At 74.1% G+C, this 56,921-nt stretch carries 50 protein-coding genes and 2 tRNA genes (2 of these 52 running past the window's edge); 13 read left to right on the top strand and 39 right to left on the bottom strand.

The window, feature by feature from the left end:
* On the bottom strand, window positions 1-102 hold the 5' end (the start) of the coding sequence (gene leuC / locus ACYVDA_RS14265) for a 3-isopropylmalate dehydratase large subunit (RefSeq protein WP_460819054.1). The gene continues 1,332 nt to the left of window position 1, outside the view; 102 of the gene's 1,434 nt are visible here — the first part of the coding sequence; the start codon lies at window positions 100-102; its stop codon lies beyond the left edge, outside the window.
* A 121-nt stretch (window positions 103-223) separates the two neighbouring features.
* Between leuC and ACYVDA_RS14260 the strand changes: the two genes are divergently transcribed.
* Together ACYVDA_RS14260 and ACYVDA_RS14255 are read left to right on the top strand one after the other, a co-directional pair.
* Complete coding sequence (locus ACYVDA_RS14260) at window positions 224-946, top strand: IclR family transcriptional regulator (protein WP_460819053.1); 723 nt, start codon at window positions 224-226, stop codon at window positions 944-946.
* 36 nt (window positions 947-982) lie between these two features.
* Complete coding sequence (locus tag ACYVDA_RS14255) at window positions 983-2,896, top strand: DUF6752 domain-containing protein (protein ID WP_460819052.1); 1,914 nt, start codon at window positions 983-985, stop codon at window positions 2,894-2,896.
* Window positions 2,897-2,929: 33 nt separating this feature from the next.
* Here ACYVDA_RS14255 and ACYVDA_RS14250 read toward each other — a convergent pair whose 3' ends face one another.
* The 8 genes from ACYVDA_RS14250 to ACYVDA_RS14215 all read right to left on the bottom strand — a co-directional run bounded on the left by ACYVDA_RS14250 (window position 2,930) and on the right by ACYVDA_RS14215 (window position 9,918).
* The gene (locus tag ACYVDA_RS14250) at window positions 2,930-3,901 is read right to left on the bottom strand and encodes a cation diffusion facilitator family transporter (protein ID WP_460819051.1); all 972 of its coding nucleotides are present in this window, start codon (window positions 3,899-3,901) and stop codon (window positions 2,930-2,932) included.
* Window positions 3,902-3,932: 31 nt separating this feature from the next.
* Entirely contained in the window at window positions 3,933-4,493 is a 561-nt protein-coding gene (locus tag ACYVDA_RS14245; protein ID WP_460819050.1) for a methylated-DNA--[protein]-cysteine S-methyltransferase, read from the bottom strand.
* Complete coding sequence (locus tag ACYVDA_RS14240) at window positions 4,490-6,031, bottom strand: AlkA N-terminal domain-containing protein (RefSeq protein ID WP_460819049.1); 1,542 nt, start codon at window positions 6,029-6,031, stop codon at window positions 4,490-4,492. Before ACYVDA_RS14240 ends, ACYVDA_RS14245 begins: the two co-directional genes overlap by 4 nt.
* A gap of 125 nt (window positions 6,032-6,156) precedes the next feature.
* Window positions 6,157-6,232 (bottom strand) — tRNA-Glu (locus tag ACYVDA_RS14235).
* Window positions 6,233-6,344: 112 nt separating this feature from the next.
* Window positions 6,345-6,416: transfer RNA gene (locus tag ACYVDA_RS14230), tRNA-Gln, on the bottom strand.
* 122 nt (window positions 6,417-6,538) lie between these two features.
* Window positions 6,539-7,582, bottom strand: coding sequence for a lysostaphin resistance A-like protein (locus ACYVDA_RS14225; RefSeq protein ID WP_460819048.1), 1,044 nt, complete (start codon window positions 7,580-7,582; stop codon window positions 6,539-6,541).
* A gap of 1 nt (window position 7,583) precedes the next feature.
* Entirely contained in the window at window positions 7,584-9,125 is a 1,542-nt protein-coding gene (gene gltX, locus ACYVDA_RS14220; RefSeq protein WP_460819047.1) for a glutamate--tRNA ligase, read from the bottom strand.
* A complete protein-coding gene (locus ACYVDA_RS14215; RefSeq protein WP_460819046.1) occupies window positions 9,118-9,918 on the bottom strand; it encodes a fumarylacetoacetate hydrolase family protein in 801 nt (266 codons plus the stop codon). Before ACYVDA_RS14215 ends, gltX begins: the two co-directional genes overlap by 8 nt.
* 58 nt (window positions 9,919-9,976) lie before the next feature.
* Between ACYVDA_RS14215 and ACYVDA_RS14210 the strand changes: the two genes are divergently transcribed.
* Together ACYVDA_RS14210 and ACYVDA_RS14205 are read left to right on the top strand one after the other, a co-directional pair.
* A complete protein-coding gene (locus ACYVDA_RS14210; protein WP_460819045.1) occupies window positions 9,977-10,846 on the top strand; it encodes a 3-methyladenine DNA glycosylase in 870 nt (289 codons plus the stop codon).
* A 284-nt stretch (window positions 10,847-11,130) separates the two neighbouring features.
* Window positions 11,131-11,406, top strand: coding sequence for a DUF2087 domain-containing protein (locus ACYVDA_RS14205; RefSeq protein WP_460819044.1), 276 nt, complete (start codon window positions 11,131-11,133; stop codon window positions 11,404-11,406).
* A gap of 7 nt (window positions 11,407-11,413) precedes the next feature.
* On the opposite strand, the gene ACYVDA_RS14200 is transcribed toward ACYVDA_RS14205, so the two are convergent.
* The 8 genes from ACYVDA_RS14200 to ACYVDA_RS14165 all read right to left on the bottom strand — a co-directional run bounded on the left by ACYVDA_RS14200 (window position 11,414) and on the right by ACYVDA_RS14165 (window position 22,380).
* Window positions 11,414-12,811: an amidase gene (locus ACYVDA_RS14200; protein ID WP_460819043.1), complete on the bottom strand. Its 1,398-nt coding sequence runs from the start codon at window positions 12,809-12,811 to the stop codon at window positions 11,414-11,416.
* 27 nt (window positions 12,812-12,838) lie between these two features.
* Complete coding sequence (gene cimA / locus ACYVDA_RS14195; protein WP_460819042.1) at window positions 12,839-14,410, bottom strand: citramalate synthase; 1,572 nt, start codon at window positions 14,408-14,410, stop codon at window positions 12,839-12,841.
* Window positions 14,411-14,748: 338 nt separating this feature from the next.
* Window positions 14,749-16,689, bottom strand: a complete 1,941-nt coding sequence (locus ACYVDA_RS14190) for a S53 family peptidase (RefSeq protein WP_460819040.1) — start codon at window positions 16,687-16,689, stop codon at window positions 14,749-14,751.
* A gap of 164 nt (window positions 16,690-16,853) precedes the next feature.
* A complete protein-coding gene (locus ACYVDA_RS14185) occupies window positions 16,854-18,038 on the bottom strand; it encodes a matrixin family metalloprotease (RefSeq protein WP_460819039.1) in 1,185 nt (394 codons plus the stop codon).
* Window positions 18,039-18,193: 155 nt separating this feature from the next.
* Window positions 18,194-19,972 carry a serine/threonine-protein kinase gene (locus ACYVDA_RS14180; protein ID WP_460819038.1) on the bottom strand — a complete coding sequence of 593 codons (1,779 nt, stop codon included), beginning with the start codon at window positions 19,970-19,972 and terminating at the stop codon, window positions 18,194-18,196.
* Between the two features lie 22 nt (window positions 19,973-19,994).
* Window positions 19,995-21,092, bottom strand: a complete 1,098-nt coding sequence (locus tag ACYVDA_RS14175; protein ID WP_460819037.1) for a branched-chain amino acid aminotransferase — start codon at window positions 21,090-21,092, stop codon at window positions 19,995-19,997.
* A gap of 51 nt (window positions 21,093-21,143) precedes the next feature.
* Complete coding sequence (locus ACYVDA_RS14170) at window positions 21,144-22,232, bottom strand: 3-isopropylmalate dehydrogenase (RefSeq protein WP_460819036.1); 1,089 nt, start codon at window positions 22,230-22,232, stop codon at window positions 21,144-21,146.
* Between the two features lie 10 nt (window positions 22,233-22,242).
* Window positions 22,243-22,380, bottom strand: coding sequence for a hypothetical protein (locus ACYVDA_RS14165; protein WP_460819035.1), 138 nt, complete (start codon window positions 22,378-22,380; stop codon window positions 22,243-22,245).
* A 417-nt stretch (window positions 22,381-22,797) separates the two neighbouring features.
* On the opposite strand from ACYVDA_RS14165, the gene ACYVDA_RS14160 reads away from it, so the two are divergent.
* Window positions 22,798-23,364, top strand: coding sequence for an O-methyltransferase (locus ACYVDA_RS14160; RefSeq protein ID WP_460819034.1), 567 nt, complete (start codon window positions 22,798-22,800; stop codon window positions 23,362-23,364).
* Between the two features lie 154 nt (window positions 23,365-23,518).
* Here ACYVDA_RS14160 and yczE read toward each other — a convergent pair whose 3' ends face one another.
* Window positions 23,519-24,223, bottom strand: coding sequence for a membrane protein YczE (yczE, locus tag ACYVDA_RS14155; RefSeq protein WP_460819031.1), 705 nt, complete (start codon window positions 24,221-24,223; stop codon window positions 23,519-23,521).
* A 61-nt stretch (window positions 24,224-24,284) separates the two neighbouring features.
* Here yczE and yczR point away from each other — a divergent pair, with 61 nt between their 5' ends.
* Complete coding sequence (yczR, locus tag ACYVDA_RS14150; protein ID WP_460819030.1) at window positions 24,285-25,736, top strand: MocR-like transcription factor YczR; 1,452 nt, start codon at window positions 24,285-24,287, stop codon at window positions 25,734-25,736.
* A 145-nt stretch (window positions 25,737-25,881) separates the two neighbouring features.
* Here yczR and ACYVDA_RS14145 read toward each other — a convergent pair whose 3' ends face one another.
* Both ACYVDA_RS14145 and serA read right to left on the bottom strand, forming a co-directional pair.
* Window positions 25,882-28,047, bottom strand: a complete 2,166-nt coding sequence (locus ACYVDA_RS14145) for a M4 family metallopeptidase (RefSeq protein ID WP_460819029.1) — start codon at window positions 28,045-28,047, stop codon at window positions 25,882-25,884.
* 166 nt (window positions 28,048-28,213) lie between these two features.
* Complete coding sequence (gene serA / locus ACYVDA_RS14140; protein ID WP_460819028.1) at window positions 28,214-29,812, bottom strand: phosphoglycerate dehydrogenase; 1,599 nt, start codon at window positions 29,810-29,812, stop codon at window positions 28,214-28,216.
* Between the two features lie 249 nt (window positions 29,813-30,061).
* Here serA and ACYVDA_RS14135 point away from each other — a divergent pair, with 249 nt between their 5' ends.
* The gene (locus ACYVDA_RS14135) at window positions 30,062-30,868 is read left to right on the top strand and encodes an aminoglycoside phosphotransferase/kinase family protein (RefSeq protein ID WP_460819027.1); all 807 of its coding nucleotides are present in this window, start codon (window positions 30,062-30,064) and stop codon (window positions 30,866-30,868) included.
* Window positions 30,869-30,874: 6 nt separating this feature from the next.
* Here ACYVDA_RS14135 and ACYVDA_RS14130 read toward each other — a convergent pair whose 3' ends face one another.
* From ACYVDA_RS14130 to ACYVDA_RS14100, 7 genes are all read right to left on the bottom strand, one after another.
* On the bottom strand, window positions 30,875-31,579 hold the full coding sequence (locus ACYVDA_RS14130) for a DsbA family oxidoreductase (RefSeq protein ID WP_460819026.1): 705 nt from the start codon (window positions 31,577-31,579) through the stop codon (window positions 30,875-30,877).
* Between the two features lie 5 nt (window positions 31,580-31,584).
* Entirely contained in the window at window positions 31,585-31,959 is a 375-nt protein-coding gene (locus ACYVDA_RS14125) for a DNA polymerase ligase N-terminal domain-containing protein (RefSeq protein WP_460819025.1), read from the bottom strand.
* A 115-nt stretch (window positions 31,960-32,074) separates the two neighbouring features.
* Window positions 32,075-33,103: a ketol-acid reductoisomerase gene (ilvC, locus tag ACYVDA_RS14120; protein ID WP_460819024.1), complete on the bottom strand. Its 1,029-nt coding sequence runs from the start codon at window positions 33,101-33,103 to the stop codon at window positions 32,075-32,077.
* Between the two features lie 132 nt (window positions 33,104-33,235).
* A complete protein-coding gene (ilvN, locus tag ACYVDA_RS14115) occupies window positions 33,236-33,784 on the bottom strand; it encodes an acetolactate synthase small subunit (RefSeq protein WP_460819023.1) in 549 nt (182 codons plus the stop codon).
* Window positions 33,784-35,664, bottom strand: coding sequence for an acetolactate synthase large subunit (locus ACYVDA_RS14110; RefSeq protein WP_460819089.1), 1,881 nt, complete (start codon window positions 35,662-35,664; stop codon window positions 33,784-33,786). The genes ilvN and ACYVDA_RS14110 overlap by 1 nt, the downstream gene beginning before the upstream one ends.
* Before the next feature lie 136 nt (window positions 35,665-35,800).
* Entirely contained in the window at window positions 35,801-36,463 is a 663-nt protein-coding gene (locus tag ACYVDA_RS14105) for a 4a-hydroxytetrahydrobiopterin dehydratase (RefSeq protein WP_460819022.1), read from the bottom strand.
* Window positions 36,464-36,496: 33 nt separating this feature from the next.
* Window positions 36,497-37,204, bottom strand: a complete 708-nt coding sequence (locus ACYVDA_RS14100) for a GNAT family N-acetyltransferase (RefSeq protein ID WP_460819021.1) — start codon at window positions 37,202-37,204, stop codon at window positions 36,497-36,499.
* Window positions 37,205-37,350: 146 nt separating this feature from the next.
* Here ACYVDA_RS14100 and ACYVDA_RS14095 point away from each other — a divergent pair, with 146 nt between their 5' ends.
* On the top strand, window positions 37,351-38,403 hold the full coding sequence (locus tag ACYVDA_RS14095) for a M36 family metallopeptidase (protein WP_460819020.1): 1,053 nt from the start codon (window positions 37,351-37,353) through the stop codon (window positions 38,401-38,403).
* Between the two features lie 62 nt (window positions 38,404-38,465).
* Here the strand turns inward: ACYVDA_RS14095 and ilvD are convergent, their stop codons facing one another.
* Window positions 38,466-40,148, bottom strand: coding sequence for a dihydroxy-acid dehydratase (gene ilvD, locus ACYVDA_RS14090; protein WP_460819019.1), 1,683 nt, complete (start codon window positions 40,146-40,148; stop codon window positions 38,466-38,468).
* Window positions 40,149-40,199: 51 nt separating this feature from the next.
* Between ilvD and ACYVDA_RS14085 the strand changes: the two genes are divergently transcribed.
* Window positions 40,200-40,760, top strand: a complete 561-nt coding sequence (locus ACYVDA_RS14085) for a nucleoside/nucleotide kinase family protein (RefSeq protein ID WP_460819088.1) — start codon at window positions 40,200-40,202, stop codon at window positions 40,758-40,760.
* A gap of 27 nt (window positions 40,761-40,787) precedes the next feature.
* On the opposite strand, the gene ACYVDA_RS14080 is transcribed toward ACYVDA_RS14085, so the two are convergent.
* Entirely contained in the window at window positions 40,788-41,951 is a 1,164-nt protein-coding gene (locus ACYVDA_RS14080; RefSeq protein ID WP_460819018.1) for a WD40/YVTN/BNR-like repeat-containing protein, read from the bottom strand.
* Between the two features lie 51 nt (window positions 41,952-42,002).
* Between ACYVDA_RS14080 and ACYVDA_RS14075 the strand changes: the two genes are divergently transcribed.
* From ACYVDA_RS14075 to ACYVDA_RS14065, 3 genes are all read left to right on the top strand, one after another.
* Window positions 42,003-42,560: a PadR family transcriptional regulator gene (locus ACYVDA_RS14075; protein ID WP_460819017.1), complete on the top strand. Its 558-nt coding sequence runs from the start codon at window positions 42,003-42,005 to the stop codon at window positions 42,558-42,560.
* Window positions 42,561-42,693: 133 nt separating this feature from the next.
* Window positions 42,694-42,921 carry a hypothetical protein gene (locus ACYVDA_RS14070; RefSeq protein ID WP_460819016.1) on the top strand — a complete coding sequence of 76 codons (228 nt, stop codon included), beginning with the start codon at window positions 42,694-42,696 and terminating at the stop codon, window positions 42,919-42,921.
* Window positions 42,922-42,993: 72 nt separating this feature from the next.
* A complete protein-coding gene (locus tag ACYVDA_RS14065; protein ID WP_460819015.1) occupies window positions 42,994-43,929 on the top strand; it encodes an alpha/beta fold hydrolase in 936 nt (311 codons plus the stop codon).
* 7 nt (window positions 43,930-43,936) lie between these two features.
* On the opposite strand, the gene ACYVDA_RS14060 is transcribed toward ACYVDA_RS14065, so the two are convergent.
* The 7 genes from ACYVDA_RS14060 to gatC form a co-directional block, all read right to left on the bottom strand.
* Window positions 43,937-44,788, bottom strand: a complete 852-nt coding sequence (locus tag ACYVDA_RS14060; RefSeq protein ID WP_460819014.1) for an ECF transporter S component — start codon at window positions 44,786-44,788, stop codon at window positions 43,937-43,939.
* A gap of 16 nt (window positions 44,789-44,804) precedes the next feature.
* Entirely contained in the window at window positions 44,805-46,403 is a 1,599-nt protein-coding gene (locus ACYVDA_RS14055) for an ABC transporter ATP-binding protein (RefSeq protein WP_460819013.1), read from the bottom strand.
* Entirely contained in the window at window positions 46,387-47,520 is a 1,134-nt protein-coding gene (locus tag ACYVDA_RS14050) for an energy-coupling factor transporter transmembrane component T (RefSeq protein ID WP_460819012.1), read from the bottom strand. The genes ACYVDA_RS14055 and ACYVDA_RS14050 overlap by 17 nt, the downstream gene beginning before the upstream one ends.
* Window positions 47,521-47,527: 7 nt before the next feature.
* Window positions 47,528-48,205 (bottom strand): hypothetical protein, encoded by a 678-nt coding sequence (locus tag ACYVDA_RS14045; RefSeq protein WP_460819011.1) that lies wholly within the window; start codon window positions 48,203-48,205, stop codon window positions 47,528-47,530.
* Window positions 48,206-48,454: 249 nt separating this feature from the next.
* Window positions 48,455-49,960 (bottom strand): Asp-tRNA(Asn)/Glu-tRNA(Gln) amidotransferase subunit GatB, encoded by a 1,506-nt coding sequence (gatB, locus tag ACYVDA_RS14040; RefSeq protein WP_460819010.1) that lies wholly within the window; start codon window positions 49,958-49,960, stop codon window positions 48,455-48,457.
* On the bottom strand, window positions 49,957-51,510 hold the full coding sequence (gene gatA / locus ACYVDA_RS14035; RefSeq protein ID WP_460819009.1) for an Asp-tRNA(Asn)/Glu-tRNA(Gln) amidotransferase subunit GatA: 1,554 nt from the start codon (window positions 51,508-51,510) through the stop codon (window positions 49,957-49,959). The genes gatB and gatA overlap by 4 nt, the downstream gene beginning before the upstream one ends.
* Entirely contained in the window at window positions 51,507-51,806 is a 300-nt protein-coding gene (gene gatC / locus ACYVDA_RS14030) for an Asp-tRNA(Asn)/Glu-tRNA(Gln) amidotransferase subunit GatC (RefSeq protein WP_460819008.1), read from the bottom strand. Before gatC ends, gatA begins: the two co-directional genes overlap by 4 nt.
* Window positions 51,807-52,047: 241 nt before the next feature.
* On the opposite strand from gatC, the gene ACYVDA_RS14025 reads away from it, so the two are divergent.
* Entirely contained in the window at window positions 52,048-52,977 is a 930-nt protein-coding gene (locus ACYVDA_RS14025) for an SGNH/GDSL hydrolase family protein (RefSeq protein ID WP_460819007.1), read from the top strand.
* 67 nt (window positions 52,978-53,044) lie between these two features.
* Here ACYVDA_RS14025 and ACYVDA_RS14020 read toward each other — a convergent pair whose 3' ends face one another.
* The 3 genes from ACYVDA_RS14020 to ACYVDA_RS14010 all read right to left on the bottom strand — a co-directional run.
* Window positions 53,045-54,505 (bottom strand): hypothetical protein, encoded by a 1,461-nt coding sequence (locus ACYVDA_RS14020; RefSeq protein ID WP_460819006.1) that lies wholly within the window; start codon window positions 54,503-54,505, stop codon window positions 53,045-53,047.
* Between the two features lie 95 nt (window positions 54,506-54,600).
* The gene (ligA, locus tag ACYVDA_RS14015; protein ID WP_460819087.1) at window positions 54,601-56,730 is read right to left on the bottom strand and encodes an NAD-dependent DNA ligase LigA; all 2,130 of its coding nucleotides are present in this window, start codon (window positions 56,728-56,730) and stop codon (window positions 54,601-54,603) included.
* Window positions 56,731-56,884: 154 nt separating this feature from the next.
* Window positions 56,885-56,921, bottom strand: the 3' end of a protein-coding gene (locus tag ACYVDA_RS14010) for an alpha/beta hydrolase (protein WP_460819005.1). 632 nt of this gene lie beyond the right edge of the window; only the last 37 of its 669 coding nucleotides appear in the window; its start codon lies off the right edge, out of view — the gene reads right to left on this strand; its stop codon occupies window positions 56,885-56,887.

Below are 56,921 nucleotides of genomic sequence, written 5' to 3'. Positions count from 1 at the left end.
GTGGATCAGGTGGAGGTCGATGAAGAGCAGGTCGGGCTCACCTTCGGCGCTGCGGACGACGTGCTCGTCCCAGACTTTCTCCGACAGGGTCCTGCTGGCCATGACCTATCTCCTTCTCGTTCGTTTCACATGCTGAACACCTCGGGTCCATCCGGGCCCAGACCGAGCAGCGTGAGACCCACCTTACGTTGCGTCCCGAGATACGAGACGGCAGTATTACTATATGGACAACTCAAGTGGAGTCGGCGTCCTCGACAAGGCCGCCCTCGTGCTGGCAGCCCTCGAGTCGGGGCCGGCCACGCTCGCCGGCCTGGTCGCCGGGACCGGACTGGCGCGCCCCACGGCGCACCGCCTGGCCGTGGCCCTCGAGCACCATCGTCTGGTCGCCCGTGACATGCAGGGCCGCTTCGTGCTGGGCCCGCGCCTGGCCGAGCTCTCGGCCGCTGCCGGCGAGGACCGCCTGCTGGCCACCGCCGGCCCGGTGCTGGCCCGCCTGCGCGACATCACCGGCGAGTCGGCCCAGCTGTGGCGCCGCCAGGGTGAGCACCGCGTCTGCGTGGCCGCCGCCGAGCGCCCCAGCGGCCTGCGCGACACCATCCCCGTGGGCTCGCAGCTGACCATGCGGGCCGGCTCTGCCGCCCAGGTGCTGCTGGCGTGGGAGGACCCCGAGCGGATGCACCGCGGCCTGCAGAACGCGGCGTACTCCGCCACGGCGCTGGCCGGCATCCGCCGCCGCGGCTGGGCCCAGTCGATCGGCGAGCGCGAGCAGGGCGTGGCCTCGGTCTCGGCCCCGGTGCGCTCCCCCAGCGGCAAGATCATCGCCGCGGTGTCGGTCTCGGGCCCCCTCGAGCGCCTGTCCCGCCAGCCGGGCCGGATGCACGCCCCCGCGGTGCTCGCGGCCGCCGAGCGGCTCTCGGAGTCGCTGCGACGCGCAGCCGCCGAGTAGCCGCGCGAGCGCGGGACCCCCGTCGTAGGGTGTCCCGTGCCCACCGCCCGCGTCACCGACGACCACGTCCGGGTCGACGCGGGTGTCGAGGGTCCGGTGGTGGTCCACTTCGACGACCAGTACGTCTGGTCCTTCTCCCCGCAGCGGGACGGACGACGTGACCGGTCCGGGTGGACGGTCCCCTGGCCGCCGGTCCTCACCGAGCGCCTCGACGGTCGCACCCGGGTGCGGCTGAGCAGCCCCGACGGCGACCGGGTCCACCTCGACGAGGAGGTGGCCTTCGGCACCGCCGAGGAGCGCCTGGAGCTCGTGGACCGCCACGGCGACCCGCTCGCCGTGGACCGGGCCGGCCACCTGACCCGCACCTTCGCCGAGACCGGCCCCGAGGTGCGTCGCCGGGTCGCCGAGGGCTCGGCCCAGGCGATCGCGGACCTCCGCGGGCTCGGCTTCGAGGCCCACGTCAGCTACGGCGCCCTGCTCGGGGCGGTCCGCGACGGGCGGATGATCGGGCACGACACCGACTCCGACCTGGCCTACCTCAGCCGCCACACCCACCCGGTCGACGTGGTCCGCGAGTCCTACCGGATGGAGCGCGAGATGCGCCGCCTGGGCTGGAAGGTGGTGCGGATGTCGGCGGCCGACCTCAAGCTGTTCCTGCCCGTGCCCGAGGGGGCGCCGGTGCAGATCGACGTCTTCGGTGCCTTCCACGTGGGCGACACCTTCTACCAGCTCGGCGCCCGCAGCGGCTCGCTGCCGCGCTCGGCCCTGCTGCCGCTGTCGACGGTCACCCTCGAGGGGGTCGAGCTGGCCGCGCCGGCCGACCCCGAGGCCGTCCTGGAGTTCCTCTACGGCCCCGGCTGGCGGGTGCCGGACCCGTCCTTCCAGAACGTCGACCCCGCCCCCGGCGTACGCCGCCTCGACGGGTGGACGCGCGGCGTGCGGACCGACCTCCTGGAGTGGAACGACATCCTGCGTCGCCGCCGCCGCGAGGTGCCCCGGGAGCGCTCCCCCTTCTGCGCCGAGGTGCTGACCCGGATCGCGCCGGACGCCGTCGTGGTCGACATCGGCCCCGGGACCGGCCGCGACGCCGCGGCCTTCGCCCGCGAGGGCCACGACGTCCTCGCCTACGACTACTCCGGCGCCGCCGTCCACCACACCGGCACCCGCCTGCACCGCTCGGGCGGCGACCGCACGCAGGTCCGCGTGCTGCCGCTGAACGACCTGCGCGGCACCCTCCTGGCCGGGGCCGAGCTCGCCCGGCTCCCGCAGGCTCCCCAGCTCTACGCCCGCGGCCTGGTCGGCTGCCTGGACCAGGACGGTCGCGACAACCTCTGGCTGCTGTGCTCGATGGCCCTGCGCCGCGGCGGGGCCCTGCACCTGGAGCTCGCGGCCACCGCGCCCGGCCTGGAGGTGGCCTGCGTCGAGGGACTCGTGCAGCGCCTCGACGTCGACCGGGTGGTCTCGGAGATCACCCGGTCGGGCGGTGAGGTCGTGCGCCGGGAGGTCGGGGAGGGCGAGGACTTCTTCGGCCGTCCCGACCCGGCCGTCGCCCGTCTGGAGGTGCGCTGGACCTCCGGCCGCGCCCGGGCGCGCCGGGCCGCGACCACCACCCGGGCCGCCGCGGCGACCGGCACCACGACCGGCACCACGACCAGCAGCAGGACGGGCGCCGACGGCGCCGCCGCAGGAGGAGGAACCGTGTTCGAGGACGTCATCAGCGAGGCCCCGGGGAACGACGAGAAGACCCCCGGCCTGACCACCCGGCTGCGCCGCCTGCGGGCACGGCTCACCGACCTCGAGGCCTCGGTGCAGGAGAACCGCCGGCTCAACCGCCGGGTCGCCGAGCTCACCGACGTGGTGGCCGAGCTGCTCGTGCCGCTGGCCGACCGTGACGAGGAGGCGGCGCGGCAGCTGCTCGAGGACTACCGGCGCACCACGCTGGCCCCCTAGGAGGGCCCGCTGGCCGGCCCCGGGGCCGGGGCGCTAGGCCTGCCGGACGTCGGTGGGGTCGAGGAACACGTGGCGCACCTCGGGGTGCTGCTCCTTCAGCCGCCGCTCGACCTCGTCGGCGGCCAGCTCGAGCTCGTTGACCTCGGCGTGGTCGTCGAGGTCGACCCGCGCGGCGACCAGCACCTCGTCGGGCGAGAGCCGCATCGTGAGCAGCTCGACGACCGAGTCCACGCCCGGCGAGTCGTCGATGATGCCGCGGATGGAGCGCTCCGCCTCGGGGGTCAGGGACTCCCCGATCAGGGCGCTCTTGTTCTGCTGGCCCAGGGCGTAGGCGACCACGACGAGCAGCAGGCCGATCAGGATCGATGCGGCGCCGTCCCAGAAGCCCTGGTCGGTGTAGTGGTGCAGCGTGATGCCGACCGCGGCCAGCACGATGCCGATCAGGGCCGCGCTGTCCTCGAACGCCACCGTCTTGGCGGTCGGGTCGGGCGTGATCTTGAGGTGCTCGAGCACCCCACGGCCCTGCTCCTCGGCCTCGCCCTTGAGCTGGCGCACCGCCTTGAGCCAGGAGGCGCCCTCGAAGAGGAAGCTGACCCCGAGGACCACGTAGGAGATCAGCAGGCCGTGCAGGGGCTCGGAGTGGATCACCGAGGTGATGCCCTCGTAGATCGAGTAGCCGGCCCCGAGCACGAAGATGCCGACGGCCGCGATCAGCGACCAGAAGTAGCGCTCCATGCCGTAGCCGAACGGGTGCTGGGCGTCGGCCGGCTTCTTGCTCCGCTTCAGCGCCGCCATCAGGAACACCTGGTTGAGGGTGTCGGCGAAGGAGTGCGCGGCCTCGGCCAGCATCGCGGTGGACCCCGAGACCAGACCCCCGACCAGCTTGGCGACGGCGATCGCGAGGTTCGCGCTCCCGGCCAGCAGGACGGTGCCCGTGGACTCGTCACCCCCGGACTTCTGACCCGACTCCTGGCCGGCGTCCCGGCTCGTCTTCTGCTCTCCCATGGCCCCACCCTCCCAGGGCCGTCCAGGGGGGCTAGAAGAGACCCTCCTGCGCCGGCTGCTCGGGTTGCTCGAGGTCGAGCAGGAGCTGCTTGCGGCGCAAGCCCCCGGCGTACCCCGTGAGGGTGCCGTCGGCGCCGACCACCCGGTGGCACGGGATCACCACCGGGATCGGGTTGCGGGCGTTGGCCAGGCCGACGGCGCGCGACGCGGCGTTGGTCATGCCCAGGGCCCGCGCGACCTCGCCGTACGACGCGGTGCTGCCGTGACCCACGGTGAGCAGCTGGTCCCACACCCGGCGCTGGAACTCGGTGCCCCGCGGGGCCAGGGGCAGGTCGAAGTCGGTCAGCCGCCGGTCGAAGTACGCCGCGAGCTGCTCGCGCGTGCGCACCAGGACCGGCTCGTCGTCGCGCCGCTCCCCCGCGGCCACCCGGGCGTCGGTCGGCTCGAAGGGGCTGAAGTCGACGGCCACCAGGGCGCCGTCGTCCGCGACCAGCCGGAGCTCGCCGATCGGGGAGTCCACGACCGTCCAGACGGGCGCGGCGGGGACGGGCGGCACGGCCGCCGCGGAGGTGGTGGGGATCGGCTGGCTCATGGTGCTCCCGGTGTCTCGGAGGGGTGCGTCGTCGGGGTCGTGAGGGGCGGGGCGGGCGTGCGGTCCAAGACCACCGACCACAACCGCAGCAGGGCGTAGGAGCGCCACGGCCGCCACGCCGCGCTGCGGGCCACCACGTCGGGCAGCTCGCCCAGGCCGAGGTCGCGACCGGCGTTGCGCACGCCGATGTCGGTCGGCAGGAACGCGTCCGGGTCGCCCAGGGCACGCATCGCGACGTAGTCGGCCGTCCAGGGCCCGATGCCGCGCAGACCGAGCATCGCGGCGCGGGTCTCGGCCCGGTCGGCCCCGCGGTCGAGCTGCACGACGCCGTCGGCCAGGGCGCGCGCCAGGGTCGTCACCGCCCGTGCTCGCGCCCGGGGCATCCGCAGCGCGTCGGGGTCCTCGGGGTCGATGGCGGCCAGCCGCTCGGGGGTGGGGAACAGCCGGCTGACCAGGTGGTCGCCGGCCAGCTCGAGCGGGTCCCCGTGGGCGGCCACCAGCCGCGCCGTGGCGGTGCGGGCCGAGGCCAGGCTGACCTGCTGCCCCAGGACCGTCTGCACCGCGACCTCGGCGCCGTCCAGCTGGCCCGGGACCCGGAGCCCCGGGCGGTCCGCGACCAGGCGTGCCAGCACGTCGTCCTCGGCCAGCGCCCCGTCGACCGCCACCGGGTCGGCGTCGGCGTCGAGCAGCCGCCGGGTCCGCTCCAGGGCGGGGGCGAGGTCGCGGGCGTCGGCCAGGGTGAGGGTGCACGGCACGAAGCCGGGCGTCCGGTCCCCCAGGTGCACCCGGACGACGCCGGGTCCGTGCGGCAGCCGCACGGCGCGCTCGTACCACCCCGGCCCGGTCGCCTCGAGGCCGTCGATCACGTGCACGGCCAGGAAGTGGAGCAGGTCCTCGGCCGCGAACGGCTCGCGCACCGCGATCCGGGTCCGGACGGTCGCGGCCGGGTCGGGCGACCCGGCCGCGACCCGGCCCGAGGCCCGGGCGCGCAGCTGCGTGGGCGTCGTGGCGTAGACCTCGCGGACGGTGTCGTTGAACTGCCGCACGCTGGCGAACCCGGCCGCGAACGCGACGTCGGCGAAGCTGGCCGCAGTGGTCTCGATCAGCACGCGCGCGGTCTGGGCGCGGCGGGACCGGGCCAGGGCGAGCGGGCCGGCGGCGTACTCCCGGTGCAGGACGCGGTGGAGCTGACGGGTGGAGTAGCCGACGCGGTCGGCCAGGCCCTCGACCCCCTCGCGCTCGACCACACCGTCGGCGACCAGGCGCATGGCCCGGGCGGCGGCGTCGGCGCTCACGTCCCACTGCGGCGAGCCGGGGGTCGCGTCGGGCAGGCAGCGCCGGCAGGCCCGGAAGCCGGCGGCCTGGGCGCCGGCGGCCGTGGGGAAGAAGGCGACGTGGTCGCGGCGCGGGGTGGTGGCTGGGCAGGAGGGCCGGCAGTAGATCCCGGTGCTGCTCACGCCGGTGTAGAACACGCCGTCGAAGCGGCGGTCCCGGCCCTTCACGGCCCGGTAGCAGGCGTCGGCGTCGAGAGGTTCCACGTCACCCAGTCTGCCCGGTGCCACCACCGCCTCCTAGCGGGAATCGGACGCAGCGCTGCGGCGCCCGGCGGACCGAGAACGACAGCAGCCCGGCTCCTCGCGTGAGGAGCCGGGCTGCTGGGTGGTGGTACCCCCGACGGGATTCGAACCCGCGCTACCGCCTTGAGAGGGCGGCGTGCTAGGCCACTACACAACGGGGGCCTAGATCGAACGTGATGGTGCTGGTGGAGCGTGGTACCTGGTGCGGATCGTGCTGCACCGAGCGGATCGGACTCTATCCTCGGTGCTCGGACGGGGCCAAATCGACTGCTCGCTGGGGTACTAGGACTCGAACCTAGACTAACTGGACCAGAACCAGTCGGGCTGCCAATTACCCCATACCCCATGGGTTCGGATCGTCTCCGTGGGCCTTGCGGACCGAAGAGGCGAACCGAGGGACGAGAATACACACATGGTGCAGGGGCCACCAATCGGGCCCCTGTGACGAGGACGACGGTGCGAGGTGGCTCACACGCGGGGCTTCAGCAGACCCGTGCGACGAGCCACGAGCAGCACCATCACCAGGTAGAGACCGTTCTGCGTCACCGTCACCGGGACCTGCCACCAGGACGCCTCGGTGACCTTCAGGACGGCGGTGATGTCGCCGAAGAAGAGCGCCAGCCCGAACGCCACGATGTTGTTCATGACGTGCAGGGCGATGCCGGCCTCCAGTCCCCCGACCTCGACCACCACGAGCCCGGCCATCAGCCCGAAGGCCAGCCGGTCGACGAACAGCGGCGCGTTCTGCACCCCGTGGGCAAGCGCGAACAGCAGCGAGGTCAGCACCACGGCCAGCACCCGTGAGCGGGTCAGGGCGCCCGCGGCCTGGAGCAGGTAGCCGCGGAAGGCGTACTCCTCCCCCAGGGCCTGGAACGGGGTCGTGAGCAGCACCACGACGCCGATCGCGACCAGGGTGGCCGTGGCGTGCCTCGGGCCGCCGCTCACGTCGTTGGGGTCCTGCGGCAGCAGGCTGCCGACGACCAGCGCGGCCAGGATCGCCACCACCGACAGGCCGAAGCAGACCGCCAGGAAGCGCCAGCGGATGCCCGGCCGGATGCTGGCCAGCCACCGCGGCGACACCCCGTGGAGCACCCGCACGAGCAGCATCGCCAGCAGGGTCAGGCCGGCCAGGGAGAGGTTCAGGAACAGCATCGAGGCCGGCGTCACGGTGCGCACGGACGCGGCGTCGATCAGCCGCTGGCCGAAGCTGCCGCCGCGCTCGCCCATGCCGGCCAGGTCCTCCAGCGCGACGCCGACCGCGAGCACGGGCAGCACCAGGTAGGGCAGCAGGAAGAAGCCCACCCCCATCGAGAGCGCCCCGACCACCGGCTTCCACCAGGCGTAGGTGGGCGTGCGGAGCACGAGGGGGTAGCTGGTCGGGTCCAGCGGCTCGACCGGCCCGTGCGGCGGCGGCCCGGAGGGTCCCCGGGCGGCCGGTCCGGCCGGGCCCCCGGGCGCCCCGGGGCCACCCGGAGCGGCGTACGGCGGGGGGCCCGGGGGCGGCTGGGTCATCTCAGGCCTCCGCGCCCGTCGTGCCGTCCTGGCCGCCGGGGGCGCCGTTCTGGGCGTGCGCCACCTCGACGGCGGTGTCCAGCCGGCCCAGCGACTCCTCGCGGCCCAGGATCTCCAGCGACTCGAACAGCGGCGGGGAGACCTTGCGACCGGTGATCGCGACGCGCACGGGACCGAAGGCCAGGCGCGGCTTGAGGCCCATCTGCTCGACGAGCTGCTCGCGCAGGGCGCCCTCGATCGCCTCGGTGGTCCACGTCTCCACACCGGCCAGGGCCTCGCGGGCCCCGGCGACGACCTCGAGGCCGGGCGCGTCCAGGATCTTCGCCACGTCGGCCTCGTCGTAGGCCGGGGTGTCGGTGAACAGGAACGCCAGCATCGGGGCCGCGTCGGTGAGCTTGTTGATGCGCTCGTGCACCAGCGGCATCGCCAGGTTGAGCAGCGAGGCCTCGTCGGGGGTGACCGGGTCGGAGAGCACGCCCGCGGCCTGCAGGTGCGGGGTGACGCGCTCGGTCATGTCCTCCAGGGTCAGCATCCGCATGTGGGCGGCGTTGATCGCCTCGGCCTTCTTCACGTCGAAGCGCGCCGGCTGGGGGTTGACCCGGCTGATCTCGAAGGCCGCGACCATCTCCTCGCGGGTGAACACGTCGCGGTCCTCCGCGATCGACCAGCCCAGCAGGGCCAGGTAGTTCTCGAGACCCTCGGGCAGGAACCCGTCGTCGCGGTAGCCGAACAGGTGGGCCTGCGGGTCGCGCTTGGAGAGCTTCTTGCTGCCCTCGCCGGTGATCAGCGACAGGTGGCCGAACTCCGGCACCTGCGTGCTGATCCCGAGGTCGACCAGCGCGCGGTGCAGCGGCAGCTGGCGCGGGGTGCTGGAGAGCAGGTCCTCGCCGCGGAGCACGTGGGTGATCCCCATCAGGGCGTCGTCGACCGGGTTGACCAGGGTGTAGAGCGGGTCGCCGTTGGCGCGGCACAGCGCGAAGTCGGGCACGTTGACGGTGTCGAAGGTGATGTCGCCGCGGACGAGGTCGGTCCAGCCGACCTGGCCGTCGGGCATCCGGAACCGGACCACGGGACGCCGGCCCTCGGCCTCGAACGCGGCCCGCTGGTCGGCGCCGAGCTCGCGGCAGAAGCCGTCGTACCCCATCACCTTGGAGCCGGCCGCCTTGCGACGCGCATCGACCTCCTCGGTGGTGCAGAAGCAGTCGTAGGTGTACGCCGACCCGGCCAGCCGCTCCAGCACGTCGCGGTAGATCTCGCCCCGCTCGGACTGGCGGTAGGGGCCGAGCTCGCCGCCCACCTCGGGGCCCTCGTCCCAGTCCAGGCCCAGCCAGCGCATGGCGCCGAGCATGCCGTCGTAGGACTCCTGGGTGCTGCGGGCCTTGTCGGTGTCCTCGATGCGGAAGACGAAGGTGCCGCCGTGGTGGCGGGCGAACGCCCAGTTGTAGAGGGCCGTGCGGGCGAAGCCGACGTGCGGCGAGCCGGTCGGGGACGGGCAGAACCGCACGCGGACGGGGGAGGTCGAGCTGGTCGGGACCTCAGTCACGCGACACCACCTTGTTGGTCAGGTTGCCGATGCCCTGGATCGAGATCTCGACCTCGTCACCGACGTTCATGGGACCGACACCCTCGGGGGTGCCGGTGAGGATCACGTCGCCGGGCAGCAGCGTCATCACGCTGGTGACGTGGGCGATGAGCGTGGGGACGTCGAAGATCAGGTCGGAGGTGCGGCCGTCCTGCTTGACCTCGCCGTTGAGGAAGGTCTGCACGCGCAGGTCGCTGACGTCGAGGTCGGTCTCGATCCACGGCCCCAGCGGGCAGAAGGAGTCGAACCCCTTGGCCCGGGTGAACTGCCCGTCCTTCTTCTGCAGGTCGCGGGCGGTGACGTCGTTGGCGACGGTGAAGCCGTGCACGACGTCCTTCCACTTCTCTGCCGGGACGTCGCGGCAGATCCGGCCGATGACGACGGCGAGCTCGCCCTCGTAGTGCACGTTGCTGCTCTGCCGGGGGTAGAAGACCGGGTCGCCGGGCCCGACCACGCTGGTGTTGGGCTTGAGGAACATCAACGGCTCGTCGGGCACCTCCCCGCCCATCTCGGCCGCGTGGGCGGCGTAGTTCTTGCCGATCCCCACGACCTTGCTCCGCGGCAGGACCGGGCTGAGCAGCCGGACGTCGGCCAGCCGCACCTGCTCGTCGGTCGGCTGGAGCCCGACGTAGAGCGGGTCGCCGGCGAGCGCCGTCACCACCGACCCCTCGTCGGGAATGCCGAAGTCGTCGATGTCGCCGGTGACGATGCCGAACCGGGGGTCGTCACCCGTGGTGAACCTCGCTATGCGCACCGCGTGAGCCTACCGAGCACGGCGCCCGGGCCACGAACTAGCGTGGTCGCCTGTGGAGATGCTCACCCCGCAGCAGTGGCGACCGCGGGCGCAGGCGCACGCGGCCCGCGTCGACGTGTGGGTGCAGCCCTTCCTCGAGCGCCGTGCCCGGGGCGAGAAGCACCCGGTCGAGGACTTCCTCTTCACCTACTACTCCCAGCGCCCCGCCGGCCTGCGCCGGTGGCACCCCGGGTTCGGCGTCGGGCTGCTCGAGGCCCCTGAGCACGCCGACCAGCGGGGGTACGCCGAGCACGACGGCGTCGCGACCGTCACCACCGCGCACCTGCGGGGTCGGGTGCCGCTCCTGGAGGCGAGCCGACGGCTGCTGGCGGCGACGGCCGGGCGGCCGCCGACGCTGGGGTGCTTCGGGCTGCACGAGTGGGCGATGGTGCACCGCTCGGCGCCGACCGGGACCGACGGGGACGGGGTGCTGCGCCACGACTGGCCGCTGCGCCTGGGCGGGCCGGGCACCGACGCGGTCGTGGAGGCGAGCCGGATCACCTGCTCGCACTTCGACGCGTTCCGCTTCTTCACCCCCTCGGCGGCTCCGCTCAACCGGCTCAGCCCGGGTCGCGACGACCGCGCCGACTTCGAGCAGCCGGGGTGCCTGCACGCGGGGATGGACCTCTACAAGCACGCGTTCCGGCTGACCCCGCTGGTGCCCTCGGAGCTGGTCGCCGACTGCTTCGCGCTGGCCTGGGACATCCGCGAGCTCGACATGCGCGCGTCGCCGTACGACTTCTCGGGGCTGGGGTTCTCCCCCGTCCGGATCGAGACCCCCGAGGGCCGCCAGGAGTACGCCGCGGCGCAGCGCGCGTTCGCCGACCGCGGCGCCCCCCTGCGCGCCCGCCTGGTCGAGGAGTGCGACCGGCTCCTCGCCGCCGCCTGACCCGGACGCCCCGGGGGCGCCCCGGCCTGCAAATGTGGCTCGTGCGTCGGCTGGGAGGGCCGGCCCGTCACGCCAACCACATTCCCACGTGAAAGCGATGCCTATGTGGCTCGGACCTGGGTCTCCGAGCGAGGCCTCGGAACCACGAGCAACATTTGCAGACCCCACGGCTGACCCGGACGCCCCGGCTGACCCGTGGGCCCCGGCCTGCCCCTGCGCCTGCCGCCCGCGGCGGCCCGGAAAACCGCTGGGGAGCAGGCCGGGGCCGCGGCTACCGTGAGGCGGTGCCGACACCGCAGGAGCAGCAGGTCGTGGCCCGGTTCGTGCAGGACGGGCGGCTGGTCACGATGCCCACGAAGCGCAGCAAGCGGCTGCTGGTGCTCGACCACGTCGCGCAGGAGTTCGAGCCGGGGCGGAGGTACGCCGAGGCCGAGGTCGACGCGGTCCTCACGGGGTTCCACGACGACCACGCGGCCCTGCGCCGCTACCTGGTCGAGGAGGGCCTGATGAGTCGCGAGGGCGGGGTCTACTGGCGCAGCGGCGGCACGGTCGCCACCTGAGGCGGCCTCACCAGCAGGGCGGGGTGCGGTCCCTCCAGGCGTCGCCGGCGTCGGCGTGGGCCTGCTCGACCTGGGCGGCCAGGGACAGCAGGGTGGCCTCGTCGCCGGGGCGGGCCGCGAGCATCGTGCCGACCGGCAGTCCCTCGGGGGTCCAGTGGGTCGGCAGCGAGACGGCCGGGCTGCCGGTGAGGTTCCACAGCGAGGTGTACGGCGTGAACCGCTTCTGGGCCTCGAAGTCGGCGCTCGGGTCGGCGTCGTCGCGGATCGCCCCCACCGGCAGCGGCGGGGTGGCCAGCGTCGGCGTCAGCACCACGTCGTACGCCGCGAGCTGCTGCAGCGCCCCGGCCGCGAGCCGGCGCAGCGCCCCGACGGCGAGCCCGAACTCCGCCCCGGACACGCCGGAGGCCCGGTCGGCCAGCCAGGTCGTGAGCGGGCGCAGCACGGCGCGCTGCTCGTCGCTCAGCGTCACCACCGACTGCGCGGTCAGCACGGCCCAGCAGGTCTCGAAGACGCCCACCGCGCTCGGCGCCAGCGGGACCGGCACGTCCTCGACGTCGTGGCCCAGCGACTCCAGCAGGGCGCTGGCGGCCTCCCACGCGGCGCGGCACTCGGGGTCGACCTCGGCCTCGGCGATCACGGGGTCGACGAACCGGGCCACGCGCAGGCGGCCCGGCTCGCGGTCGCAGGCGGCGAGGAACGGCTCGGTCGGCTCCGGCGCCCAGAACGGGTCGCCCGCCGCGCGCCCGGCCATCACGTCCAGGAACGCCGCGGCGTCACGCACCGTGCGGGCCAGCGGGCCGTTGGTCGAGAGCCCGACCGGGTCGCCGTACATCGGCGCCGGCGAGATCCGTCCGCGGCTGGGCTTGAGACCGACCAGGCCGCAGCAGCTGGCCGGGATCCGGATCGAGCCGCCGCCGTCGGAGCCCTGCGCGACGGGGACCAGCCCGGCCGCCACGGCCGCGCCCGCGCCGCCGCTGGACCCGCCCGCCATCCGGGTGGTGTCCCACGGCGTGACGGCCGGCGCCGCGCCCTCGGGCTCGGTGTAGCAGGGCGAGCCGAACTCCGGCGTCGCGGTCTTGCCCAGCACCGGCATGCCCGCGGCCGCGATCCGGCGGACGACCTCGTCGTCGACCTCGGGCACGAAGCCGGCGTACGCCGCGGACCCGAAGGACGTCGGCACCCCGGCGGTCAGGTTCAGGTCCTTGACCGCCGTCGGGACGCCGGCGAGCGGGCCGTCGGCGGCGGGCGCCCCGGGCAGCTCGCGCACGGTGACGAAGGCGCCCAGGGCGCTCCCGTGCTCGGCGATGCGCCCCAGGTAGTGGCCCACCAGCTCCGCGCTCGAGGTCTCCCCCGCCCGGATCGCGGCCCCCTGCTCCAGGGCGGTCAGGTCGTGCAGCTGGCTCATGGGCGCGACGGTACCCGCGCCGCGCCCCTACGCGTCGTGGCGCCGCAACCCGAAGGTGAGGCTGTCGAGCAGGGCCATCCAGGAGGCCTCGATGACGTTGTGGCCCACGCCGACGGTGACCCAGGAGCTCTGGCCGTCGGAGGTCTCGATCAGGACCCGGGTGATCGCGTCGGTGCCGTGCCCCTGGTCCAGGATCCGCACCTTGTAGTCGATCAGCTCGAACTTCACGATCTCGGGGTAGAGCTGGCTGATCGCCTGCCGCAGGGCGTGGTCCAGGGCGTTGACGGGGCCGTTGCCCTCGCCGGTGATCACCAGCCGCGCTCCCCCGGCGCGCAGCTTCACCGTCGCCTCCGAGAGCGCCTCGTCGCCGGGACGGGTCTCGGTGATCACCCGCCACGACTCGACCTCGAAGTACGACGGCCGCACACCGTCGACCTCCTCGACCAGCAGCAGCTCGAAGGAGGCGTCGGCCGCCTCGAAGGTGTAGCCGCGGGCCTCCAGGTCCTTGACCCGGCCCGTCACGCGCTTGACCAGCTCGGGCTCCAGCTCGTAGCCGAGCTCGCGGCCCTTGAGCTCGATCGAGGCCCGTCCGGCCATGTCGGAGACCAGCAGCCTCATGTCGTTGCCGACGCCCGCGGGGTCCATGTGCTGGTAGAGGAACGGGTCGACCTTGATCGCGCTGGCGTGCAGGCCGGCCTTGTGGGCGAAGGCGCTGGTGCCCACGTAGGGCTGGCGCGAGGCGGGCGGCACGTTGGTGACGTCGGCGACGGCGTGGGCCACGCGGGTGGCCTCGCCGAGCAGGCCGGGCGGCAGGACGGGGCGGCCGACCTTGAGCTCGAGGTTGGCCACCACGGTGACCAGGTCGGCGTTGCCGGTGCGCTCGCCGTAGCCGTTGAGCGTGCCCTGCACGTGGGTGGCCCCGGAGTCGACCGCGGCCAGGGTGTTGGCGACCGCGCAGCCGGTGTCGTTGTGGCAGTGGATGCCTACCCGGCCGCCGGTGCTGGCCACCACGTCGCCGACGACGTCGCCGACCCACGTGGGCAGCATGCCGCCGTTGGTGTCGCACAGGGCGGCCACGTCGGCGCCCGCCTCGAACGCCGTGCGCAGCACCTCCAGCGCGTAGTCGCGGTTGTCGCGGTAGCCGTCGAAGAAGTGCTCGGCGTCGAGGAAGACCCGCTGGCCCTCGGCGCGCAGGTGCGCCACGGTGTCGCGGACCATGGCGAGGTTCTCGACCAGGGTCGTGCGCAGCGCCTGCTCGACGTGGCGGTCGTGGGACTTCGCCACGAGGGTCACCACCCCCGCGCCGGAGTCGCGCAGAGCCGCCACCAGCGGGTCGTCGGCGGCGGCCACCCCGGCGCGCCGGGTCGCCCCGAAGGCGGCCAGCTGGGCGTGCTGGAGGGTCAGCTCCTCGCGGGCACGGGCGAAGAACGCGGTGTCCTTGGGGTTGGCGCCGGGCCACCCGCCCTCGATGAAGCCGACGCCGAGGCCGTCCACGTGGCGGGCGATGGCCAGCTTGTCGGCCACGGAGAGGTTGAGCCCCTCCTGCTGGGCGCCGTCGCGCAGCGTCGTGTCGTAGACGTGGAACAGGTCGCTGGTCATGCGGGTCCTCGGCGGGTCGGGAGCAGGATGGCGCGGGGTCGGTACGGGGTCGGTACGGGTTCGGTGCGGGGTGTGGCGCCCCGGACAGCAAAAAGACCTCCCGTGGGGACGAGAGGTCGGCGCGGCGGGCCGGTGGATCTGGGGCGGGCCCGTCGCGCTAGGCGATGACGATGACGCGGTGCAGCACGAGGCCGAGTCTGCCACGTCTGTCCAGCCCTCGGTACGTCCGTCCCGGCATCCGGCCGTCACCGCCACGGACGCGGGACGGGACCGGCCCCCCGACCGGTCCCGCCCCAGGTGTTGCGCGTGCTGGTGTCCCGCACGCGGTCATCTGCGCGTCAGCGGCGCTCCCCCGCGAGGAACGTGGCGCCGTTGGGCGTGCCCCGTCCGGTGATGTCGTCGTAGCCCGGGCGGGTGGTCTGGCTGTCACCGGTCTCGAAGGTGCCGGTGTAGTTGCCCAGCGCGCTGGCGAAGTGCAGCGGACGCTTCTGCGGCGTGACGTCGTTGAAGGCCTGCTTCTTCAGCGAGTAGAGAAGCGGGTTGGCGAAGCCGATCGGGGTGCGCCGGCCCTGCTGGGCCACGGCCTGGATGCCGGCGATGAGCGGGCAGGCCAGGCTGGTGCCACCGATCGAGCCCTCGGCGTACGCCGGGCCCTGGCCGGTGTAGCCGACGTAGAACCCGGTGTAGGGGTCGGCGTCGGCGGCGACGTCGGGTGAGACCCGGTCCTGCTGGCCCCGGTCGTTGCTCAGCGCGCCCGGGACGGTGCCGCGCTGGTAGGACGGCTGGGCGAAGATCGTGCTGCGCCCGCCACCGGCCCCGCCGATGAACTCACCCGGCAGGGGCAGGGTGTAGGCGGCCGTCGGTCCGCTGTAGTCGATCCGGTCCAGGGAGGTCTCCCACCCGAGGGTGCCGACCGACTGGTCGTTGCGACCGATCAGCTCGCTGGTGCCGCCGACCGCGGTCACCGCCGGGTCGGAGGCGGGGTAGTCGGGCTGCGGCGTGAGTCCGTCGAGGGCGACGTTGTCGCCGTCGTCCCCGGAGGAGAAGTAGAACCCGATGCCCTCGGACACGGCCTGCAGGAACATGTTGTGCTCCAGGGCGATCTCGGAGGGGTCGACCGCCTCGCCGGTGAAGCCGTAGGAGTTGCTGACGATGTCGGCGGTGTGGTGGGTGATCACGTCGTTGACCGCCTCGTCGATGCCCGTGTCGCAGTTCCGGGCGCCGACGTAGTGGATGTTCGCGCCCGGGGCCATCGCGTGCACGGCCTCGACGTCGAGGGCCTCCTCGCCGTTCCAGCCGTCCTCGCCACCGCACTCGTCCTGGAGGCTGAACGGCCGGAAGACGGTCTCGGTGTACTGCCCCGACGTGAACCCCGGCTCCCCCATCGAGGCGGAGTAGCGGTTGGCGTCGGACTCCATCGTGGGGTTGGCGTAGGCGTCGATGATGGCCACGGTCTGGCCGCGCCCGTCGTTCCCGGAGCGCACGGCGCCCGTGGTGCCGTAGACGTTGCGCAGCTGCGCCGGGGTCAGCCCGCACTCGTAGGTGTTGACGCGGGTCTGCCCGTCGACCTCGGGCACGGTCTGCTGGTGCTCGCCCCAGAAGTTCGAGCAATCCGAGGCGGGCGGCCGGGTGGCGCCGGGAGCATCGCCCCGCGAGGTGCCCTGGGCCGAGGTGTCCGGGACGATCTTCTGCGACCGCGGCGCGCGCAGCTGGGGCGTGGTCAGGCCGGTGACGGTGGTGATGTCGGAGGCGACCGCGGTGGGGACGGTGACGTCGTCGGCCGGGGCGCGCAGGGTGCGACCGTCGAAGGAGTACTTCTTCAAGGTGGTGCCGAAGGCCTGGTTCAGCTGGGCCACCGAGCCGCTGGCCTGCACCCACTGGCGACCGGCGGCCGGCGCGGAGACGTCGAGGCCCTGGCCCTGGAGGAACCCGGTGACGCGGCTGGCGGCGGAGGCGTCGGGCCCGAACCTCGCGGCGTACGCCGAGGGACTCAGGTAGTGGCCGTAGTCGGGGCTGGCGGGGTCCGACACCGAGGCGGCGAAGGCCTCGACGGCGGCGGGGTCCTGCGGGGCGAGGCTGACGCGCACGCTGAGGCGGGTGGACGGGTCGACCGTCCCCACCGCGCGCGAGGGGGTCGCCCAGGGCGGGCGGACGTGGCCGACGGCGCCACGGCCGTTCGGGCCGGGGCTGGCGGCGGCGGTGCCGGCGGCAGCGAGGGGCACGCACAGGGCGACGGCGCCGAGGCCGGCCAGCAGCGTGCGAGGTCCGAGTCGGGACATGGATGGGTCCTTCCGAGGTGGGGGGAGGTGTTCCCCACCCCCTGGACTACCAGCCGGTGGTTGTCGTCGTCACCTACCGCGCCGCCGGCGAGTCGTGCGTTGCACGAACGTGCAGTTCTTCGCGCTGCGACCGACACCCGTGGCCGCGCCCGGGCGTGGGACGATCAGCCGCCGAACGACGGCTGCGGGTCGGGCGAGGAGATCACCGGGGCGGCGGCCTGCTGCATGGCGGCCGCGACCAACGGCCGCATCAGGACCGGCGACGCGGTCCGCGACACCCCGTAGCGGTTGGCCAGCACGGCCTGGTAGCAGGTGTCCTGGGCGTCGCTCGCGGCGTCGTCGCTCCACCCGAGGGCGTCGGGAGAGACCCGCTCCACGGACGGGGCGGCCGGGACCTGGCTGCAGTCCGGGGCGCTCCAGTGCCGGATCTCGACCTGCGAGCCGTCGGGCACCACGGCCGGGCGGGTCCACGCGATGTCGACGCCGGTGGTCCCCGTCGCGGGGTCGGCGGCCGGGTCGGTGGCCGCGGCGGGGCGGGCCTCCAGGCGGTAGGTCGGCTTCAGCGCCGACGGCATCGCGTCGATCAGGCAGGACGAGTTGGGGGCGAGGCGTGCGCGGCCGCCGTACAGCTGGACGAAGCGGGTGGCCAGGGGGGCGTCGATCGTGCGGCAGCGGTACCAGCCCTGCTGGTCGAGGGAGAACATCCCGCAGCCGACGACGTCCATCACCGGCGACATCAGGGCGCAGCTCGTGGTGGTGTGCTGGAAGCCCAGCACGTGGCCGATCTCGTGGGCCAGGACGCCGAGGACCTCGACGCGGTACCACGGGTCGAGGGCGTCGACCGTGTCGTACGCCGGGCTCAGCCGCACCCAGGCGTTGCGGGTGCGACCCACCGTGGCCAGCCCGGCGGCACCGCCGGTGTCGCCGTAGCCGATCGTGAACTGGGCCCGGGAGCGCTTCGTGGTGGGCACCAGGCGGATCCGGCTGCCGGAGGCGTTCCACTTCGCGACGGCGGCGTCCAGGCTCCAGGACCACTTGACCGGGAGGGACTCGAAGTAGGTGAGGGTCCGGCCGCGCCAGGTGGGGACCGCGCCGCGGGCGCCCGCCGCGGTCACCTCGTCGGTGTCGCCCCGGAAGTCCAGGCGCTCCCCGGCGTGGTGGTCGTGGCCGCCCGCGGCGGCCGGGACGCCGGCCGCGGCCGACGCGTCGGCCGGGGGCATCGCCACCAGGGCCGCGAGGGCGAGGACCACGACCACCAGGGGTGCCACGACGATCCGGCGGACCCGCGCAGGGGCCGCGACGGGGAGGGAGGTCTCGTCGGAGATCCGAGAACGGAGGATCGTGGGCACATCGGAATGTTCGGACATCCAGCCCGGGTCGGCCACTCGTCGCCGATCGCGCACTAGACCAGGGGCGACGGTTCGGCTGAAAACGGCTCCGGGGGTTTCGAGACGCAGTACATACGACCCCGGGACGGCCCGCGCGGTCCGGAACGCGGGTCCGGTCAGCGCCAGGGAGCGTGCAGACCCGGGGCCCAGTTGGGCCCGGACCCGAACAGCAGCGCGAGCAGCACCGCGGCGAGCACCGTCGAGGTGGCGGCGACGAACCAGCCCCACCGCTCCGAGCGCGAGGTGGCGGTGGTGAACCGGCGCACGGTCTCGCAGAGCCGGTCCGACCCGGGCCCCCACCAGAGCATCGGCGCGACGCCGAGGCCGGCCAGGGTCAGCCCGACCGCCGCCGGCTGCCCGGCCAGGTAGCCGACCGAGAACATCGCCAGGCCCACCAGCGCGGCCAGCGCGACCAGGCCGACGGTGCCGACGGCCGCCACGGCGACGTAGCCGGGGGTGCCCAGGGTGGTGACGGGGACGTCGTACCACCGGGCGCGGCCGCGCAGCGTCCGGCGTCGGCCGTGCCGCTGGCGGGCCACCGAGACCGTGCGCAGACCGAGCACGACCAGGGCCACCAGCCCCAGTCCGAGGTACGGCGCGTAGGCCACGGTCGCGCCCGCGAGGGCCCCCAGCCCCAGGAGCTGGAGCCGCTGCTGGAGGCGGCTACCGGGGTCGGCCGGTGCCCAGGGAGCCGACGCCCAGGGCGCGGGGCCCGGACCCGCCGGGTCGTGGCGGGTCGGCGCGGGCCAGCCGGGCCCGACCCGACCGGCGCCCGCGCCCACCGGGGCGTCGGGCACCGCCGGCAGGACCGTGGTCGGCGGGTCGGGCTGCTCGTAGGGGTCCACCCGGTGGGCGCGGACCCCGCGCTGGTCGAGGTCGTCGACGGGCGCGACGGACGCCGCGGCCGCGACCAGGGGCGTCACCAGGGTGGCGTGGTCCGAGCCGCCGCGGGTCTCCTCGGCGGGGCCGACGCCCTGGGTGGCCCCCTCCCGACGGGGGCCGCCGGCGTCGCGCCGCTGAGGCGAGAACGGCATCGTCCAGGGGACCGGCGCGGCCACCGGCGGCGCGGCGGCCACGGCGGCGTCGGCGCCCTCCAGACGGCGCAGCTCCGGCACGATCTCGGCCAGGCCCGGACGCCGGCTCGGCTCGGGGTCCAGCGAGCGCTCGAGCAGCGGCCGCAGGGCGGTCGTGACGGCACCGAGGTCGTGCTCCCCGCGGCGCACGCGGTCGAGGACGGCCATCGTGGGCCCGGTGCCGTAGGGCGAGCGGCCGTTGGCGGCGTAGGTGACGGTCGCCGCCCAGGAGTGGACGTCGGAGGCGGGCGTCGCGTCGTCGCCGTACAGGATCTCGGGGGCCAGGTAGCCCGGGGTGCCGAGCAGGAAGCCGGTCTGGGTCAGGCGGGGGTCCTCGGCGACCCGGGCCAGCCCGAAGTCGATCAGGACCGGCCAGCGGCCCTCCATCAGCACGTTGGTGGGCTTGACGTCGCGGTGCAGCACCCCGGCGGCGTGGACCGCCTGGAGGCCCTCGGCGAGCACCCGCGCGAAGTGCACCAGCGCGGGCCCCTCGACGACGCCCTCCTCCTTGACGTGGTGGTAGAGCGAGAGCCCGGGCACGTAGCGGGTGACGACGTACGGCAGCGGACCGTGCGGGTCGGCGTCGAGGATCTCCGCGATCCGGGGGCTGTGGATGCGTCGCAGCGAGGCGACCTCCTGGGCCAGCCGCTCGCGGGCCTCGACGTCGCCCACGACGTGCGGACGCAGCACCTTCAGCGCCACCCGGGCGCCGTCGGGGGCCTGCGCGAGGTGCACGACCCCCATGCCGCCCTCCCCGATCGGGGACAGCAGCCGGTAGGGACCGACCCAGCTCTCGGGCGGCTGGTGGGGTCGGCTGGTCACCGCACCACGGTACAGAAACCGCTCAGACGACCCGGTGCATCCACCCGAAGGAGTCCTCGGCGCGCCCGAACTGGAGGTCCACCAGGTCCTGGCGGATCTCCAGGGTGAGCGGGCCGGCCTCGTCGGTGGCCGCGCCGCTGACCTCGCCGCCGTTCCAGCGCAGCGTGCCGACGGGGGTGACCACGGCGGCGGTGCCGCAGGCGAAGATCTCGGTGATGTCGCCGTTCGCGACGCCCTGGCGCCACTCGTCGATGTCGAACTTGCGCTCCTCGACCCGGTGGCCCTTCTTCTGGGCCAGCTCGATGATCGCCGAGCGGGTGATGCCCTCGAGGATGGTGCCGGTCTCGGGGGTGACGACGTGGCCGTCGCGGTGGACGAAGTACATGTTCATGCCGCCGAGCTCCTCGACGTACCTGCCCTCGGCGACGTCGAGGAAGACGACCTGGTCGCAGCCGTGGGCGCTGGCCTCCTGCTGGGCCACCAGCGAGCTGGCGTAGTTGCCGCCGGTCTTGGCCGCGCCCATGCCGCCGCGGCCCGCGCGGGTGTACTCCTCGGTCAGCCACAGCGTCAGCGGCTTCACGCCGCCCTTGAAGTACGCGCCGGCGGGGCTGGCGATCACCATGAAGGTGACGTGCTGGGCCGGGCGGACGCCGAGGAACGCCTCGGTGGCGATCATGAACGGACGCAGGTAGAGGCTCTTCTCACCCGCACCGGCCTCGTTGGTCGGCACCCACCGCTGGTCGACCTCGACCAGGGCGTCGACGGCCTGCACGAAGTCCTCGGGCTCGAGCACCGGCAGCGCCAGGCGGCCCGAGGAGCGCGCCATCCGCTTGGCGTTCTCCTCGGGGCGGAAGGTCCACACCGACCCGTCGTCGTGGCGGTAGGCCTTCATGCCCTCGAAGGTCTCCTGGGCGTAGTGCAGGACCGCGGCGGCCGGGTCCATGCTCAACGGGCCGTACGCCGTGATGCGGGCGTCGTGCCACCCCTGCTCCGGCGTCCACTCGACCGTGAACATGTGGTCGGTGAAGAAGCTGCCGAAGCCGGGGTTGGCCAGGATCTCGGCCACCTCGGCGTCGCTGCGCGGGTGGTCCGAGGGCGTGGTGGTGATGTCGAGCGTCATGGGGGGCACGTTATCTCTCGAGGAGGGGGTCACGGCCGCCCCGGTGCGGGGTCAGCCGGCGAGGCGGGCGGCGATCGAGTCGCCGATCTCCGAGGTGGATCCGCGGGCGCCGTCGACGCGGGCGGCCAGGTCCTCGACGACGGCGGTCTCGACCCGGGTCGCGGCCTCGTCGAGCCCGAGGTGCTCGAGCATCAGCACGACCGAGAGGATCGCCGCGGTCGGGTCGGCCTTGCCCTGGCCGGCGATGTCGGGCGCCGAGCCGTGCACCGGCTCGAACATCGAGGGCGAGGTGCGGTCGGGGTTGACGTTGCCGCTCGCGGCCAGGCCGATGCCGCCCGTGATGGCCGCGGCCAGGTCGGTGACGATGTCGCCGAAGAGGTTGTCGGTGACGATCACGTCGAACCGGGCGGGGTCGGTGACCATGAAGATCATCGCGGCGTCGACGTGCATGTAGTCCACGGTGACGTCGGGGAACTCGGTGCCGACCTCCTGCACCAGGCGCCACCACACGGCACCGGCGTTGACGAGCACGTTGGTCTTGTGGACCAGCGTCAGCTTCCCGCTGCGCTTCTGGGCCCGGCGGAAGGCGTCGCGCACGACGCGCTCCACGCCGAAGGCGGTGTTGACCGAGACCTCGGTCGCGATCTCGGCCGGGGTGCCGACCCGCAGGGCGCCGCCGTTGCCGGTGTAGGGACCCTCGGTACCCTCGCGCACGACCACGAAGTCCACGTCCCCCGGCGCCGCCAGGGGTGAGGTGGCGCCGGGGTAGATGCGGCTGGGCCGCAGGTTGACGTAGTGGTCGAGCTCGAAGCGCAGCTTGAGCAGCAGACCCCGCTCGAGGATGCCGGGCGGCAGGTTCGGGTCGCCCGGCTTGCCGCCGACCGCACCGAGGAGGATCGCGTCGTGCTTACGGACCTCCTCCAGCACCGAGTCCGGCAGCACCTCACCGGTCGCGAGGTAGCGCTCGGCGCCGAGGTCGTAGCGGGTGGGCTCGATCGTGACGGCGGCCGGGCCGCTCGCGACGGCCTGCTCGAGGACCTTGAGGGCCTCGGCGGTGACCTCGGGCCCGATGCCGTCACCGGGGATGACGGCGAGTCGGACGGGGCCCTCGTGCGGGCGGTGCGGTGCGGTGTCTGCCATGCGGAGGAGGCTAGTTGTCGTCGGGACGCATCCCTGCACCGTCTCGCTGGTCAAGCGAGGCCTGGAGGCCGGCGGCGTGGGTCGGGTTGCTGCTGGGGTGGTCGGACCGGTGCTTGGCCGGACCCCACTCGGGGAGGTGCTCGAACATGGGTGCTCCTGGGAGGTGGGAAGGCGTGCGGGAGGGGGAGGTCTCGGCGACCGGACCCCGGCTGGTGGGGGGTGCGACGGTCGGGCGCGAGGACTCCGCGGGGAGACGAACGCAGCGGCACGGCCACGGGTCTCGAGAGTCGGATCTGGTTCACGAGAAGTCGGGGGTGGGAACTTCTCTGGTCTCGCTCGCGGAGTCGTCGACAGGCCTGTCGGCGGGGTACGCCGAACTCCGCGGCGAGGTGGCCTATCTAGATACAGGCCTCGCCACGGCATCGAATAAGTACGACGTTCCGCATAGCCCCACCAGGATGGACCCCTCCCCCGGGCGCTGTCCGCGCATCGGTCGATTCGTCTCAGGATGCGGGACGGCCTCGTGTGGGCGGTTCCCGCGCACCGGGTCCGTCACACTGGCCCCATGAGTGCCCCGCCCGAGCTCCCGGCCGTCGTCGCGCGGGCGTTCGACGTCTCCCGACGTGCGGGTTACGTGTCGTTCTGCCGCAACGAGACCGGCCGCCTGCTGGCCGCCCTCGCGGCCACCCGCGGCGGCGTGATGGCCGAGTTCGGGACCGGGTGCGGTGTGGGCACGGCCTGGCTGCGCTCCGGCGTACGGCCCGGGACGACGATCCTGTCCGCCGAGCTGGACCCGAAGCTCGCGCGCGCCGCGGCCGAGATCTTCGTCGACGACCCGCAGGTCGACGTGCTGGCCGCCGACTGGTCGACGCTGCGTGACAAGGGCCCCTACTCGCTGCTGTTCCTGGACCCCTCGGTCCCCGAGGACGCCTCCCCCGAGGCCGTGGCCGACCTGGTCGAGCCCGGCGGCATCGTGGTCCTCGACGACTTCACGCCCTGCGAGCTGTGGCCGCCGATCAGCTACGGCCGCGTCGACACCTTCCGCGAGGGCTGGCTCACCGACGAGCGCTTCACCGCGGTCGAGGTGATGGTCGCCGGCGACGCCTCCGCCATCATCGCCACCCGCCGCTGACCCTCCCCACCCCGCCGAGTGGGGCATCCAGGCACGCCCGAGGGCGCCGAGCGGGGGATCCGTGCCCGCCCGGGGGCGCCGAGCGGGGGATCCGCGCCCGCCCGGGGGCGCCGAGCGGGGGATCCGTGCCCGCCCGGGGGCGCCGAGCGGGGGCTCAGCGCTCGGGGAGCTCCACGACGAAGAGCGGGAGCAGCAGCTGCACGAGCGGGCCGATGGCCAGGGTGTAGAGCACCGTGCCGATCCCGACCACGCCGCCGAGCAGCCAGCCGAGCGCGACCACGGTCACCTCGATCCCGGTGCGGACGACCCCGACCGGCAGGCCCGTGCGCCGGTGCAGGCCGGTCATCAGCCCGTCGCGCGGACCGGGGCCGAGCTGCGAGCCGATGTAGAGCGCCGTCGCGAGCGCGTTGAGCAGCACGCCGCCGACCAGCAGCGCGACCCGCAGCCCGATCGCGTCGGGGGTGGTGAGCACCCGCAGCACCGCGTCGGCGACGAGGCCGACCACGAAGGAGTTGGCGATCGTGCCGAGTCCGGGCCGCTCGCGCAGCGGGATCCAGAGCAGCAGCACGAGCAGGCTCATCACGATCACGGCCGTCCCGATGGAGATCGGCAGACGCTGCGCCATCCCCTGGTGCAGCACGTCCCACGAGGCGTTGCCCAGGGTGCTGCGGATGATCATCGCGAGCGTCACGCCGTACAGCACCAGGCCGACCGCGAGCTGGGCGAGCCGGCGCGGGAGGCGCCCCGCGCGCAGCTGGGCGACCGGCCCGAGGGGGGCCAGGGTGCGGGCCCGGCGCCCGACCGGGGTCACGGCGAGGGCGCGGGTGGTGTCGGGGTGGAGGGTGACGTCGGCGGCCATGCGACCAGTCCACCAGGAAGTGGCCTTCTTCGACATGGCCAATCGTGCTTGACTGGCCTGCATGTCCCGCGTCCTGCCCGCCTCCCGGGTCGCCACCCTGCTCGGCGAGTTCGACCGCTCCCCCGCCTACCGCGGTCTCGCCGAGGGGCTGCGCGTGCTGATCGCCGACGGGCGGGTGCCGGTCGGGGCGCGGCTGCCCAGCGAGCGCGACCTCACCGAGGCGCTGGAGGTCAGCCGGACCACGGTCGCCCGGGCGTACGCCGAGCTGCGCGACCACGGCTTCCTCACCTCGCGCCAGGGCTCCGGCAGCGTGGCCAGCCTCCCGGCCAGCCGCGGCCACCGGGGCGACCACCTGCTGCCGCCCGGCGACCTGCCCCAGGACAAGGTGGACCTGACCTGCGCCGCCCCCCTCCCGGGGCCCGGCGTGCTCGCGGCCTACGAGCGGGCGGTGGCCGAGCTGCCGGCGTACCTCGGCGGGACGGGCTACTACCCCTCGGGGCTGCCGGTGCTGCGCGAGGCGGTCGCGGCGGCGTACGACGCCCGGGGGCTGCCCACCTCGCCCGACCAGGTGCTGATCGTGCCCGGCGCGCAGGCCGGCGTGGCGATCACGGCCCGCGCCCTGCTGAGCACCGGCGACCGCGCGGTGACCGAGAGCCCGACCTACCCCAACGCGATCGCCACGCTGGTGGCCAGCGGCGCTCGCGTCGTGGGCGTCGACGTGCCGCGCGACGAGACCGACACCGAGCCGATGACGACCACGCTGCGCCAGGTCGCCCCGCGGGCGGCGTACCTGATCCCGGACTTCCACAACCCGACCGGCTCGCTGCTGCTCGCCGAGGGGCGCGCCGCCGTCGCCGCGACGCTCGCGCGCACCGGGACGACCGCGATCGTGGACGAGTCGATGGTGCTGCTGCCCCTGGACGGACAGACGGTGCCGGCCCCGTTCGCGTCGTACGCCGAGGGCGCGGTGAGCGTGGGCAGCATGAGCAAGCCGTTCTGGGGAGGCCTGCGGATCGGGTGGCTGCGGCTGCCGCACCGCCTCGTCGACCGGGTCTTCCGGGCCCGGCTCAGCCTGGACCTGGGCGCCGCGCTGCTCGAGCAGCTCGTGGCCGCGGACCTCCTGCGCGACGGCGAGGACCTGCTGGCCCACCGGCGCGAGCAGCTGCGCACCTCCCGGGACGCGGCGCTGACCGCGATCGCCGAGCACCTCCCCGACTGGCGGCCCACGCGTCCCGGCGGCGGGCTCAACCTGTGGTGCGAGCTGCCCCGCCCGCTGTCCTCCGACCTCGTGCCGCACGCCGAGCGGCACGACGTCCTGCTCGCGTCGGGGCCCAGCTTCGCCCCCGAGGGCGGCCTCGACCGGTTCGTGCGCCTGCCCTACACCCAGCCCGCCCACGTCGTCACCGCCTCGATCGCCCGCCTCGGCGTCGCCTGGCAGGAGACGCTCGCGCAGCCGGGCCTCACCGGTCGTCGCGCCACCCGCCCCCGGGCCACGCCCGGCCTGGTCGCCTGAGGCCGCCGACCGGACCGGGCGACCGGACGGGCGACCGGGACGGGCGACCGGCCCCGGGGCGTGGCCGAGCCCCGGCGGGGCAGACTCCGCCGGGGCTCGGGCTGGTGCGGCTCGCGGTTCCACCGGGAGGAACCGCGAGCACGGGTCAGCCGGTGGTCACCGACACGTCGTCGAGCAGGAAGCTGGTCGCCGCGGAGGAGTCCTCGACGCCCAGGAACTTCACGGTCACCGTCTTGCCGGCGTACGCCGAGAGGTTGACCGACCGCGCCACGTAGCCCGTCCCCTTGTTGAGGTTGGAGTACGTCGCCAGCGTGGTCGTCGCGCCGCCGCTGGGGGTGACCTGCACCTTCAGCGTGTCGTACGCCGTGCTGGTGGTCGTCTCGTCGCTGGCGATCCGGAGGTAGAAGCCGAGCGTCGCGGTCGAGGCGGCCGGGATCGTCACGCTCTGGGCGACCGAGTCGGTGTGCGCGGCGCCGTAGCCGTCGAGCCAGGCGTAGTAGGACCCGGCGTGCGGGGTGGCCCCGGTGGCGTTGGTGATCACGCCGCTGGTCTGGGTCCACCCGGTGGCGCCGGACTCGAAGCCGGGGTTGAGGACCAGGTTGCCGCTGGTGGGCGGCGGGGTCGTGGTGCCGCAGGTCTCGGTCGGGGTGACCGCGACGCCCTTCCAGGCCGCGACCGTGGCGGTGCACTGGCTCGAGGTGGCGCCGTACAGGTCCTTGGCCGCCTTGACCTGGCCGTTGGCGGCCTGGGGGTAGGTGGTGGTCGAGGTCCAGTAGGTCGTCATCGCGCGGTACCAGATCGCCGCGGCGGTGTCCCGGCCGATGCCGGTCAGCGTGGTGCCGTTGCAGGTGGTCGCGCCGTGGGTGCGGCCGCCGATGGTCTTGGTGCCGGTGCCCTCGGCGAGCAGGTAGAACAGGTGGTTGCCCACGCCCGAGGAGTAGTGCGGGTCCAGGCTGCCGACCGAGGAGGTCCAGCAGTTCTTCGAGCCGCCGTCGAGCGACGGGTCGTCCATCCGCCGCAGGTAGGTGCCGTCCTTGGCGATCTTCTCGCCGATGTAGTAGTCACCCGGGTCGCTGGCGCTGTTCGCCTCGAACTCCACCATCGTGCCGAAGACGTCGGAGGTGGACTCGTTGAGCCCGCCCGCGTCGCCGGTGTAGACGAGACCGTCGGTGGCCGCGGTGACGCCGTGCGACATCTCGTGCCCCGCGACGTCGAGCGAGGTCAGCGGGTTGAACGTGGAGCCGCCGTCGCCGTAGGTCATGCAGAAGCACGAGTCGTCCCAGAAGGCGTTCTCGTAGCTGGTGCCGTAGTGCACCCGGGAGTACGCCGCCACCCCGTCGTTGCGGATGCCGGTGCGCCCGAAGTGCGCCTTGTACATGTCCCACGTCTCGGCCGCGCCGTACGCCGCGTCGACGGCCGCGCTCTGCCGGCTGCTGGTCGTGCCGGTCCCCCACGCGTTGTCGGCGTCGGTGAACAGCGTGCCCTTGGCGGTGCTCGTGGTGTTGCCCGCGTCGTACGTCGAGTGGCCGCCGCGGGTGGAGTCGGTGAGCTGGTAGGTCGAGCCGCTGAGCACGGTCTGGAGGGGGACGCTGCCGCTGTAGAGCGACTGGCCGGTGCCGCTGGCGTCCATCACCTGCGGCAGGCGGCCGAGCTGGTCGCCGGTGCGCGCGTCGGTGTAGACGAGGTCGCGCACGGGGGTGCCGTCCTTCGCGGTGCCGACGACTTCTGACTGCCAGGCGAGGACGGGCCGGTGCTGCACGGCGTACACCACCTTGACGGGGGCGGCGGCGCCGGCGCGCAGGTCGCTGCGGCGGGCGGCGTCGGACCTCGCGGTGCCGCCGGCGACGGAGGCGTTCGTCGTGGGGACGGTGATCGGGGCCTGCTGGGCGCGCACGACCTGGGTCTTGCCCGTCGGGGTGCTGCTGACGACGAGGTCGCCGCCGATCACCGGGAGCCCGTCGTAGGTGCGCTGGTAGCGGACGTGCTCGGTGCCGTCGACGTCGCGCAGCGCGTCCCGGGCGACGAGGCGCTCGGCCGAGCCCAACCGCAGGCGCTTCGCGGTGCCGGCCCGGTCGCGGTCGGCGGCGGCGAGGTCGGAGCGCCGCTTCGCCGGGGTGTACGTCGGGTCGGGTCGCCCGCCGCCGTGGGGCGCGGTGCCGACGACGCCGGGACGGGCGGTGGTGGGCCGGGCCGCCTGGGCGGACTGGCCGACCGCGAGCGGGGTCAGCGCGAGGGCGCCCACGGCGAGGACGGAGGTGCTGCGGAGGAGCCGGGTGCGTCGCCTGACGGTCCCGAGAGGTGCTTGCTTCACGCACGTGCCTTTCTCTGCGCCGCCGGGCCAGGATCTCCGGCCCGACGACCGGAGCGCGGGGTTCACCTGCGCTCCGGGAGGCCGAGCCTGACCTCCCGCGCCCGGGAGCGACAGCCGTCAGTTCACGCCGTGCACGAACATGCAGTTCCCGGGACGGGCGCAGGTCTCAGGAGAGGTCGACGGCCCGGACGCTGGTGGCGCCCATGGTCGTGCGGATCTCCTCGAGCGTCGCGGGGGTGACGGCGGAGTCCACCGAGAGGGCGACCAGGGCCTCCCCGCCGCGGGCGTTGCGGGAGACCTGCATGCCGGCGATGTTCACCCCGACCCGGCCCAGGATGCCGCCGAGGATCCCGATCATCCCGGGGCGGTCGGGGTAGCGCAGGAAGGCCAGGTGGTCGGTGGGCTCGAGGTCGACCTCGAAGCCGTCGACCTCGACGAGCCGCTCGCGCTGGGCGATCCCCACCAGGGTCCCGGACACCGACACCTGGACCCCGTCGGACAGCGTGCCGCGCAGGGTGATCAGGTTGCGGTGGTCGGGGCTCTCGGGGTCGGTGAGCAGCCGCACCTCGGTGCCACGCTCGGCCGCGAGCAGGGGGGCGTTGACGTAGCTCACCGTCGACTCCACCACGTCGGTGAACAGCCCCTTGAGGGCCGCGAGCTGGAGGACCTTGACGTCGTGGTCGGTGATCTCGCCGCGCACCTCGACGTCGACCTGGAGCGCGACGCCGCCGGCCAGGGCGGTGAAGATCCGGCCCAGCTTCTCGGCCAGCGGGATGCCGGGCCGCACCACCTCCGCGATGACGCCGCCCTGGACGTTGACCGCGTCGGGCACCAGCTCGCCGGCCAGCGCCAGCCGCACCGAGCGGGCGACCGCGAGGCCGGCCTTCTCCTGGGCCTCGTGGGTCGCGGCCCCCAGGTGGGGGGTCGCCACCACGGTCGGCAGCGCCAGCAACGGGGAGTCCGTGCTCGGCTCGACGGCGAACACGTCGAGCGCGGCCGCGGCCACGTGCCCCGACACCAGCGCGTCGTGCAGGGCGGTCTCGTCGACGATGCCGCCGCGGGCGGCGTTGACCAGGATCAGCCCGGGTCGCGAGAGCGCCAGCTGCTCGGCGCCGATCAGGCCGAGCGTCTCGGCGGTGCGGGGCAGGTGCACGCTGACGACGTCGGACTCGGCCATCAGCTCGGCCAGGCCGACCATGCGGACCCCCATCTGGGCGCCGCGGCCGGGCTGGACGTACGGGTCGTGGGCGATCACCTGCATCCCGAAGGCCGCCATCCGCTGCGCCACCAGGACCCCGACGCGGCCCAGCCCGGCGATGCCGAGGGTCTTGCCGTGCAGCTCCGTGCCGGTGAACCCCTCGCGCCGCCACTCCCCGCGCGCCAGCGCCGCGGAGGCGGGCCCGAGGTGGCGGGCGGCGGCCAGGAGCAGCCCGACGGCCAGCTCGGCGGCGCTGACGACGTTGGCGCCCGGGGCGTTGACGACCATCACGCCGTGGTGGGTCGCGGACCGCACGTCGACGTTGTCCAGGCCGACTCCCGCCCGCGCCACGACGCGCAGCCGCGACCCCGCGAGGAGCACCTCCTCGTCGACCCTGGTCCCCGAGCGCACCAGCAGCGCCTGCGCCTCGCCGACCGCGGCCAGCAGCGCGGGGCGGTCGGTGCCGTCCACCCGGCGTACGTCGAAGCCGGGACCGAGGGCGTCCACGGTCGCGGGGCTGAGCGGCTCGGCGATCAGGACGACAGGCCGGGCGGTGGGGTCGGTCACGACGTTCCTGACGGTCCGGTGGACGGTGAGTGGTGCCGGGAGGTCGCACGACGCTGTGCGCGGATCACCCTAACCGATGCCTCCGGCGCGCCCCTGGCCCCGGAAACGCCGGGAGGTTGTCGGGGGAAAGGTGACCTTGTCGGGTGAACGTTCGGCCGAGAAGGCGACTGTTCCCCGGCTAGCCGGGGAACAGTCGCCTCCCGCCGGCCCGCGCCCCACCGGGGGCCCCGGCTCTGCCAGGGTGGCGCCGTGACCCCCTCACCGCACGTGCTCGACCTGTTCGCCGTGCCCGACGCCGTCGAGCCGCTGCCCGGGGGGCAGGGCGGGAGCGTGCGGGCCGGCGACCTGGTGCTCTCCCCCGACCGCGACCCCGACGTGCTGACCTGGCTCCAGCCGGCGCTGGCCCGGCTCGCGGTGGGGCTCGACCAGAGCCCGCGCCGCGGCGCGGGCGACGTGCGGATCGCGATGCCGGTCCCCGCGCGCGACGGCAGCTGGACCGTCGAGGGCTGGGCGGCGAGCCGCTACGAGCCCGGCACCCGGGCCTGCCGCGACCTCGACGTGGTGCTGGCCGCCGGGCGGCTGCTGCACGCCCGGTTCGCGGTCGCGTTCCACGAGCGGCCGGCCGGTCTCCAGGACCGGACGGACCGGTGGGCGCGGGCGGAGCGGACGGCCTTCGGCGAGCGGCCCCTCGCGGAGGCCGAGCTGCCCGAGGAGGCGCTCGGGCTGGCCCGGGAGCTGGGGACGGCGTTGGAAGGCGCGGGCGAGGACGGTCGCGCCCAGCTGGTGCACGCCGACCTGGCCGGCAACGTGCTGCTCGACGCCGACGGCACGCCCGTGGTCATCGACGTCTCCCCCGCCTGGCGCGCTCCCGCCTGGGCCGAGGCCGTCGCGGTGCTCGACGCGGTCGTGCACCTGGGCGCCGACCCCACCCGGATGACGTCGTACGCCGTCGGGGCGGGGCGTGCGACGATGCTGCGGGCCGCGCTCTTCCGGGTGCTCAGCGACCGGCCGGCCGACGTCGCGGCCTACCGAGAGGCGCTCGCCGAGGTCCTCTGAGACGGCTCAGATGGCGCAGCCGTCGGGCCCGCAGACCTCGTCGCCGCCGACGACGTCGAGGCGCGGGTGCGACTCGTCCCACGCGCGCTGGAGCACGTCGCGGAACGTGTCGGCCGGCTGCGCGCCGGAGACGCCGAGCTTGCGGTCGACGACGAAGAACGGCACGCCGGTGGCGCCCAGCGAGGCTGCCTCGCGGATGTCGGCCTCGACCTCGGCGGCGTACTGCTGCCCGGCGAGGACCTCCTCGACGCGGTTGACCGCGAGTCCGACCTTCTCGGCCGTGCGGCGCAGCAGGTCGTGGTCGGCGACGTTCTCCGCCCGCAGGAAGTACGCCGAGAGCAGCTCCTCCTTCAGCGCCGACTGCAGCGCCGGACCGCCCTGGGCCAGGGCGAGGTGCAGCAGCCGGTGGGCGTCGACGGTGTTGACCCGCTGGGCCTCGCCGAGACGGAACAGCAGCCCCTCCTCGGCGGCCACGGCCTCGACCTGGTCGACCATCTGCTGACCGGCGGCGGAGCCCCCGCCGTACTTCTGGCCGAGGCTCTCGGCGACGGTCTGCGTCGGGACGAGCGGGGCCGACGGGTCGAGCTGGAAGGAGCGCCACACGATCTCGACCTCGTCGCGGTGCTCGAAGCCCGCGAGGGCGGTCTCCAGGCGGCGCTTGCCGATGAAGCACCAGGGGCAGACGACGTCGGACCAGATCTCGATGCGCATGGACCTCACAACGGCGACGACGGCCGATCTGTTCCGGGCTGGTCGCGGGTCAGGTGCACCAGCCAGTCGGAGCCGGTGTCGATCAGGGCGTAGCGCCGACTCCCCTCGCGCCCGTGCAGCACGAACACGAACCGGCGCTCGGTGCGGTCCTCCAGCTCCCACCACCCGGTGTCGGCGACGTCCTTGTCCGCGTCGGTGTACGCCGCGTGGTCCAGGTCGTGGTCGGGCACGGCGATCGCGAGCCGGTCCTGGCGAGAGCCGGTCGGCAGCCCCTTCGGCACCGCCCACGAGCGCAGCACGCCCTCCTCCTCCAGGCGCAGGTCCCAGTGCAGGCGCGGTACCCGGTGCTCGTGGAGCACGAAGACCGGCCGGGCGCTCACGGCGTACTCCCCGGGGCCGACGCCTCGCACGGACCCCACACGCGAAACCGCCTCTCTGCGCACGACGCATCGTGTGCAGAGAGGCGGTTCGGGTTCATGACCGCAGGATCCTGGCTCAGCGGGCCGAGGTGCCCTCGACGTAGTCGGAGTCGTGGCTCTTGACCCAGGCCATCAGCTTGCGCAGCTCGCGGCCGGTCGACTCGATCGGGTGGGCCTCGCCCTTCTTGCGGAACTCGGTGAACTCCGGGCTCCCGTTGTCCATGTCGGTGATGAAGCGCTCGGCGAAGGCACCGTTCTTGATGTCCTCGAGGACGCCCTCCATGTTCTTCTTCACCTCGGGGGTGATCACCCGGGGGCCGGAGACGTAGTCGCCGAACTCGGCGGTGTCGGAGACCGACCAGCGCTGCTTGGCGATGCCACCCTCGTACATCAGGTCGACGATCAGCTTGAGCTCGTGGAGGCACTCGAAGTAGGCGACCTCGGGCTGGTAGCCGGCCTCGGTGAGGACCTCGAAGCCGTACTGCACCAGCTGGCTGGCGCCACCGCACAGGACGGCCTGCTCACCGAACAGGTCGGTCTCGGTCTCCTCGGTGAAGGTGGTCTTGATGCCGCCGGCGCGCAGGCCGCCGATCGCCTTGGCGTAGGACAGCGCGAGGTCCCAGGTCGTGCCCGAGGCGTCCTTCTCCACCGCGACGAGCACGGGCACGCCGCGGCCGTCGACGTACTCGCGACGCACGAGGTGGCCGGGGCCCTTGGGGGCGACCATGAACACGTCGACGCCCTCGGGCGGGGTGATGTAGCCGAAGCGGATGTTGAAGCCGTGGCCGAAGACCAGGGTGTCGCCGGGGGTGAGCGCGGGCTCGATCTCCTCGGCGTACAGCTTGCGCTGGTGCTGGTCGGGCGCCAGGATCACGATGACGTCGGCCTCCTCGGCCGCCTCCGCCGGGGTCAGGACGCGCAGGCCCTCGGCCTCGGCCTTGTCACGGCTCTTGGACCCGGGCTGCAGGCCGACGCGGACGTCGACGCCCGAGTCGCGCAGGGACAGCGCGTGGGCGTGGCCCTGCGAGCCGTAGCCGATCACGGCCACGTTCTTGCCCTGGATCAGGGACAGGTCGGCGTCGTCGTCGTAGAACATGTCAGCCACTTCGGTGGGCTCCTTCTTCGGTTGGTGTCACTGCGGGGGTGGTGGTCTTGGCGAGGGTGGTGGACGTTTCCGACCCGGCAGGAGCCTGGTGGAGCGTCTCCAACCCCGATCTACAAGCGGGGGGTGGGTGCCTCAGCCCGGGATGACGTACGCCGGGGCGACGGCGACCGAGACCGGGCGGAGGCTGCGCTCGGTGATGGAGCGGCTGCCCCGACCGATGCCGACCATGCCGGACTGGACGAGCTCGCGGATCCCGAAGGGCTCGAGCACGGCCAGCAGGTCCTTGAGCTTGTCGCTGTTGCCGGTCGCCTCGATCGTGACCGAGTCGGGGGCCACGTCGACGACCTTGGCGCGGAACAGCTGGACGGCGTCCACGACCTGCCCGCGGGTCTCGTTGTCGGTGCGGACCTTGACCAGGAGCAGCTCGCGGGTGACCGACTCGCGGTAGTCGAGTTCGACGATCTTGATCACCTCGATCAGCTTGTTGAGCTGCTTGGTGACCTGCTCCAGCGGCAGGCCCTCGACGCTGACCACGATGGTCATCCGGGAGATGTCGGCGTGCTCGGTCGGGCCCACGGCGAGGGAGTCGATGTTGAACCCGCGGCGGCTGAAGAGCGCGGCCACGCGGGCCAGGACGCCCGGCTTGTTCTCGACCAGCACCGAGAGCGTGTGCGTCGTCATCAGAGGTCGTTCTCCTCGAACTCGGGAGCCAGGTCGCGGGCGTACTTGATGTCGTCGTTGGACGTGCCCGCGGCCACCATCGGCCAGACCATCGCGTCGCGCTCGACGCGGAAGTCCACCACGACCGGGACGTCGTTGATCTCCATCGCCTTGGTGATGGTGGCGTCCACGTCGGCCGGGCTGTCGCAGGACAGGCCCACGGCGCCGTAGGCCTCGGCCAGCTTGACGAAGTCGGGGACCCGCTTGGACTGCAGGTCGGTGTTGGAGTAGCGACCCTCGTAGAACAGGGTCTGCCACTGACGCACCATGCCGAGCGACTCGTTGTTGATGACGGCGACCTTGATCGGGATGCCCTCGATCGTGCAGGTGGCCAGCTCCTGGTTGGTCATCTGGAAGCAGCCGTCGCCGTCGATGGCCCAGACCGTCGCCTCGGGGCGACCGACCTTGGCGCCCATGGCGCCGGGCACTGCGAAGCCCATCGTGCCCAGGCCGCCGGAGTTGATCCAGGTGTTGGGGTGCTCGTACTGCACGAAGTGGGTGGCCCACATCTGGTGCTGGCCCACACCGGAGACGTAGATCGCCTCGGGGCCGGCGATCGCGGACAGCCGCTGGATGACGTGCTGGGGGGCGAGGCCGCCGTCGGCGGGGGCGTCGTAGCCCAGGGGGTACTTCGTCTTGACCCCGGACAGGAACTTCACCCAGCCCTCGTAGTCGCCGGTGTGCCCGAGCTCCTCCTCGGCGCGCAGCGCCACGACCAGGTCGGCGATGACCTCGCGGGCGTCGCCCACGATCGGGACGTCGGCGACGCGGTTCTTGCCGATCTCGGCGGGGTCGATGTCGGCGTGGATGACCTTGGCGTTCGGGGCGAAGGAGTCCAGGTTGCCGGTGACCCGGTCGTCGAAGCGGGCGCCTAGGCTGATGATCAGGTCGCTCTTCTGCAGCCCGGCGACGGCCGCGACCGTGCCGTGCATGCCGGGCATGCCCAGGTGCTGGGGGTGGCTGTCGGGGAACGCGCCGCGGGCCATCAGGGTCGTGACGACCGGGATGCCGGTGAGCTCGGCGAGCGTGCGCAGCTCCTTGGACGCCTTGGCGCGGATGACGCCGCCGCCGACGTAGAGGACCGGGCGGCGCGACTCCAGCAGCAGCCGGGTGGCCTCGCGGATCTGCTTGGCGTGCGGGCGCACGACCGGGCGGTAGCCGGGCAGGCTGATCTCGGTGGGCCAGGCGTAGGTGGTCTGGGCCTGCAGCGCCGACTTGGCCACGTCGACCAGGACGGGGCCGGGGCGACCGGTGGAGGCGATGTGGAAGGCCTCGGCGATCACGCGGGGGATGTCGGCGGGGTCGGTCACCAGGAAGTTGTGCTTGGTGATGGGCATCGTGATGCCCCGGATGTCGGCCTCCTGGAAGGCGTCGGTGCCGATCATGTTGGCGCCGACCTGGCCGGTGATCGCGACCATCGGCACGGAGTCCATGTGGGCGTCGGCGATGGGCGTGACGAGGTTGGTCGCCCCCGGGCCGCTGGTGGCCATGCACACGCCGACCTTGCCGGTCGCCGAGGCGTAGCCCTGGGCGGCGTGGCCGGCGCCCTGCTCGTGGCGCACCAGGATGTGCCGGATGCGGCTGTCGTACAGCGGGTCGTACGCCGGGAGGATCGCCCCCCCGGGGATGCCGAAGATGTTCTCGGCGCCTGCGCTCTCCAGCGACTTGATCAGGCTCTGCGCACCGGTGACCGACTCACCTGCGGTTCCCTGCTCGGACATCTGTCTCATCTCTGCTCTTCGCGCGGTTCTCGGCGCGACCGCGCCGGTCCAACAAAAAACCCCTCGCGCCGGGTGGCGGACGAGGGGATCGACGCATGTGCTGGAGGGACTGACCCTCAGCTCACGCGTCGCGTGCGTACGAGAAGCTCCAAACGCATGACCACAGCATGCGCCCTCCCCCGCCGCCGCTCAACTCCGAGTGACGGCCGTCTCAATCCGCGAGACGTCAGTCCCGCATGCTGGCACGAGGGTCGACTCAGTCGCGCGACTCCCAGGTGCACAGGCAGGCCTGGTTGCCGTCGCTGTCGGCCAGCACCCAGAACGCGGGCGCCGCCTCGTCGCTGACCAGCCGCCCGCCGGCGGCCACCGCGGCCTCGATGCGCTGCTCCGCCAGCTCGCGGGGCACGCTCAGGTCCAGGTGCCAGCGCTGGCGGTCGGGCGCGGTGGAGTCGGTCTCCTGGAACCAGATCGAGGGCAGGCGCGTGGCGGCGTCGGTCACCTCGTCCTCCCCCTCCTCGAAGCCCATCAGCGCGGCCCAGAACGGTCGCACCCCGGCGAGGTCGGGGGTGTCCAGGGCCAGCTCGAGCACGTCGGGGGCGTACGCCGTCGGCGAGACCCCGCGCGCCTGCGCCAGGCCGCTGATCGTGCGCGCCAGCCGGACGTCGCGCGCGGTGATCGCGCCGACGTCGTGGCTCTTCAGCGACACCGTGACGTGGGGGTAGCGCAGGTCGACGTCGGGGTGGTGGTCGGCCTCGTCGGCCGCCGCGGCGATCTCGGTCACCAGGGCGGTCCCGGCGTTGAAGTCGCCGGTCGCGAACCGGGCCGTGAGCCGGTCGAGCACCTTGCTCCAGCCCTCGAGGCCCTCGTCGTGGATCTGCTGACCGGTCAGGGGGCGCTTGTCGTCGTCACTGGGAGCCATGACGACCAACCTAGCCACGGCCACCGACAGGTGTCAGCCCCGCGCGGGCTGCTCGTCCGGGACGGTCAGGGCGCTGCGCTGCCGGCCCTGCTCGTCGAAGTTGGTCGCGTCCAGCCAGGCCTCGTGGGCCGCACGCACGGCCGGCCAGTCACGGTCGGTGACGGCGTACCACGCGGTGTCGCGGTTGCGGCCCTTGTAGTGCACCGCCTGGCGGAAGACCCCCTCGAAGGTGAAGCCGAGCCGCAGGGCCGCCCGGCGGGAGGGCGCGTTGAGCGCGTCGCACTTCCACTCGTAGCGGCGCACGCGGGCGACCTCGAAGGCGTGCCGCATCATCAGCGTCATCGCCTCGGTGGCGGCGGTCGTGCGCTGGAGGGCACGGCCCATCACGATCCCGCCCACCTCGGCGGTGCCCATCGCCGGGTCGATGCGCAGCCAGGTCGCGATGCCGACCGGGCGGCCGTCGGGCAGCAGCACCGCCAGCGCGACGGTGGCCGGCGCCCGCAGCTGCCCCTCGACGTACGCCGCCAGGCCGGCGCGGTCGTCGAACGGACCGGCCGCGATGTAGGTCCACGTGCTCGGCGGGGACTCCTCGCACAGGGCGGTGAAGAGGCCGTCGACGTGCGCGGGGGCCAGGGGCTCGAGCCGGCAGGTGCGGCCCACCAGCGTGACCGGCACCAGGGGCTCCCCCGGGGACCACGACAGGGGCTCCCCCACGGGCTGACCGAACTCGTTGACCGGCACGGCGCCGAGCCTAGGTCCCGCCCGTGCCCCCCGTCACCGGTGGTCCCCGACCGACCGGTCGGAAAAGGCCCACGACTGTCGCCGCCCGTCCCTACAGTTCGTGGGAGCACCCCCCCCAGCACACCCCTCGGACCCTCGGAGCACCCATGTCCCGCCACGCACGTCACCTGCGCGCCGCCGCCGTCGTCGCCGCCCTGACCACCGCCTCGACCGGAGCGGCCCTGGCCGTCAGCCCGGCGCAGGCCGCCAAGGCCCCCGGCGCGAGCAGCGCCACCGGGACCGTCTTCTACCCCAACCCGGTGCAGTCGACCGGCAACGAGGCCCTGGTCGACAACGACGACGCCGACTCCCCCGACTTCGCCTCGGCCTACCGCCAGGTGACGCTGACCAACCTCGACGGCTCGGGCTACCTGTCCGGCCCCTACGTGACGGTCAAGAGCTCGACCGGCCCGGCCGCGCAGGTCGTCAACGGGGCCCTCCCGGCCTACCACCGCGACGACGACCGCTTCGAGCAGGTGATGGGCTACTACTGGGTCAACCAGGCCCAGGCCTACCTCCAGGGCCTCGGCTTCGGCTCCACCCTGCCGCCGGTGAACCAGCGCCAGATCGAGCTGCGGATCAACCAGTACGGCAGCGACAACTCGTTCTTCCGCAGCGACAAGGCCAACATCACCCTGGGCAAGGGCGGGGTGGACGACGGCGAGGACGGCGAGGTGATCGTCCACGAGTACGGCCACTCCGTGCAGGACTCCCAGGTAACCGGCTTCGGCACCAGCGAGGAGGCGGGCTCGATCGGCGAGGGCTTCGGCGACTACCTGGCCGTCGCGGTGAGCTCGTGGCAGACCGGCGTGCCCTCCCTGACCCCCGAGGCCTGCGTGGCCGACTGGGACTCGACCGCCTACACCCGCACCGTGCCGCACTGCCTGCGCCGCCTCGACGGGAACAAGCACTACCCCGAGGACGTCGTGGGCGAGGTGCACGCCGACGGCGAGATCTGGTCGCGGGCCCTGTGGGACATCCGCCAGGCCCTCGGCGACACCAAGGCCACCACCACCATCATCGACGCGCAGTTCGGTTTCGCTCCCGACACCACCTTCACCGCCGCTGCGCAGCAGACGGTCGGCACGGCCCAGCGCCTCTACGGCAGCACGGCCGCCAGGGCGGTCACCAAGGCCTTCCAGGCCCGCGGCATCCTCTGACGGAGGCCACCGACCGACCGCGCCCGCCGTCCGACCCCCTGGTCGGGCGGCGGGCGGGGGGGTCAGCCGCAGACGGCGCCGTGGGCGGCGGACTGCACGACCTTGGCGTACTTGCCCAGGACGCCGCGGGTGTACTTCGGGGCGTTCGGGGTCCAGCCGTCGCGGCGGGCCTCGAGCTCCTCGGCGTCGACCGCGACGTCGAGCGTGCGACCCGCGACGTCGAGGGTGATCTGGTCGCCGTCGCGCAGGAACGCGATCGGGCCGGCGTCGACGGCCTCGGGGGCGATGTGGCCCACGCACAGTCCGGTGGTGCCGCCGGAGAACCGGCCGTCGGTGATCAACAGGACGTCCTTGCCCAGGCCGGCGCCCTTGATCGCCCCGGTGATGGCGAGCATCTCGCGCATGCCCGGGCCGCCCTTGGGGCCTTCGTAGCGGATCACGACGACGTCGCCCGCGGTGATCCGACCCTGCTCGAGGGCGTCCATCGCGTTGCGCTCGCCGTCGAAGACCCGGGCGGTGCCGGTGAAGGTGGTGTCGTCGAAGCCGGCGCTCTTGACCACCGCGCCGTCGGGGGCGAGCGAGCCGCGCAGGATGGTCAGCCCGCCGCTGGCGTGGATGGGACGGTCCAGGGGACGCAGCACCTCGCCGTCGAGGCCGGCGGGGTTGAGCGCCTCGAGGTTCTCGCGCATCGTGCGACCGGTGACCGTGAGGCAGTCGCCGTGCATCAGGCCGGCGTCGAGCAGCGCCTTCATGACCACCGGGATGCCGCCGATCTTGTCGACGTCGTTCATCACGAACCGGCCGAAGGGCTTGAGGTCGCCCAGGTGCGGGACCTGGTCGCCGACGCGGTTGAAATCGTCGAGGGTGAGGTCGACCTCGGCCTCGCGGGCGATCGCCAAAAGGTGCAGGACGGCGTTGGTGGAGCCGCCGAGGGCCATCACGACGGCGATGGCGTTCTCGAAGGCCTCCTTGGTCAGGATCTGCCGGGCGGTGATGCCCTGGCGCAGCATCTCGACGACGGCCTCGCCGGAGCGGTGGGCGAACCCGTCGCGGCGGCGGTCCACGGCCGGCGGGGCGGCCGAGCCCGGCAGGCTCATCCCGAGGGCCTCGGCGACCGCGGCCATCGTGTTGGCGGTGTACATCCCGCCGCAGGCGCCCTCGCCGGGACAGATCGCCCGCTCGATCCGGTCGACCTCCTCGCGGCTGATCTTGCCCGCGAGGCAGGCGCCGATCGCCTCGAAGGCGTCGATGATGGTGACGTCGTTGCCGTCGACCTGGCCGGGCATCGTGGAGCCGGCGTACAGGAAGACCGAGGCGAGGTCGAGGCGGGCCGCGGCCATCAGCATGCCGGGCAGCGACTTGTCGCAGCCCGCGAGCAGCACCGAGCCGTCGAGCCGCTCGGCCATCATCACGGTCTCGACCGAGTCGGCGATGACCTCGCGGGAGACCAGCGAGAAGTGCATCCCCTCGTGCCCCATCGAGATGCCGTCGGAGACCGAGATCGTGCCGAACTCTAGCGGGTAGCCGCCCCCGGCGTGCACCCCGTTCTTCACGGCCTTGGCCAGCCGGTCCAGCGACAGGTTGCAGGGCGTGATCTCGTTCCAGCTCGACGCCACCCCGATCTGGGGCTTGGCGAAGTCGTCGTCGCCCATGCCCACGGCGCGGAGCATCCCGCGGGCGGCGGCCTTCTCCAGGCCGTCGGTGACGTCGCGCGAACGGGGCTTGATGTCGGGCTGGTCGCTCATGCGCCCGAGCGTAGTCCCGGTCGCGGACGCTAGGTTGTCGCGGTGCGCAGGATGATCGGGATCGCGGGCGCCCCGGGCGTCGGCAAGACGACGTACGCCGTGGGGCTGGCCGCCCGCGAGGGCGGGGTGCACCTGCCGATGGACGGCTTCCACCTCGCCGACGTGTCGCTGGACCGGCTCGGGCTGCGCGAGCGCAAGGGCGCGCCGGAGACCTTCGACGCCTGGGGGTACGCCGCCCTGCTGGCCCGCCTGCGCAGCGAGCCCGACCACGTCGTCTACGCCCCCGCCTTCGAGCGCGACCTCGAGCAGCCGCTGGCCGGGGCGATCGCCGTGCCCGCCGAGGCCGAGCTGGTCGTCACCGAGGGCAACTACCTGCTGCTCGACGATCCGGGGTGGCGGGCCGCCCGCGCCCAGCTCGACGAGGTGTGGTTCCTCGACGAGGACGAGGACCTGCGGCGCTCGCGCCTGGTGGCGCGCCACGTCGCCTTCGGCAAGACCCCGGACGAGGCGGCCGCGTGGGTGGCCCGGGTCGACGACGCCAACGCCGACGTCGTGGCGCGCACCCGGGCGAGCGCGGACCGGGTCGTCGACCTGCGCGACGAGCGCCCCTGACCCACGGTCCGGACTCTCAGGCCGGACTCAGGCCGGGACGCTGGCCGCCCGCACCACCATCACGTCGGGCAGGCTCGAGACCACCTCGTCCCAGGTCTCGCCGTCGTCGAGGCTGGCCCAGACCGCACCGTTGCGCGCGCCCAGGTAGAGCCCGGTCCGCTCGTGGTCGTCGGCACACATCGCGTCGCGCATCACCGCCACGAAGAACCCCTCGGGCAGGCCCTCCCCCGACCCCGACCAGGTCTCGCCCGCGTCGCGCGAGCGCCAGACCTGCGCCCGGGCCTGCGGCGGGTAGCGGCGCTCGCCGCCGTGGATCGGGAACACGAAGACGGTGTCGGGGTCGTGGGGGTGCACCACGACCGGGAAGCCGAAGTCGGCAGGCAGACCGTCGGCGATCGAGGTCCACGACGCCCCCTCGTCCTGCGACCGGTAGACGCCGCCGTGGTTCTGCAGGAACAGCTGCTCGGGACGCTCCGGGTGCCGGGCGACCTTGTGCACGCACTGGCCGAACTCGGGGAACTGCTCACCCTCGGGCAGGAACGACGCGCGCACGCCGGCGTTGGCCGGCGACCACGAGCCGCCGGCGTCGCGGGTCTGGTAGACCCCGCCGGTCGAGAGCGCCACCGTGACCGAGTCGGGGTCCTGCGGGTGCGGCAGGATCGTGTGGAACGCCTGGCCGCCGAAGCCCGCCGCCCACCGCTCCCGGTGCGGGTGGTCCCACAGGGCGCGCTCGAGGGTGAAGGTCTCGCCCCGGTCCTCCGAGCGCCAGACCGCGCCGGGCTCGGTGCCGGCGTAGACGACGTGCTCGGCGCCGGGTGCCGCGGAGGGCACCAGCTGCCACACCCGCTCGACGCTGGCCTCGACGTCCCCGGGGAACCGCACCCCGCCGTCCTCGGCCTCCTGCCAGGTCTGCCCCAGGTCGTCGGAGTGGCGGACCCGCGGTCCCAGCCACATCGAGGACGCCCCCGCCAGCAGCCGCGTCGAGCCGCCGCGGGTGTCGACCGCGCAGGAGTAGACCTCCTCCATGTCGAAGTGGGGTCCGGTCCAGGACCACGCGCGCCGCTCCGTGTCGGAGTGGCCGATCCACATCCCCTTGCGGGTGCCGACCAGCAGCACCGTGCGCGTCGCCGTGCCCGCTGCCGTCGCCGCTGCTGCCGTCGCCGTCGCCGTTCCTGTCGCCGTCCCCGTCATCTGAGCCTCCTGTGCCTTTGTTCCTAACAGGAACACTAGACTCGACGTGACATGGACCACAACCTCGAGCGGGAGCTACCCGCGACCTCCTACGCGCTGCTCGGGCTGCTGACCCTCGGCGACGGCCTCACCGGCTACGAGCTCAAGCAGCGGGCCGACAAGACGCTGCGCTTCTACTGGGTCGCCCCGGCGATGAGCCAGGTCTACTCCGAGCTGGACCGGCTGCACGGTCGCGGGCTCGTGAGCCGCGACGGCGCCGGGCGCGGGACGGCGTACTCCCTGACGGGACGGGGGCGCGCGGAGCTCGACGCCTGGCTGGCCCGCACCCCGACCGGCTTCCCGGTGCTCAAGCACCCGGTGGCGCTGCGGCTGCTGCTGGGCGCCCTGCTCGACCCGGCGGCCCTCGACGACCTGCTCGCCTCCCACCTCGAGGCCCTCGACCGCGAGCGCGCGGCGCTGGAGGAGGTGCGCACGTCGCTGCACGGGGCCGACGCCCCCGGCGAGACCTTCCGCTACCCCTCCCTGGTCGCCGACTGGGGCCTGTCCTACCTCGGCCACGAGCGCGTCATCGTCGAGGACCTGCGCCGACGGATCGCCGACGGCAGCTGAGCGCGTCGCGTCGCTCCTGCCGACCCCCCCGGGGCTTGTTCACACACTCGTCACACGTGCGTGACGGCCCGGACGTCACCGCTGCCTAGGTTCGGGTCTCGGGAGCACGGCACGAACCACCAGGGAGACCACCATGAACCTCGTCGGACGCACCGTCCTGTCGCCCCTGACCCGGTGGGCCGAGGAGAGCCAGCGCACGGCCTGCCGCAACGCCATGGTGGCCTCGACCGCGCTGGCCTCGCGGCGCGCGGAGGCGGCCGAGGCGCAGGAGTACGTGCGCACCACGCTCGCGCGCCGCTCCGGCCGGACCTCCGGCAGCGGCACCCTGCTCGTGCCCCTGGTGGCCCAGCACCGCGGCTGACCCGGGGTCCGGCCCCTGGTCCGTCTGGCGCCGTCGCGCCCCGCGGGCACCGGCGTCGGGCAAGATCTGCCCATGGCCTCACCTGCCCCGCTCCGGCTCGCCCCCTCCGAGGACGACGGACTGTCCCTGCGCTTCTACGACGTCACCAGCAGCGACGGCACCGTCCTGCGGGCGTGGACCAACGACGTCGAGGGCCCGACCGTGCTGCTGTGCAACGGCCTGGGCACCAACCCCTACGCCTGGCCCGCGCTGCTCGACCCCGGCTGCGGCGTGCGGGTGATCTCGTGGAACCACCGCGGCGTCGGCGGGTCGGAGCGCCCGCGCGACCGCGAGCACGTCGGCATCGACGCCTTCGCCGAGGACGCCGTCGCGGTCCTGGACGACGCCGGCGTCGAGGCGTGCGTGGCGATGGGCTGGTCGATGGGCGTCAACACGATGTTCGAGCTCGCCGTGCGGCACCCCGAGCGCGTGACCGGCCTGGTCGCCGTGGGCGGCGTCCCCGGCGACACCTTCGCCTCGATGGGGGCCCCGCTCCGGATCCCGCGGGTGCTGCGCAAGCCGTTGACCGTCAACGTGGCCCGCACGCTCAAGGTCGCCGGCCGCCCGATCAGCGCCGTGAGCTCGCGCCTGGCCATCGGGCCCACCAGCCTCGAGGTGCTGGTGCGCAGCGGGTTCATGCACCGGCCGGCCGACCCGCGGCTGGCCCGTCGGGCGGTGCGCGAGTTCCTGACCACGCCGACGCAGTGGTACATGCACCTCGCGCTGCACTCCTCGCTGCACGGCCGGGTCTCGCTGCGCGACGTCCGGGTGCCCACCGCGTTCGTCGCCGGGACCCACGACATCCTGGCGTCGGCGTACGACATGCGGACGGCCGCCGACCGGATCCCGGGGGCGACGTACTCCCTCCTGCGGGCCTCGCACTTCCTGCCCATGGAGAAGCCCGCCGAGGTGCACGCCCTGCTGCTCGACGTGGTCGAGCGCGTCCGGGAGCGCAGCCAGGGGCGCTGACCGCGCGTCAGTGCCGGTCGACGACGGCCCGGCGCACGGCGCGGCGCAGGGTGGTCAGGACCGCGGGCCCCAGGACCACGAGGGCCACGGAGTTGGTGATCGCGCGCCCGGTGTCCCAGCTGCCCGTCGAGGTGAGCAGCGTGTAGACGCCGAACCGGTGCAGGTTCTCCAGCAGCGGCGCACCGGGCACGAAGGACAGCGATCCGGTGTGGCCCGGCACGTCGACCCCGAGCGCGAAGGGCCAGCTGGAGAGGTTCATCAGCAGCCCGAAGACGTACGCCGCGACGATGCCGTAGGCGACCAGCATCACGATCTCCCAGCGACCCCGCACCCGGCGCGGCAGCAGCCCGGCCCCGAGCCCGACCCACGCCGAGGCCAGCATCTGGAACGGCAGCCACGGCCCGACCCCGGCGGTGAGCAGGGCCGAGGCGAACAACGACGTGCAGCCCAGGACGAACCCGAAGCCCGCCCCGAAGACCCGCCCACCCAGGATCAGCAGGAAGAACACCAGCTCGATGCCGGCCAGCCCGGCCGACATCCCCCGCATGACGGCGTTGACGGCCGTGAGCACGCCCAGGACGGCCAGGACCTTGGAGTCCATGCCACCCTCGGTGAACTCCGCCAGGCAGACCACGATCACCACCGGCAGCAGCAGCAGGAAGACGAACGGCGGCTGCACCTGTCCCTCGGCCCGCACCGTGACCAGGAGCGGCCAGACGAACATCGCGAGGCCCGCCAGCGAGGCCATCGTCAGGACGGCGGCCGAGCGGGGTCGCAGGCGCGGGGCCAGCGGGGCTCCCGAGCCGTCCCGGGCGTCCCGGTTGCGCCCCGTCCGCGGGTCGTCCACGGTCGTGCTCATCTGGCCCCCATCCCGCTCACCCTGCGACCTGGGTCGCCGCGACGACCTGGTCGACGGTCAGCCAGCCCGCGCCCAGGATCTTGTGCACCTGGGGCGCGAAGGCCGGCGACTCGGCGACCACCCGGGCCGTGGGGCCCTCGGAGACGATCTCGCCCTCGGCCAGCACGACCACGCGGTCGGCGACCTGGGCGACGAACTCGACGTCGTGGGTCGCCACCAGGACGGCGCGACCCTCCAGCGCCAGGGCGCCCAGCACCTGGGCGAGGGCCTGCTTGCCGGGGTAGTCCAGGCCGCGGGTGGGCTCGTCCAGGCACAGCACCGGCGGCTGGGAGGTGAGCACGACGGCCAGGACCAGGGCCAGGCGCTGACCCTCCGAGAGGTCGCGGGGGTGCCGCGTCGAGTCGATCCCGGGGGCCAGCCGCTCCAGCAGCGCCACGGCCGTGCCCGGTGCCGCCCCCGCGTCGCGGTCGGCAACGGCGCACTCCTGCGCCACGGTCTCGAGGTAGAGCAGGTCGGCGGCCGTCTGCGGGACCAGCCCGACGCGGCGCCGCCGGTCGTCCGCGCCGACACGGGCGGTGTCGGCGCCGGCGACCTCGACCCGCCCGGCGACCCGCGGACGGGCCCCCTGGAGGGTCCACAGCAGGGTCGACTTGCCCGAGCCGTTGCGTCCCATCAGGGCGGTGACGGAGCCGGCCCGCAGGGTCAGGTCGACCTCACGGACGGCCACCTGGCGGCCGTAGGCGACGGTGACACCGGAGGCCACCAGCAGCGGCTCGCCACCCGCGGGCGGGGCGGCCGTGGGAGCGGGCGGCACCACGGTCAGGCGCGCGGCCCGACGGCGGGCGTCGCGGACGCTCAGCGGCAGCGGCGACCAGCCGGCCCAGCGGCCGAGCTCGACGATCGGCGGGACGACGGGCGAGTGGGCGAGCACCTCGGCGGGCTCCCCCACCTCGACCCGGCCGTCGCGCCCGACCAGGACGAGCCGGTCGGCGAAGGGCACCACCCGCTCGAGCCGGTGCTCGGCCACGACGACGGTCACGCCGAGGTCGTGGACCAGCCGGGTCAGCGTGGCGAGCACCTCCTCGGCCGCGGTCGGGTCCAGGGCCGAGGTGGGCTCGTCGAGGACCAGCACGCGGGGGTGCATGGTCAGCACCGAGCCGATCGCGACCCGCTGCTGCTGGCCGCCCGAGAGCGTGCGCAGGTCGCGCTGGCGCAGGTCGGCGATCCCGAGCAGGTCCAGGGTCTCCTCGACGCGACGCCGCATGGTCGCGCCGTCCAGGCCGAGCTGCTCCATCCCGTAGGCCAGCTCCTCCTCGACCGTGTCGGTGACGAAGCCGGCGGTCGGATCCTGGCCGACGTACCCCACGACGTGGGCGCGGTCGCGCGGCGGCAGGTGCAGGACGCTGCGTCCGTCGAGCAGGACGTCGCCGGTCAGACGACCGCCGGTGAAAGCGGGCACCAGCCCGTTGAGGACCCCGAGCAGGGTCGACTTGCCCACGCCGGTGCGGCCGGTGACCAGCACCAGCTCGCCCTCCTCCAGGGTCAGGTCGACGTGGTCGAGCACCGCGTCGGCGTCGGCGGTGTAGCGCAGGGAGACGTCACGCAGCTGCAGCACGGGCCACCTCCAGGGGTCGACCGGTGGGCTGGGAGAGCACCGGCTCGGGCGCGGCCACCGCGGCCACGGCCCCGACCAGCACCGCGACCAGCGCGAGCGGGCCGACCGTCGGCACCACGGTGAGGTCGGGGTGGAGCGTGGGGTCCGGGCTCAGGAGGCCGAGCAGCCCGTTGTCGAGCAGCAGGCCCAGCCCGGCGAGCAGGCCGCTGGCCGCCACCGTGATCTCGGCGGCGCGCCAGCGGTCGGGCCGGTAGCGAGTGCGCTGCACCCGGCGCCCCGCCGACCACAGCCCCAGCCCGGCCAGCCCGACGCCGCCCACGAGCCCGGCGACCACGAGCCAGCGCGGGGCGGTCTGGTCGAGCAGGGCGTAGGTGCCCGCGCAGATCCCGGTCAGGCCGGTGAGCATCAGCGCCCCCGTCGTGCGCCGCTGCGCCGCGCCCAGCTCGCCGGCCCGGCCGTAGCCGCGGGCGTCCATCCCCGCCGCCAGCGCGAGCGAGCGCTCCAGGGCGTCCTCCATCACCGGGACCACCACGCCGCGCAACCGGCTGATCCTGCCGCCGGGCACCCCCCGCAGCTGCCGGGCGGCCCGGACGCGTCGCAGGCTGTCGGCCAGCTGGGGCAGCACCGCGACGGCCACGACGACGGCGGTGCCGATCTCGTAGAGCGCGGGCGGCATGGACTTCAGCAGGCGCTTGGGGTTGGCCAGCGAGTTGGCCGCCCCCACGCAGATCACGAGGGTCGCGAGCCGGAGGCCGTCGTACAGCCCCCCGAGGACGGCCTCGAGGGTCACCGGGCCGAGGAGCCCGACGCCGGCCAGCCAGGCGGGCAGCGGCACCCGGGGCAGGTCCAGCAGCACCACGGTGCCGTAGCCGCCGCCGAGGAGGACGCGGAAGGCCACCCGCACCACCACGATCACCAGGCCGAAGACCAGGTAGAGCCGGAAGGACGCCGACCACGGGTGGTCCGAGTGACGCAGCGCGACGGTGAGCGCGGCGACCGCCACGACCAGCAGCAGCAGCATCGGGTTGGTCGTGACCGAGGCACCCGCGGCCAGACCCAGCGCCCACAGCCACCAGGCGCCGGGGTGCAGGTCGCGGGCGACCCGGGTGGTCGTCACGGGCAGGTCACAGCCCGGCGCGTCCGCGGCGGCGCACCAGCACCACCAGCGCGGCGACCACGAGCAGGACCACCACCAGCGCGGGGACCCAGAAGCCGACCCCGAGGCCGTTGTCCTGCTGGGAGTCCGAGGCGCTGGAGGACGCGGCCGGGCTGGCACTGGCGCTGGGGCTGGCCGACGCGGTGGGCTTCACCGGCGCGACGCCGGGGGGCGTCGAGGACTTGGTGCCCTGCCAGGAGAAGGCCACGAAGTCGCCGTCGGCGGTCTTCAGCTCGTCGGCGCCCTTGGGGGCGTAGGTCCAGGAGGCGCCCTTGTCGACGTACAGGCCCCAGTAGGCGTCGGCCGGGGGCATCTTGGCGCACCCGCCCTGAGCCGGCTTGCCGTTCACACGACAGGCGGCGCCCGGGAAGGCGGCCACCGGCGTGATCTTCACCCCGGCGTCGGCGAAGACCTGCGCGGCCGTCTTGCCCGCACCAGACGCGTCGCAGGCCAGGACGGTGCCACCGCCCAGCGACTGGTAGTCCACGACGACGTTGACGCCGGATCCCGTGCAGAGCTGGCCCTCGGACCGCGCGGGGGCCGCAACGGCGGCAGGGGCCAGCAGGAGGCCGGCCAGCAGCGCGAGCAGCAGGCCGGCGAGGACGTGCGTGCCGGCGCGGCTGGAGGTGGAGGGCGAGGTGGGCATGTGTTCCTTCCCGCTGCGGGACGGGAGGCACCATCGGGGCCACCCGCTGTGTTCCGCGACAGCGTGCGTGGGGGTACGACGCCCCCAGCGGGTGCTCCGGCTCGTCCCCGTCTCGACGGGGACACACGGTTGCGGGTCAGCGCCGGACTCGGACCGGCTTCCCCCGCGCGGGGACTGCGCCCCGGACGGGGCCGCAGCACGGTAGCACCCGGGCTGCGCGGCGTGCTCGGGCGCGGACCCACCCCGCGTCTAAGACAGCTTCTCGACGATCAGCTCGCGCACGCGCCCGGCGTCGGCCTGGCCGCGCATGTCCTTCATGACCGCGCCGATCAGGGCGCCGGCCGCGGCGACCTTGCCGTCGCGGATCTTCTGGGCGACGTCGGGGTTGGCCTCGATGGCCCGGTCCACGGCCTCGCCCAGGGCGCCGTCGTCGGACACGACCGCCAGACCGCGACCGGCCACGACCTCGTCGGGACCGCCCTCGCCGGCGAGCACGCCCTCGAACACCTGGCGGGCCAGCTTGTCGTTGATCGACCCGTCGTCGACCAGCGCCTGGATCCGCGCGACCTGCGCCGGCGTGATCGGCAGCCCGGCCAGGTCGGTCTCCAGCTCGTTGGCACGGCGCGCGAGCTCGGAGAGCCACCACTTGCGGGCGGACTGGGCGCTGGCGCCCTCGGCCACGGTCTCCTCGACCAGGCCCAGGGCCCCGGCGCCGATGGTGTCGCGCATCTCCAGGTCGGAGAAGCCCCACTCCTGCTGGAGGCGGGACCGGCGGGCGCGCGGCGGCTCGGGCAGGGTCGCGCGCAGCTCCTCGACCCACGCGCGGCTCGGGGCGACCGGCACCAGGTCCGGCTCGGGGAAGTAGCGGTAGTCCTCCGCGTCGGACTTCTCCCGGCCTGCGGTGGTCACGCCGGTGTCCTCGTGCCAGTGGCGGGTCTCCTGCCGGATCGAGCCGCCGGCGTCGAGGATCGCGGCCTGGCGACCGATCTCGTAGCGCGCGGCCCGCTCGACGGAGCGAAAGGAGTTGACGTTCTTGGTCTCGGTGCGGGTGCCGAGGCCGCCCTCACCGACCGGTGCGAGCGAGAGGTTGACGTCGGCGCGCAGGTTGCCCTGGTCCATCCGGGCCTCGGAGACGCCCAGGGCCACGATCAGCTCGCGCAGCTGGGCGACGTAGGCCCGCGCCACCGCCGGGGCGTGCTCGCGGGCGCCCGTGATCGGCCGGGTGACGATCTCGATCAGGGGGATGCCGGCGCGGTTGTAGTCGACCAGGGAGTAGTCGGCCCCGTGGATGCGACCCGTCGCGCCGCCGACGTGCAGCGACTTGCCGGTGTCCTCCTCCATGTGGGCGCGCTCGATCTCCACCCGGAAGGTCTCCAGGCCCGACCCGGTGTCGACCTCGACGTCGGTCCAGCCGTCGAAGGCGATCGGCTCGTCGTACTGGCTGGTCTGGAAGTTCTTCGGCATGTCGGGGTAGAAGTAGTTCTTCCGCGCGAACCGGCACCACTCCGCGATCTCGCAGTTCAGCGCCAGGCCGATCCGGATCGCCGACTCGATCGCCGTGGCGTTGACCACCGGCATCGACCCGGGCAGGCCCAGGCAGGTCGGGCAGGTGTGGGTGTTCGGCTCGCCGCCGAAGCTCGCCGGGCAGCCGCAGAACATCTTGGTGTTCGTGTTTAGCTCGACGTGGACCTCCAGGCCCATCGCGGGGTCGTACGCCGCGAGCGCGTCCTCGAACGGGACCAGGGTGTCGCTCATCGGGCCACCTTCGTGTCGAGCTTCTCGGGATCGATCATGGGGCCGCCCCAGGCCTGCTCGAGCAGCGCCTCGAGCGCGGCGCCGACGCGGTAGAGCCGGTCGTCGGCCATCGCGGGGGCCAGCACCTGGAACCCCACGGGCAGGCCGTCGTCGGCGGCGGTGCCGGCGGGCACCGAGATGCCGGGGATGCCGGCCAGGTTGGCCGGGATCGTGGCGACGTCGTTGAGGTACATCGCCAGCGGGTCGTCGAGCTTCTCCCCCAGCCTGAACGCCGTGGTCGGCGCCGTCGGGGAGACCAGCACGTCGGCGGAGGCGAACGCGGCCTCGAAGTCGCGGCTGATCAGGGTGCGGACCTTCTGGGCCGAGCCGTAGTAGGCGTCGTAGTAGCCGCTGGAGAGCGCGTAGGTGCCCAGGATGATCCGGCGCTTGACCTCGTCGCCGAAGCCCGCGTCGCGGGAGGCGCGCATGACGTCCTCGGCGCTCGGGGAGTCCACCCCCTCGGGCAGCACCCGCAGGCCGTAGCGCATCGCGTCGAAGCGGGCGAGGTTGGAGGACGCCTCGCTCGGCATGATCAGGTAGTACGCCGCCAACGCCTGGGCGAAGCTCGGGCAGCTGACCTGCACGACCTCGGCGCCGGCACCCACCAGGAGCGCGACCGCCTCGTCGAAGCGCTCGCGCACGCCGGGCTGGTAGCCCTCGCCGCCGAGCTCCTCCACGACGCCGATGCGCAGGCCGCCGAGGTCGCCGCCGGCACCGGACCGCGCCGCCGCGACGACCGCCGGGACCGGCTGGTCGATGCTGGTGGAGTCGAGCTCGTCGTGGCCGCCGATGACCTCGTGCAGGAGGGCGGCGTCGCGGACGGTCCGGGTGACCGGGCCGGCCTGGTCCAGGGAGTTGGCCATCGCCACGAGGCCGTAGCGCGACACCCCGCCGTACGTCGGCTTGACCCCGACCGTGCCGGTGACCGCACCGGGCTGGCGGATCGAGCCGCCGGTGTCGGTGCCGATCGCCAGCGGCGCCATGAAGGCCGCCACGGCCGCGGCCGAGCCGCCCCCGGAGCCGCCGGGGATCCGGTCGAGGTCCCACGGGTTGCGCGTCGGGCCGTACGCCGAGTGCTCGGTGGAGGAGCCCATCGCGAACTCGTCCATGTTGGTCTTGCCCAGGATCGGCAGGCCGGCCTCCTTGAGCAGGCGCACGACCGTGGCGTCGTACGGCGGCACCCAGCCCTCGAGGATCTTGGACCCGCACGTGGTCGGCAGCCCGTCGGTGGCCAGCACGTCCTTGACCGCGACCGGCACGCCGTCCAGGGCCGAGGCGGGGGTCCCGGCGGCGCGTCGCTCGTCCGAGGCCCGGGCCGCGGCCAGGGCGCCCTCGGCGTCGACGTGCAGGAAGGCGTGGACCTCGCCGTCGACCGCGGCGATGCGGTCGAGGAACGCCTGGGTCAGCTCGACGCTCGTGGTCTCGCCCGCGGCGAGCGCGTCGGCGAGGTCGGCGGCGGAGCGCTGCACGAGCGGCAGGTCGGAGGCGGGGGCGGAGGCGGGGGCGCTCACTGCTCGTCCCCCAGGATCCGCGGCACGGCGAAGCGCTGCTGCTCGACCATCGGCGCGCCCGAGAGGGCCTGCTCGGCGGTCAGCGAGGGGCGCACGACGTCGGCCCGGAACACGTTGGTGACCGGGATCGGGTGCGACGTCGGCGGCAGGTCCTCGTCGGCCACCTGGCTGATCGAGGCGACCGACTCGAGGATCACGGAGAGCTGGGGCGCCAGGTGGTCGAGCTCGGCGTCGTCGAGCTCGATGCGGGCGAGGTCGGCCAGGTGGCGCACCTCGTCGCGGGTGATGTCAGGCATGGGGATGATCCTAGTCAGCGCCGGGGGCCACCCCGAACGCGCCCGGCCCGCCCCCGGCCCGCCCCGGCCGGCGGCCGAGGAGGCCCATCTGGCGCGCGAGGAGGCTCGTCCGGCGGCCGAGGAGGCTCATCTGGCGACCGAGGAGGCTCGTCTGGCGGACTGTGCCGTCGCGTCGCGCGACCGGGGCCGCGTTAGCGTCGTCGACGTCCCTCCCCCCGTCCTCAGTGAGCAGGAGCCCTCCGTGACCCGCCCCGCACGTCCCGGGCCCGCCCGCCGTCGACCGACCCGCGCGGCACCGCTGTCCGTGGTCGCGGCCCTGCTCCTGGCCGTCTCGGCGTGCGGCGGGTCCGGAGGGGCGTCCGGCGCCACGACCCCGGCGCCGACCGCGAGCCCCCAGGCGGGCGGGGCGCCCCTGACGTACGTCGCCCTGGGCGACTCCTACTCCGCCGCACCCCTGGTCCCGACCACCGACGTGGCGGACGGGTGCTTCCGGTCGAGCTCCAACTACCCCTCGCTGGTGGCCCGCTCCCTCGGGGCGAGGCTGGTCGACCGCACCTGCGGCGGTGCCGCCACGCGCGACCTGACCCGTCGGCAGCGCCCGGCGATCCCGGCCCAGGACAGCGCCCTGAGCACGGGCACGCGGCTGGTCACCCTGGGCATGGGCGGCAACGACGAGCAGGTGTTCAGCACGCTGGTGCAGACCTGCGCGCGCCTGCGCTCGGAGGACCCGACCGGGTCCCCCTGCCGCGCCGCGATGAGCACGCCCGGCGGCGACCGGCTGCGGCTGGCACTGGGACGGACCGAGGACCGGCTGGTCACCGCGGTCCGGGCGATCCGGCGCGCGTCGCCGCAGGCCCGGGTGCTGCTGGTCGGCTACCCGCACATCGTGGCCGCGGGACGGCCCTGCGCGGGCCTGCCGCTCGCGACCGGCGACTACGCCTGGGCCGAGGGGATCAACCGCGCCCTGACCCGGGCCGTGGAGGGAGCCGCGGCGCGCAGCGGGGCGACGTACGTCGACGTCTGGACCGCGAGCCGTGGGCACGACATCTGCTCGAGCTCACCCTGGATCAACGGCTCGGTCACCGATCAGCGCCGAGCGCTGGCCTTCCACCCCTTCGCCGTCGAGCAGCGGGCCGTCGCCCGGCTGGTGGAGCAGGCGGTCTCGGGCTAGGTCCGGCCGGGCGACGTCCTGCGGCGGCGGCTCGCCACCTGGTACGCCCGAGGGCCGCGGCCCTCGCTCAGCGACCGCGCCCGGCGGAGCGACCCGGCCCGGCCGGATCCGTGGCCTTGACCGGCTTGGCCGGCTCGGCCGACTTGACCGGCTTCGCCGCCGGACGCGACGGACGGGGCGCCGGCTTCGCGGGCCGTGGCGCGGGCGCGGGGCGCACCGCGGTGGGCGCGGGCGTCCGCGGGGCGGCGCTGGTGCGGGTCCGGGGCAGGGACGTCGTGACGCGGTGCGTGACGCTCCGGACCCGGGACAGGACCGTCCGACCCACGCCGCCCGCGCGGGCCACGGGCTTCGCGGCCGTGCGGTGCGGGGTCGTCGCGTGACCCCGAGCCGTCGTCCGACGCTGGGCCGCCGCGTGCCGCTGGGTCGTGGCGCGGCGCTGGGCGGCGGCCGCGCGCCTCGTCGTGCGGGCCGCGTCGGCGCGGTCCGCGCTGCGGCTCAGGGCGGGCCGGGTCAGGGGCTGGAGGTGCTCGCCCACCAGGGAGGTCGACTCCGACGTGGCCGGGGTGAGGGCACCGGCCGCCGAGGCCGCCGCGGAGTCCGCGGGCGGGTGCGAGGACCAGGTCGCGCCGATGACGGCCACGAGCCCCCCGGCCGCCGCCACGGCGACGGCGACCCCGGCCGCGGGGATCGCGCCGGGGAGCCGGAGACCGCCGGCGCCGGGGCGCAGGCGTGCGGCCAGCCACGCCCGCTCCGCCGGGGTCGGCGCGGCCGTCAGCGCGGCGGCGACCGTGGCCAGCAGGACCAGCCGCTCGCGCGAGGACAGCTCGTTGTCCGCGTGCCGCCGCCCGGGCAGCAGCATCCCGGGGTGACGGCGTACGACGGCCCAGGCGACCTGCCGCTCGCGTGCCTGGGGATCGCAGGCGGAGTCCGGCGCGGCACCCAGCGAGCGACCGTTCCACCCCAGCCGCAGCATCCGGGCGGACAGCTCGGTCTCGGGCAGGACCGCGGAGCCGTCCCAGCCGCCGACGTCCAGCAGGGCCTCGGTCCGCAGGGCGACGGGACCCGGCGCGCCGAGCACCAGCCGGCGGGCGGCGCGCACCCGGCTCCCGTCGGTGTCGTCGTCGGTGAAGGTCACGTAGCCGATGTCCGGTCGGCCCAATTCGCGCGCCGCCTCCAGGAGCTGGGCCGGCGAGGGCAGCACGTCGTCCGGCTGCGCGACGAGCAGCAGGCCGGTGGGGTCGAGCTGCGCGCGCTCCTCGACCGCGGCCTCGAGGTCGACGGACCGGGCGCTGACCAGCACGGGCACCGGCGGGTGCGCCGCGGGGGCACCGTCCGACGAGGTGGGGGCGGCGGGCGCCGTGCGGGACGCCGCGCGCGCCAGCCAGCGGCGGGCGACGAACGACACCACGAGGGCCGCCAGGCCCAGGGCCACGACGAGGAGCACGACAGCCACCAGCGCGCCCAGCACCATGGCCAGGGGGGAGCTCGACGAGGTCGGGACGGAGGACACCAGCGACGGACCGAGCACGAGCACACTCCCGAGAGACGGACGGACTACCCCGCGAGCCTAGGACGTCCGCCGCACCAGTTCGACCAAGGTCCAGACCAGGAGCTGGAACTGTGCTATGTGCCCGCCGCGTCCGCGACCTCGTCCCCGGCCTCCTCCTCGGGCTGCTCCGGGGTCGCCGGGCCGTGCTGCAGCAGCTCCTGGAAAGCCGCCTCGTCGAGCACCGGGACCCCGAGCTGCTCGGCCTTCTCGGCCTTGGAGCCGGCGTTCTCCCCCACCACGACGTAGTCGGTCTTCTTCGACACCGACCCCGAGGCCTTGCCGCCGCGGGCGATGATCGCCTCCTTCACCGAGTCGCGGGTGAAGTGCTGCAGCGACCCGGTCGCCACGATGGTCAGGCCCTCGAGGGTGCGCGGGACCGACTCGTCGCGCTCGTCCTCCATCCGCACCCCGGCGGCCGCCCAGCGCTCGACGATCGCGGTGTGCCAGTCGCCGTCCTCCGGGTCGTCGAACCAGCGGCGCACCGACGCCGCGATCGTGGGGCCGACCCCCTCGGTCGCGGCGAGCCGCTCCTCCTCCGCCTCCCGCACGGCCTCCATCGAGCCCAGCTCGGTGGCCAGCGCACGGGCCGCGGTGGGGCCGACGTGGCGGATCGAGAGCGCCACGAGCACCCGCCACAGCGGCACCTGCTTGCGCTCGTCGAGGTGGTCCAGCAGCCGGCGCCCGTTGGCCGAGAGCACCCGCCCCCCGACGGCGTCCTCGGACTCGGTCTTCCGGGCCGCCCGCGTGAAGAGCTCGGTGCGCAGCAGCGCCGCCTCGTCGAGGTCGAAGACGTCGCCCTCGTTGGTGACCACCCCGGCGTCGAGCAGGGCCACGGCCGCCTCGTAGCCCAGACCCTCGACGTCGAACGCGCCACGACCGGCGACGTGGAAGATGCGCTCGCGCACCTGACCGGGGCAGCTGCGGTGGTTCGGGCAGCGCAGGTCCTTGTCGCCCTCCTTCTCCTCGCGCAGCGTGGTGCCGCACGACGGGCACTCGGTCGGCATCTCCCAGGCCGGCAGCCCCTCGGGCCGCAGCGCCAGCACCGGGCCGAGGATCTCGGGGATCACGTCGCCGGCCTTGCGCAGCACCACGGTGTCGCCGGGACGGACGTCCTTGCGCTTGACCTCGTGGGCGTTGTGGAGGGTGGCGTTCTCCACCGTCGAGCCGGCGACCTTGGTCGGCTCCATCAGCCCGAACGGCGTCACCCGGCCGGTGCGGCCGACGTTGACGCGGATGTCGAGCAGCCGCGCGTTGACCTCCTCGGGCGGGTACTTGAACGCGATCGCCCACCGCGGCGCCCGGCTCGTCGACCCGAGCCGCCGCTGCAGCGCGACGTCGTCGACCTTGACCACGACGCCGTCGATCTCGTGCTCCACGTCGTGCCGGTGCGTCCCGTGGTGCTCGACGTACGCCGACACCTCGGCCAGCCCGTGCACCACCCGGGTGCGCGTGCTCGTCGGCAGCCCCCACGCCGCGAGCGCCTCGTAGGCCAGCGACTGCGAGGCCGGCTCGAACCCGCGCCGCGCGCCGATCCCGTGGCAGACCATGTCGAGGTCGCGCGTGGCGGTGACCTTGGGGTCCTTCTGGCGCAGCGACCCCGCGGCCGCGTTGCGGGGGTTGGCGAACATCGCCCGACCGGCCTCCACCACCGCCTGGTTGAGCCGCTCGAAGGCCGCGACCGGGAGGAACACCTCGCCGCGCACCTCGACCAGGGCCGGCACGGGGTGCTCGGGGGTGGGGGTGAGCCGGTGCGGGATCGAGGCGATCGTCTTGACGTTCGGGGTGACGTCCTCGCCCGTGCGGCCGTCGCCGCGGGTCAGGGCGCGGACCAGCCGACCGTCCTCGTAGAGCAGGTTGATGGCCAGGCCGTCCACCTTGAGCTCGCACAGGTAGGCCGGGTCCACGATCCCGTCCTTGGCCAGCCGGTCGGCCCACGAGGCCAGCTCCTCGACGGAGAACGCGTTGTCCAGGCTCTCCATCCGCTCGAGGTGGTCGACCGGGGTGAACTCGGTGGCGACCGCGCCGCCGACCTTCTGGGTCGGCGAGTCGGGTGTGCGGAGGTCGGGCACCTCGGCCTCGAGCTCCTCCAGCCGTCTCATCAGGCGGTCGAACGCCGCGTCGTCGAGGGTCGGGTCGTCGAGGACGTAGTAGCGCCAGCGCGCGTCCTCGACCTGCTCGGCCAGCGCCCGGTGCTCCTGGCGCAGCTCGGCCTGCGGATCGGTGTCGGGCGTCTGGTCCGCCGCGCCACCCGTGGCCCGGGGGGTGCCGTCGTTCGTCTCGCTCACGCACCCATCCTGCCGTGCCCCACCGACAGGACGCCGTGCCGGCCGAGGAGGCGCGTCCGGGCGACGGCCCCTCCTAGGAGGCCGAGCGCCGACCCACCCAGGTCGCGCCC

It is taken from the genome of Nocardioides korecus (assembly GCF_054778395.1).
The sequence above is the reverse complement of the archived record's forward strand: the minus strand, read 5'-3'. Positions and strand labels throughout refer to the sequence as shown.

Coding starts and splice junctions, on each gene's coding strand:
- ACYVDA_RS14260 (WP_460819053.1), top strand. CDS start 224: ATGGACAACTCAAGTGGAGTCGGCGTCCTCGACAAGGCCGCCCTCGTG.
- ACYVDA_RS14250 (WP_460819051.1), bottom strand. CDS start 3,901: ATGGGAGAGCAGAAGACGAGCCGGGACGCCGGCCAGGAGTCGGGTCAG.
- ACYVDA_RS14245 (WP_460819050.1), bottom strand. CDS start 4,493: ATGAGCCAGCCGATCCCCACCACCTCCGCGGCGGCCGTGCCGCCCGTC.
- ACYVDA_RS14225 (WP_460819048.1), bottom strand. CDS start 7,582: ATGACCCAGCCGCCCCCGGGCCCCCCGCCGTACGCCGCTCCGGGTGGC.
- ACYVDA_RS14210 (WP_460819045.1), top strand. CDS start 9,977: ATGCTCACCCCGCAGCAGTGGCGACCGCGGGCGCAGGCGCACGCGGCC.
- ACYVDA_RS14200 (WP_460819043.1), bottom strand. CDS start 12,811: ATGAGCCAGCTGCACGACCTGACCGCCCTGGAGCAGGGGGCCGCGATC.
- cimA (WP_460819042.1), bottom strand. CDS start 14,410: ATGACCAGCGACCTGTTCCACGTCTACGACACGACGCTGCGCGACGGC.
- ACYVDA_RS14190 (WP_460819040.1), bottom strand. CDS start 16,689: ATGTCCCGACTCGGACCTCGCACGCTGCTGGCCGGCCTCGGCGCCGTC.
- ACYVDA_RS14175 (WP_460819037.1), bottom strand. CDS start 21,092: ATGACGCTCGACATCACCACCACGCCCTCGGACCACCCGCGCAGCGAC.
- ACYVDA_RS14170 (WP_460819036.1), bottom strand. CDS start 22,232: ATGGCAGACACCGCACCGCACCGCCCGCACGAGGGCCCCGTCCGACTC.
- ACYVDA_RS14165 (WP_460819035.1), bottom strand. CDS start 22,380: ATGTTCGAGCACCTCCCCGAGTGGGGTCCGGCCAAGCACCGGTCCGAC.
- ACYVDA_RS14160 (WP_460819034.1), top strand. CDS start 22,798: ATGAGTGCCCCGCCCGAGCTCCCGGCCGTCGTCGCGCGGGCGTTCGAC.
- yczE (WP_460819031.1), bottom strand. CDS start 24,223: ATGGCCGCCGACGTCACCCTCCACCCCGACACCACCCGCGCCCTCGCC.
- yczR (WP_460819030.1), top strand. CDS start 24,285: ATGTCCCGCGTCCTGCCCGCCTCCCGGGTCGCCACCCTGCTCGGCGAG.
- ACYVDA_RS14130 (WP_460819026.1), bottom strand. CDS start 31,579: ATGCGCATCGAGATCTGGTCCGACGTCGTCTGCCCCTGGTGCTTCATC.
- ilvN (WP_460819023.1), bottom strand. CDS start 33,784: ATGACGACGCACACGCTCTCGGTGCTGGTCGAGAACAAGCCGGGCGTC.
- ACYVDA_RS14105 (WP_460819022.1), bottom strand. CDS start 36,463: ATGGCTCCCAGTGACGACGACAAGCGCCCCCTGACCGGTCAGCAGATC.
- ACYVDA_RS14095 (WP_460819020.1), top strand. CDS start 37,351: ATGTCCCGCCACGCACGTCACCTGCGCGCCGCCGCCGTCGTCGCCGCC.
- ilvD (WP_460819019.1), bottom strand. CDS start 40,148: ATGAGCGACCAGCCCGACATCAAGCCCCGTTCGCGCGACGTCACCGAC.
- ACYVDA_RS14085 (WP_460819088.1), top strand. CDS start 40,200: ATGATCGGGATCGCGGGCGCCCCGGGCGTCGGCAAGACGACGTACGCC.
- ACYVDA_RS14080 (WP_460819018.1), bottom strand. CDS start 41,951: ATGACGGGGACGGCGACAGGAACGGCGACGGCGACGGCAGCAGCGGCG.
- ACYVDA_RS14075 (WP_460819017.1), top strand. CDS start 42,003: ATGGACCACAACCTCGAGCGGGAGCTACCCGCGACCTCCTACGCGCTG.
- ACYVDA_RS14070 (WP_460819016.1), top strand. CDS start 42,694: ATGAACCTCGTCGGACGCACCGTCCTGTCGCCCCTGACCCGGTGGGCC.
- ACYVDA_RS14065 (WP_460819015.1), top strand. CDS start 42,994: ATGGCCTCACCTGCCCCGCTCCGGCTCGCCCCCTCCGAGGACGACGGA.
- ACYVDA_RS14060 (WP_460819014.1), bottom strand. CDS start 44,788: ATGAGCACGACCGTGGACGACCCGCGGACGGGGCGCAACCGGGACGCC.
- ACYVDA_RS14045 (WP_460819011.1), bottom strand. CDS start 48,205: ATGCCCACCTCGCCCTCCACCTCCAGCCGCGCCGGCACGCACGTCCTC.
- gatB (WP_460819010.1), bottom strand. CDS start 49,960: ATGAGCGACACCCTGGTCCCGTTCGAGGACGCGCTCGCGGCGTACGAC.
- gatC (WP_460819008.1), bottom strand. CDS start 51,806: ATGCCTGACATCACCCGCGACGAGGTGCGCCACCTGGCCGACCTCGCC.